General features: G+C 72.8%; 46 protein-coding genes and 1 riboswitch (1 of these 47 cut by a window edge). Of the genes, 30 read left to right on the top strand and 16 right to left on the bottom strand.

Annotated features, from left to right (window positions below; translation table 11 throughout):
- Positions 1-4774 carry the 5' portion of an HD domain-containing protein gene (locus IE242_RS31235; RefSeq protein WP_189865296.1) on the bottom strand. The gene continues 470 nt to the left of window position 1, outside the view, so 4774 of the gene's 5244 nt are visible here — the first part of the coding sequence; it begins with the start codon at positions 4772-4774; its stop codon lies off the left edge, out of view.
- Positions 4775-5051: 277 nt separating this feature from the next.
- Between IE242_RS31235 and IE242_RS31230 the strand changes: the two genes are divergently transcribed.
- From IE242_RS31230 to IE242_RS31205, 6 genes are all read left to right on the top strand, one after another.
- Complete coding sequence (locus IE242_RS31230) at positions 5052-7700, top strand: MXAN_6230/SCO0854 family RING domain-containing protein (protein WP_189865294.1); 2649 nt, start codon at positions 5052-5054, stop codon at positions 7698-7700.
- A 233-nt stretch (positions 7701-7933) separates the two neighbouring features.
- Positions 7934-8911, top strand: a complete 978-nt coding sequence (locus tag IE242_RS31225; RefSeq protein WP_189865292.1) for a DEDDh family exonuclease — start codon at positions 7934-7936, stop codon at positions 8909-8911.
- Between the two features lie 97 nt (positions 8912-9008).
- Positions 9009-9242: a metallothionein gene (locus IE242_RS31220; protein WP_189865291.1), complete on the top strand. Its 234-nt coding sequence runs from the start codon at positions 9009-9011 to the stop codon at positions 9240-9242.
- A 204-nt stretch (positions 9243-9446) separates the two neighbouring features.
- Entirely contained in the window at positions 9447-10250 is an 804-nt protein-coding gene (locus IE242_RS31215) for an SURF1 family cytochrome oxidase biogenesis protein (RefSeq protein ID WP_189865289.1), read from the top strand.
- Between the two features lie 56 nt (positions 10251-10306).
- Positions 10307-12109: a glycoside hydrolase family 15 protein gene (locus tag IE242_RS31210; RefSeq protein ID WP_189865287.1), complete on the top strand. Its 1803-nt coding sequence runs from the start codon at positions 10307-10309 to the stop codon at positions 12107-12109.
- A 5-nt stretch (positions 12110-12114) separates the two neighbouring features.
- Positions 12115-12870, top strand: a complete 756-nt coding sequence (locus IE242_RS31205) for an SDR family oxidoreductase (RefSeq protein WP_189865285.1) — start codon at positions 12115-12117, stop codon at positions 12868-12870.
- Between the two features lie 9 nt (positions 12871-12879).
- Here IE242_RS31205 and amaP read toward each other — a convergent pair whose 3' ends face one another.
- The 5 genes from amaP to IE242_RS31180 form a co-directional block, all read right to left on the bottom strand.
- Positions 12880-13458: an alkaline shock response membrane anchor protein AmaP gene (gene amaP, locus IE242_RS31200; RefSeq protein WP_189865283.1), complete on the bottom strand. Its 579-nt coding sequence runs from the start codon at positions 13456-13458 to the stop codon at positions 12880-12882.
- A gap of 6 nt (positions 13459-13464) precedes the next feature.
- Positions 13465-14208, bottom strand: coding sequence for a DUF6286 domain-containing protein (locus tag IE242_RS31195; protein WP_189865281.1), 744 nt, complete (start codon positions 14206-14208; stop codon positions 13465-13467).
- The gene (locus IE242_RS31190) at positions 14205-14594 is read right to left on the bottom strand and encodes an Asp23/Gls24 family envelope stress response protein (RefSeq protein WP_189865280.1); all 390 of its coding nucleotides are present in this window, start codon (positions 14592-14594) and stop codon (positions 14205-14207) included. The genes IE242_RS31195 and IE242_RS31190 overlap by 4 nt, the downstream gene beginning before the upstream one ends.
- A 97-nt stretch (positions 14595-14691) precedes the next feature.
- Entirely contained in the window at positions 14692-14877 is a 186-nt protein-coding gene (locus tag IE242_RS31185) for a hypothetical protein (protein WP_189865278.1), read from the bottom strand.
- A gap of 39 nt (positions 14878-14916) precedes the next feature.
- Positions 14917-15402, bottom strand: a complete 486-nt coding sequence (locus tag IE242_RS31180) for an Asp23/Gls24 family envelope stress response protein (RefSeq protein WP_189865276.1) — start codon at positions 15400-15402, stop codon at positions 14917-14919.
- Positions 15403-15488: 86 nt separating this feature from the next.
- Between IE242_RS31180 and IE242_RS31175 the strand changes: the two genes are divergently transcribed.
- Positions 15489-16379 (top strand): nucleopolyhedrovirus P10 family protein, encoded by an 891-nt coding sequence (locus IE242_RS31175; protein ID WP_229859672.1) that lies wholly within the window; start codon positions 15489-15491, stop codon positions 16377-16379.
- 169 nt (positions 16380-16548) lie between these two features.
- On the opposite strand, the gene IE242_RS31170 is transcribed toward IE242_RS31175, so the two are convergent.
- From IE242_RS31170 to IE242_RS31160, 3 genes are all read right to left on the bottom strand, one after another.
- Positions 16549-17352, bottom strand: a complete 804-nt coding sequence (locus IE242_RS31170; RefSeq protein WP_189865274.1) for an enoyl-CoA hydratase/isomerase family protein — start codon at positions 17350-17352, stop codon at positions 16549-16551.
- Positions 17353-17523: 171 nt separating this feature from the next.
- Entirely contained in the window at positions 17524-17745 is a 222-nt protein-coding gene (locus IE242_RS31165; protein WP_030578326.1) for a helix-turn-helix domain-containing protein, read from the bottom strand.
- Positions 17746-18155: 410 nt separating this feature from the next.
- Positions 18156-19754: an ABC-F family ATP-binding cassette domain-containing protein gene (locus IE242_RS31160; RefSeq protein ID WP_030578323.1), complete on the bottom strand. Its 1599-nt coding sequence runs from the start codon at positions 19752-19754 to the stop codon at positions 18156-18158.
- A gap of 290 nt (positions 19755-20044) precedes the next feature.
- Here IE242_RS31160 and IE242_RS31155 point away from each other — a divergent pair, with 290 nt between their 5' ends.
- The gene (locus IE242_RS31155) at positions 20045-20458 is read left to right on the top strand and encodes a VOC family protein (protein ID WP_189865272.1); all 414 of its coding nucleotides are present in this window, start codon (positions 20045-20047) and stop codon (positions 20456-20458) included.
- Positions 20459-20563: 105 nt separating this feature from the next.
- Here the strand turns inward: IE242_RS31155 and IE242_RS31150 are convergent, their stop codons facing one another.
- From IE242_RS31150 to IE242_RS31140, 3 genes are all read right to left on the bottom strand, one after another.
- The gene (locus IE242_RS31150) at positions 20564-22081 is read right to left on the bottom strand and encodes a hypothetical protein (RefSeq protein WP_189865270.1); all 1518 of its coding nucleotides are present in this window, start codon (positions 22079-22081) and stop codon (positions 20564-20566) included.
- 413 nt (positions 22082-22494) lie between these two features.
- Positions 22495-23622, bottom strand: coding sequence for an alpha/beta hydrolase (locus tag IE242_RS31145; RefSeq protein WP_189865267.1), 1128 nt, complete (start codon positions 23620-23622; stop codon positions 22495-22497).
- A gap of 320 nt (positions 23623-23942) precedes the next feature.
- Positions 23943-24689, bottom strand: coding sequence for a class II aldolase/adducin family protein (locus IE242_RS31140; RefSeq protein WP_189865265.1), 747 nt, complete (start codon positions 24687-24689; stop codon positions 23943-23945).
- A 197-nt stretch (positions 24690-24886) separates the two neighbouring features.
- On the opposite strand from IE242_RS31140, the gene IE242_RS31135 reads away from it, so the two are divergent.
- The 17 genes from IE242_RS31135 (at position 24887) to cobC (ending at position 46349) form a co-directional block, all read left to right on the top strand.
- Positions 24887-25633, top strand: coding sequence for a lysozyme (locus IE242_RS31135; protein WP_189865263.1), 747 nt, complete (start codon positions 24887-24889; stop codon positions 25631-25633).
- 325 nt (positions 25634-25958) lie between these two features.
- Entirely contained in the window at positions 25959-27236 is a 1278-nt protein-coding gene (locus tag IE242_RS31130) for an inorganic phosphate transporter (RefSeq protein WP_189865261.1), read from the top strand.
- 33 nt (positions 27237-27269) lie between these two features.
- Positions 27270-27491, top strand: coding sequence for a hypothetical protein (locus IE242_RS31125; RefSeq protein WP_189865259.1), 222 nt, complete (start codon positions 27270-27272; stop codon positions 27489-27491).
- A 261-nt stretch (positions 27492-27752) separates the two neighbouring features.
- Positions 27753-27891, top strand: a riboswitch (cobalamin riboswitch).
- A gap of 101 nt (positions 27892-27992) precedes the next feature.
- On the top strand, positions 27993-28985 hold the full coding sequence (locus tag IE242_RS31120) for a cobalamin biosynthesis protein (protein WP_189865257.1): 993 nt from the start codon (positions 27993-27995) through the stop codon (positions 28983-28985).
- Complete coding sequence (locus IE242_RS31115; protein ID WP_189865255.1) at positions 28982-30490, top strand: cobyric acid synthase; 1509 nt, start codon at positions 28982-28984, stop codon at positions 30488-30490. The genes IE242_RS31120 and IE242_RS31115 overlap by 4 nt, the downstream gene beginning before the upstream one ends.
- Positions 30487-34140: a cobaltochelatase subunit CobN gene (cobN, locus tag IE242_RS31110; protein WP_189865253.1), complete on the top strand. Its 3654-nt coding sequence runs from the start codon at positions 30487-30489 to the stop codon at positions 34138-34140. Before IE242_RS31115 ends, cobN begins: the two co-directional genes overlap by 4 nt.
- A gap of 169 nt (positions 34141-34309) precedes the next feature.
- A complete protein-coding gene (locus IE242_RS31105; protein ID WP_189865251.1) occupies positions 34310-36337 on the top strand; it encodes a putative cobaltochelatase in 2028 nt (675 codons plus the stop codon).
- Complete coding sequence (gene cobO / locus IE242_RS31100; protein WP_189865249.1) at positions 36337-36936, top strand: cob(I)yrinic acid a,c-diamide adenosyltransferase; 600 nt, start codon at positions 36337-36339, stop codon at positions 36934-36936. Before IE242_RS31105 ends, cobO begins: the two co-directional genes overlap by 1 nt.
- A 5-nt stretch (positions 36937-36941) precedes the next feature.
- Positions 36942-38354 carry a cobyrinic acid a,c-diamide synthase CobB gene (locus tag IE242_RS31095; RefSeq protein ID WP_229859671.1) on the top strand — a complete coding sequence of 471 codons (1413 nt, stop codon included), beginning with the start codon at positions 36942-36944 and terminating at the stop codon, positions 38352-38354.
- Positions 38351-39061 (top strand): VOC family protein, encoded by a 711-nt coding sequence (locus IE242_RS31090; RefSeq protein ID WP_189865247.1) that lies wholly within the window; start codon positions 38351-38353, stop codon positions 39059-39061. The genes IE242_RS31095 and IE242_RS31090 overlap by 4 nt, the downstream gene beginning before the upstream one ends.
- Positions 39058-39795, top strand: coding sequence for a precorrin-2 C(20)-methyltransferase (cobI, locus tag IE242_RS31085; protein ID WP_030578286.1), 738 nt, complete (start codon positions 39058-39060; stop codon positions 39793-39795). Before IE242_RS31090 ends, cobI begins: the two co-directional genes overlap by 4 nt.
- Before the next feature lie 101 nt (positions 39796-39896).
- On the top strand, positions 39897-40730 hold the full coding sequence (cobM, locus tag IE242_RS31080) for a precorrin-4 C(11)-methyltransferase (RefSeq protein WP_189865245.1): 834 nt from the start codon (positions 39897-39899) through the stop codon (positions 40728-40730).
- Positions 40727-42025: a precorrin-6y C5,15-methyltransferase (decarboxylating) subunit CbiE gene (cbiE, locus tag IE242_RS31075; protein WP_189865243.1), complete on the top strand. Its 1299-nt coding sequence runs from the start codon at positions 40727-40729 to the stop codon at positions 42023-42025. The genes cobM and cbiE overlap by 4 nt, the downstream gene beginning before the upstream one ends.
- On the top strand, positions 42022-43725 hold the full coding sequence (gene cobJ, locus IE242_RS31070; RefSeq protein ID WP_189865241.1) for a precorrin-3B C(17)-methyltransferase: 1704 nt from the start codon (positions 42022-42024) through the stop codon (positions 43723-43725). The genes cbiE and cobJ overlap by 4 nt, the downstream gene beginning before the upstream one ends.
- The gene (locus IE242_RS31065) at positions 43722-44354 is read left to right on the top strand and encodes a precorrin-8X methylmutase (protein WP_189865240.1); all 633 of its coding nucleotides are present in this window, start codon (positions 43722-43724) and stop codon (positions 44352-44354) included. Before cobJ ends, IE242_RS31065 begins: the two co-directional genes overlap by 4 nt.
- A complete protein-coding gene (locus tag IE242_RS31060; RefSeq protein WP_189865238.1) occupies positions 44351-45313 on the top strand; it encodes a sirohydrochlorin chelatase in 963 nt (320 codons plus the stop codon). The genes IE242_RS31065 and IE242_RS31060 overlap by 4 nt, the downstream gene beginning before the upstream one ends.
- Positions 45303-46349, top strand: a complete 1047-nt coding sequence (gene cobC / locus IE242_RS31055) for an Rv2231c family histidinol phosphate aminotransferase CobC (RefSeq protein WP_229859670.1) — start codon at positions 45303-45305, stop codon at positions 46347-46349. Before IE242_RS31060 ends, cobC begins: the two co-directional genes overlap by 11 nt.
- A gap of 146 nt (positions 46350-46495) precedes the next feature.
- Here the strand turns inward: cobC and IE242_RS31050 are convergent, their stop codons facing one another.
- Together IE242_RS31050 and IE242_RS31045 are read right to left on the bottom strand one after the other, a co-directional pair.
- Positions 46496-47563, bottom strand: a complete 1068-nt coding sequence (locus IE242_RS31050) for an SCO1860 family LAETG-anchored protein (RefSeq protein WP_189865236.1) — start codon at positions 47561-47563, stop codon at positions 46496-46498.
- A 282-nt stretch (positions 47564-47845) separates the two neighbouring features.
- Positions 47846-48937: an amidohydrolase family protein gene (locus IE242_RS31045; protein WP_189865234.1), complete on the bottom strand. Its 1092-nt coding sequence runs from the start codon at positions 48935-48937 to the stop codon at positions 47846-47848.
- A 168-nt stretch (positions 48938-49105) separates the two neighbouring features.
- On the opposite strand from IE242_RS31045, the gene IE242_RS31040 reads away from it, so the two are divergent.
- From IE242_RS31040 to thpD, 5 genes are all read left to right on the top strand, one after another.
- On the top strand, positions 49106-50206 hold the full coding sequence (locus tag IE242_RS31040; protein ID WP_189865225.1) for a pyridoxal-phosphate-dependent aminotransferase family protein: 1101 nt from the start codon (positions 49106-49108) through the stop codon (positions 50204-50206).
- Positions 50207-50802: 596 nt separating this feature from the next.
- Positions 50803-51351, top strand: a complete 549-nt coding sequence (gene ectA / locus IE242_RS31035; RefSeq protein ID WP_189865223.1) for a diaminobutyrate acetyltransferase — start codon at positions 50803-50805, stop codon at positions 51349-51351.
- Between the two features lie 62 nt (positions 51352-51413).
- On the top strand, positions 51414-52685 hold the full coding sequence (gene ectB, locus IE242_RS31030) for a diaminobutyrate--2-oxoglutarate transaminase (RefSeq protein ID WP_189865221.1): 1272 nt from the start codon (positions 51414-51416) through the stop codon (positions 52683-52685).
- Between the two features lie 73 nt (positions 52686-52758).
- A complete protein-coding gene (locus IE242_RS31025; protein WP_189865219.1) occupies positions 52759-53169 on the top strand; it encodes an ectoine synthase in 411 nt (136 codons plus the stop codon).
- Between the two features lie 5 nt (positions 53170-53174).
- A complete protein-coding gene (gene thpD / locus IE242_RS31020) occupies positions 53175-54104 on the top strand; it encodes an ectoine hydroxylase (protein WP_189865217.1) in 930 nt (309 codons plus the stop codon).
- Between the two features lie 86 nt (positions 54105-54190).
- Here thpD and IE242_RS31015 read toward each other — a convergent pair whose 3' ends face one another.
- Positions 54191-55240, bottom strand: a complete 1050-nt coding sequence (locus IE242_RS31015; protein ID WP_189865412.1) for an aminotransferase class V-fold PLP-dependent enzyme — start codon at positions 55238-55240, stop codon at positions 54191-54193.
- Between the two features lie 209 nt (positions 55241-55449).
- Positions 55450-57671 (bottom strand): FG-GAP-like repeat-containing protein (locus tag IE242_RS31010; RefSeq protein WP_189865215.1); only part of this gene is annotated, 2222 nt, incomplete at its 5' end.

Here is a 57671-nt window from a genome sequence, read left to right as displayed (position 1 = left end):
CGTCCTCGTCCTCGGGCTCGGTCCACAGGGCGCCCAGGGGGGCGTACTGGCTGAGAATGGCGATGCTCTCGCCGAGCGTGCGGTTACCTGCGAGGGCGTGGGTGACGAGATCGGCGGGGTTGGGCGGGGTCCAGCGCGGGCGGGTGCCCGACACCCCGCAACATGCCTGGAAGTCCTGGGGCTCGGGGCGCCTGTCGGCGACAGCCGCCGAGGGTGGCAGTTCCGGTGACGAGACGTCGAGCCTTACGAGAGGCCCCAGTTCGCGCAGCCGCGCGAGGGCCGCACCGATCGGCATCCCGGCGTACGCCGCGACGCACAAGACGTAAATGAGATCGATCCCGTCGCTGAGCGCTGCACGCGCGAAGTGCACCGACGCGAGGAAATAGCCGCCGCGCAGGACGGAGTCGTCCCCAGGAAGCAGTTTCCAATCCCCAGGTGTAAGGGTCCGCCAGTGCTCGACCAAGGCCGGCGCCTCGGGATCGACCAGTCCTGGTCCGGCAAGACCTCGAAGACTCTCGACGACTTCTTCCGTACTCGCCTGCACCTTGTACACCGCGGTCGCTGTGTCGAGCAGGGGAACAGGCCAGACAGCAGCTCCCTCCATACCGAGGTCGAACCAACGGTCCAGCGCAGCACCCAGCAGATCGCTGTCAAGGCGTGTAAAAATCCGGTCGGCCAGTTTTGCGTAATCCGGAAGTCCCAGGCGGTACCTCGCGAAGGCATCGGCGTAACACTCGACCGTGTCCGCGACGGACAGGGACAACATGCCGGAAGCCCGGGCGAGTTGATGCAGAGAGAGATCGGTGCCGTGAGCGTGCCCGCCGGTCCCGAAGCACCGCTCGAATTCGTCGCTGCGCTTCTTCGTCCAATCAGGACCCCGCCCGCCGTCCTCCGACGTCTCCTGCTCCGGCTCGTCCGTCAAGATGGGCGCTCCCTCCGACGACGACAGCCCGAGCCAGCCGTAGCGTGCGAGCACCTTCTCGTACTCCCCTCGGGTCGGCCGGTCGTGTCCAGCGCGTTCCCCAGGTGGGGCAAAGCTCGGGTGCCAGGACAGAACGCGAAGCTCACGCCAGGAAGCGACCATGCCCTCGGGAGGTTCCCCAGTGGTGTCCGGGACAGTCACCGGGAAGCCGGCAGCCGCGAGACGGCGTGCCCTCACGAGAGCCTCGCGCAGCGGCACCCTCGTCTCCGCGCTGATCATTCTGAGCGTGTCCAGGACTCCCCACGTCCCGTCGGTTTTCGGGAAGAGCAGCCCGTCGAACACTTCACGGCCGGCAAGGAGACTGCGATCCGTGGAATCCAGTAGCAGGCGATGTGCGGCATTGAGGTCAGCCAGGACCGGCAGCTTCAACCCCATGACCGCGTAACGTCTCAGCCGCCGCAGCACATCGCCCAACGAGAGAGCTTCCCCGGGAAGGGGCATCAGGGCGCTCCGCTGCAAGGACGACCAGAAGTCGGAAAACGGCGGTCTGATGCGTGCTTCCCAGGCCTGTAGGTCGGCATAGCCTTCGACGGTGGCGGGCAGAGGAAGCGCTCGTACGTTCCGGGCCAACGGGACGCCCACCGATCGCAGCACCTGCGCCCTCCAGGCCGCCACGGCCGGAACCATGGACAGGTGGCCCGAGTATGAGGTCTGAGACTCGTGCCGAAGCGCCACCATGCCCGCGTCCGCAGGGAAGCAGCCGACGCTCGGGAAGTCGACCGTGTTCGTCCTGTTCCAGCCGAGTCTGCTGGTGATGCCTGCCTGGACGGCGAGCAGCCGCCGCGTCACCTCGACGGCACCGTCAGGGTGCAGTTCGGCGAAGGCCCAGAGCCATTCGAGGGTGAGCCACTGCGGTGCGTCGAAGCGCTTACATGCCTCGCGGATGCGGTCGTCGGCCCAGGATCCGTCGTAGGAGAGCAGACTGTTTCTGTTGGTGCTGATGTCCGGCGCGTGGACCCCCCGGAGGTCCACTACGCACCCGAAAGGATGGCCGCCCATCGCATGCCAGTCGCGGCGGTCACGTCCGGATGCGCGGCGGAAGGAACGACCCGCGGCCCCCAGCCAGTCCCTCGCGCTGCCATGCTCCTCCTCGCTCATCCCGTCCGCGTCCACCAGCACCCCGTCCACCAGCAGACACCCCAGCCCTTCCACGAACCAGATGTCCGCCCCCGCAGCCACCGGCCGTGTGTGATCCCCGAAGTAGTGGAGCGCCTCCTCCTCCCAGGTCCGCACGACCTCGCCGTCCCGCTCCACGCGCATGCCGAAGTCGGTGCGCCAGACGTGTTTGCCGAGCTCCCCGGCCACGTCCACGTCGTCCGCCTGCAGATAGAGTCGTACCCGCGTCCCCCCGCCCGGCTGTGCCTCCTCGCTCCTGCGAATGCGGAACAGGCTGCCGCTGGAGGCGATGTCGACCCGCAGTCCGCCGTTCGCCTCCGGGCGCCCGTACTCGTCGGTGGCGCGGGTCCAGATGCTGATCTCGTCGGCCAGCATGAAGTAGCTGAAGACGCCGATGCCGAAGCGGCTGTTGGGGAAGATGCGCAGGTCCGGGTCGGCCCGGCGCCACCGGGCCTGTTCCCTGCGGTACTCGCGGGACTGCTCGAAACGCCGTCCCGCGCGCGCGAAGGTGCCGCGGAGCGTCTCGTGCCCCATGCCGACGCCGTTGTCCTCGCACTCCACGTAGGGGCGGCCGTCCTCGTCGGTGCCCCGCCGGAAGACGATGTCGCCCTTCCAGGCGTACGGGACGCCGTGGGCCACCTGACCGTACCGGTACCGGGCCTGACGGTAGCGGCAGGCGTCGAGGGCGTTCTGGTACAGCTCCCGCAGGGCGAGCGCGCGGTTGCCGTAGAGCCGGGTGCCCATGAGGAGTTCGCGCGTCTCGTCCTCGGCAAGACCGAACCTCATCAGCGGCACTCCGTAGGCGTCGCCCTTGGTCGCCACGTCGTACTGGGGGCGCAGCCTGCCGCACGTGACCCGGTCAGGGAGATGGGCCAAGAGGCCGGTGGGCCCGGAGGGACCGGCATGCCGGCGGATGTTCTGAACGGCCTCGTCGGCCCAGTCCGTCAGGGCCTCCAAACCGGCGTGCACCGCCGGGTGCGGGCAGGCCAGGTCGAGGTCGAGCCCCTTGTCCAGCCGGTCGCGGGCCCAGCGCAGCTGCCGTACCGCGGCGACGGCCCGGTCCGGGCTCAGGCCGTCCGTGATGCCGATGTTGTCGACGAGGACCCCGGGGAGCTGCCGCGGATCACCGCCCAGCAGACCGGCGACGCCGATCAGCCAGGACAGTTCGCGAGGGCGCCAGCACTCCGGCGTCCCGTCCGGGCAGACGAGTTCGTCCAGGCGCCAGCGGGCCTCGGCGGGCTCCCGTTCCCCCTCGTACGGCCGTGCCGGAATGAGTGCGGTCTGCCGGCAGACACGCACGAGCTCGTCGGTGAGCTCACCGATCCGGGCCGACGGGGCGTCCGCTCCGATCATCGCCTTGGCCAGGGGGGCGAGCAGCTGCGGGGCGTACTTGTCCCACAGCTCCTCCTTGCCGCTCACATGCCGGTGCACGAGCCAGGCGGCCACGGCCCCCGCGTCCTCGGTCCGTTTCCGCCCGGCCAGTTCACGCCCCTTGCGCCGGAGCAGCGCGTGCGCGGCGAACGTGTGCTCGAGGTCGGCCCGTTCCGGGTCCCGGGCCAGGTCGCCGGTGGCCGGTTCGAGCCGGAAGGGGTCGGCCGCGGCCACGCCCTTGAGACCCATGGCGTACACCGCCTCGCGGACAAACGGTGCCGCGGCCAGCGCGGTGAGCTCCCCGGCGTCCAGGACCGGTCCGCCCTGGGTCTGCGAGGGGGCGAGCAGGGGACGCAGCCCGCGGGAGAGGACGCGTACGGGGTAGTCGTCGTCCGCCCAGGGGTCGGGGACGGCGGCGTGACCTGTTCGACGCCACTTGGCGCACTCCCCCGTCAGCCGGACCAGCGCCTGCTGGAGTTCCGCGCGGCGCTCGTCGTCGCAGGCGACGGCCGCCCACAACTCAGGGTCGCGGACGGCCGTGGTCCACTCCTCCTGGAGGGTGCGGCCGGTGCACAGGACGACCTCGCCCATCGCCTCATGACCACTCGGCGCGTAGTGCGCGGTGGGGGTCTGCTTCTGCCGGGCCGCCCTGGCGAACTCGGCGGTCCTGCGGACGGTGTGGGCGATGACCTCGGCGACCGTACGCGGGGAGGTGTCGGCGTGCAGGGCCTCGGCGAGCGCCCGGGAGAAGTGGCTGCCCGACTCCTCGTCCGCTCCGCAGGTCTGGCCCGGACCGCAGCCGAAGAGGACGGCGACCCGGTCCCGGCCGGCGGGGAACACCGTCGCGCGGCCTCCCGAGGACTCGCCACCGAGCGCGTCCCGGCAGGCGTCGACGGTGAGCAGGACGGTGCCGGCCTGGCACCCCCGCAGCATCCTGGACAGATCGAGGCCGATGAGGCTGTCGACGGCGACCCGGGGAGGAGTCGTCTCCCAGGTCAGCTGGGCGTCGGCGGGAACGAGGTGGTCGGCGCCGTCAACCGAGAGACCGTGTCCGGTGAAATGGACGAGGACGGTGCCGTCCTCCGGCGCCGTGGCGCACACGCGGCTGACCGCGCTGAGTATGCGCGAGCGCCCGGCCGGGTCCCCGGGTTCCGCCCCTATGAGTTCGACGCTGTAGCCGGAGGAGCGCAGGGATGCGGTCATCAGCTCGACGTCGTGGCCGACCGTGTCCGACAGGTCCTCGAAGTGGTCCGACAGTTCGTACTGCGGAACGGCCACGATCAGTGCCCGTCTGCTCTCCCCCATGCCCGCCCGCCTCCCCGAAGAACTCGCCGCGCCGCCGGTCAGAATGACACAGCGAGGGCGGCGGGACACGCGCCGCGGACGGTGCGGAGCGGAAGCCGTGCGCTCGGGGAGACCGGCGTGGCGAAAACGAGTGGCGCCGGGCGACCGCCGGATCCTAGAGTCGTGATCGCGGGGGCGGCTCCGCAAGCGTGCTTCCTTCTCTCTCTTTCTATGACTCCTGTAGCGCGCTCACTCTCCGCCCCCGCCTCACTCACAGACTTCTTCCGGGGGAATCCGTTTGTCCGTGCTGTCGTCCGTGCTGCTCCGCCGCCTCCGTACCGTGTACGTCGACCAGGCCGGGCCGCGCCCGGGCGGCCCGTCGACGGCCGAGGGGCTGGTCGCGCTCGAAGCCGAGCTGCTCGACCGGGGTTTCGCACTGACGGCCCGGCTGCGTGCCGCGCTCGGCTGGCTCGGTCCGGCGGGACTGGCCGAGGCGGGCGGCGAGCTGATCCGTGCGATCGACGCCGAGCTGGGCGCCGACCGCACGCACATGCCGCTGTTCCGCGCCTTCCCGGCGTCGGTGCCCGATGACACGCTCCGCCTGTACGTCGACCGCGTCTTCGTCCTGCTGCTCCAGTCGCCGGCCCAGCCGTGCGTGCTGTGCGGCACGGTCGGCAGCGTGCACCCCGTCTCCCCCTGCGCCCACCTGGTGTGCCACGGCTGCTGGGACGGCACCGACTACGCGGGCTGCCCGCTGTGCCACCGCCGGATCGATCGCGACGACCCGTTCCTGAAGCCCGGCATGCCCGCGGACCGGCCGGACGTCCCGTGGGGTCCGCTGAAGCTCCTCGACCTCGGCACCGACCGGCAGGCGGACACGGTCAGGGCCCTGCTGCGGCTGCTGGAGCGACGTACTCCGCTGCCGCCGCAGGACCGCGACGACGTCAAGCTGCTGCTGGGGAACGCCCCCGCCACGCTGGACTGGCTGCCCGGGGACATCCCGGTGCGTGAGACCAAGGCCCTGGTGCTGGGCTCGCTGCTGCTCGACCGGCGTACGCGCGAGGCGGCGCTCCCGCTGCTCGCCGCGCACCTGACCACCGCGACCGACGTCCTGCGGTTGCTGCAGGTCTGGTCCGGCGGCGAGGCCGACCTCCTCGCACCCCGCCGCTTCCGCACGCTGCCGCGCCCGCTGCGCCGCCGGCTGCTGGAGGTGCTCGACGGTTTCGAGGCGTCCACGCTGGTCGAGGACGTGCTGCGGCATCCGGTGGCCTGGAAGCACGCCGCCGAGATCCTGCACCCCTACGAGCAGCACACGCGCCGCCCCAGGGCGGCCCTCGCCTTCGCCGTGCTGCGCGGCACTGCTGTCTCCGGCGGATCCGGCGGATCCGGCGGATCCGGCGGACCCGGCGGACCCGGCGACCCCCTGGGCGAGGCACTGCTGCGCACGGCGGCCGAGCACCCCGGGGCGGTACGCGTGGACGGGACACGCATCAAGGCCGACACCTGGGCCGCCCGCACCGAACAGGCCCTGCGGGACAGGGACTTCGACGCCGCTCTCGCCCTGCTGTCCCAGCGCCCCGGCGAACTGCTGCGCCGACTCGACCACCTGCTGCGCCTGCACGCCCTGGACGACCTGCCGGACGGCTTCGCCGGCACGCTGCGGCGAGTGCTGCCCAAGGCCGGGCCCGGGCCGCTGCTCGCGGCGCTCGGCCGGCTGCGGGTCCGCGACGTGGCCGGCGAGCGGCGGGTGTTCTTCCCGCGCGGCCACGTGACGCACGCGTACACCTCCCAGGACACCAGGGCCCCGCTGTCGCCGCGGGTGACAGGCGCGGTGTGCGCGCTGCTGGAGACCGAGGCGCTGCGCCGGCTGTCCGCCGCTTCCCGTTTCGACGTCTCCGTCCTGGACTCGCGTCTCGGGGACCTGCATGTGCCCTCGGCCGAAGGGGCCTCGGCGAAAGCCCTGGTCTCGGTGCCGCGCGGCAGCACACAGCCGCTGCCCGAGGGCGAGGTGCTGCGGCTCTTCCTGCACTGGACGCAGCCCGAGAGGAGCCGCGTCGACCTGGACCTGTCCGTCGCCCTCTACCACGAGGACTGGACGTTCGCGGGGCTGTGCGACTACACACACCTCGTGCACGGCAAGCGGGCCGCCGTCCACTCCGGGGACCTGACCTCGGCACCGGCGCCGGACGGCGCCACCGAGTACGTGGACCTGGATCTCGCGGCCCTCTCCGACGGGCGCATACGGTTCGCCGTGCCGGTCGTCTTCAGCTACAACAACATCCCGTTCGAGGAACTCGTCGACGCGTTCGCCGGATTCATGGCACTGCCGTCCAGGGCCGGCCGCACCTCCGCCTTCCAGCCCCGGACGGTGCGTCAGCGGTACGACCTGGAGGGTGACTCCCGTATCCACGTGCCCCTGCTGGTGGACCTGGAGCGGCGCACGTTCCTGTGGACGGACCTGCACCTGTCCGCCTCCGAGGGCTACCACAGCGTGCACCGGCACAGCGCCGACCTGGGCCGTGTCGCCCGCGACCTGTTCCAGTACTTCGCCACCGGCCGGACGACGCTGTGGGATCTCGCGGTCTGGCACGCGGCGGCCCGCACGGACGAGGTCGCGGTGGTCCACCGCGCCCCCTCGACGGCGACGGGAGCGGCGGACGAGCTGTGGCACTACCGGCGCCGGGACGGCGAACCGGACGTGGCGTTCGCCGCCCGCGTCCGCTCCCTGGAACCGCCCGAGCGGCGCCGCCCGGCGGACGGCGCCGAGGCGCTCATGGCGCTCGCCGCCGAGGCCGCCGGCCGGAAGCACGCGCTGCTGGCGCTCCTGGAGGGCAGGGTCGCGCCGGAGGGGGCTACAGGCGCCGTGTACCGGCTGCTGCCCGGCCCGGTGGACGGCTGCGGACTGGAACCGCTGACGGCGGGCGATCTCGTGGCGGCGCTGGGCTGACGGTCCGTGACGCCGGTCAGTTCCTGGCCGCTTGTCGGAACAGTCCGGGATGTCCTGGGTGCGGGTGACTGCTGGTGGTTTGCCGGGCTGCAGCTAGCGGTCGCGCCCCCGCGGCCAACTCCCCGGCGGTGGACGGAGAACCGGGCCGCGCATCCGCGTGCGCCGGTGCGCCGGGGCCCGGCTCAGGGCGGTGGCGACCGGACTGTCAGTCGTGGCCCGTATCCTCAGTGACCATGCTCGAAGACCGTACGACCGCGGCGTCCGACACTCCCTGGCCGACCGCGTATCCCAAGGGGTACGCGGTCGTCGACGTGGAGACCACCGGCCTGGCCCGGGACGACCGGATCATCTCCGCCGCCGTCTACCGGCTGGACGAGCGCGGCGAGGTCGAGGACCACTGGTACACGATGGTCAACCCGGAGCGGGACCCGGGCCCGGTGTGGATCCACGGCCTGACGAGCGAGATGCTCGAGGGCGCCCCGCTCTTCGGGGACATCGCCGACGAGTTCGCCGCACGGCTGGACGGCCGTGTGCTCGTCGCGCACAACGCGGTCTTCGACTGGTCGATGATCGCCCGGGAGTACGCGCGCGCGGAGCGCAGGCCCCCGGTGAAGCAGCGGCTGTGCACCATCGCGCTCTCCAAGGAGCTCGCCCTGCCGCTGCCGAACCACAAGCTGGAGTCGCTGGCCGCCCACTTCGGCGTGGTCCAGCAGCGGGCGCACCACGCGCTGGACGACGCGCGCGTGCTCGCGGAGGCGTTCCGGCCGAGCCTGCACGCGGCCGTGAGCAAGGGCGTGCGGCTTCCGCTGCTGGAGTGCCGCCCGCTCACCGAATGGTCGGCCACACCGCTCATCGGCCGGCAGCCCTCGGGGGGCTACCGGCCGGGCAGTTGGCGCGCGTCCCGCAGACGCCCCGCCTGCCCGTACCCCAACCCGGGCCGCTACGAAGAGGGCAAACCGCTCAAACAGGGCATGCGGGTCGCCTTCTCCGGGGACACCTCGGTCGACCGGGAGCTGCTGGAGGACCGCGCGACCGAGGCCGGGCTCCACGTCGCGACGAGCCTGTCCCGGCTGACCAGCCTCCTCGTCACCAACGACCCGGACTCGGGCACGTCGAAGGTGGTCAGGGCGCGGCAGTACGGGACACCGGTGATCGACGAGGCGGCCTTCGGGCAGCTGCTGCGCGATGTGGAGCCGGCGTCGGAGGAGTGACGGCCGCGCCGGCGTTGACGGACGTACGGGTGATTGCCGGGCGACTCGCCCGGCACCCGCTCGCCCGTGCCGCCCCGCGCCCCGCACGCTGTGGCGCATGGCACGTTGTGAAGTCTGCGGCAATGAGTACGGCATGACCTTCGAGGTGCACGCGCAGGGCGCGGTGCATGTCTTCGACTGCTTCGCCTGCGCGATCCACCGCATGGCCCCCGTCTGCGAGCACTGCCGCGCACCGATCGTCAACCAGGGCGTGGAGGCGGACGGCCGGTGGTACTGCTGTGCGCACTGCGCCCGTGAGGAGGGAAAGGCGGGGGTCGCCGACAGGGTCTGAGCGTGTGCGTGACCGTCGAGGCCGATCCGCCGTTGCACACCGCGCCGCGGCAGTACGCGCATCGTTCTCCGCCGATGCGGAGGTGGTCCGCGGCATACCCCATGCCCCTACATGCCGGGTATGTGCTCCCCGCCGGCGCGGGGTTCGCGGCCCTCGACGGGACCTGCCTGCCGAGGGCCGATTCATGCGAGGTACGGTCATAAGGTGTACCGCTTCCTGTTGTCCCGGCAGTGGGTGATCGTCACCCTCGTCGTGCTCGCGCTCATCCCGACGATGATCGAGTTGGGCTTTTGGCAGCTGCACCGCCATGAGCACCGGGTCGCGCTGAACAAGGTGATCTCCGACTCCCTGAGCGCCGATCCGGTGTCCGTGGAGTCGCTGACCGCGCCCGGTGCCACCATCGACGAGGACAAGGACCTGTACCGCTCGGTGACGGCGAAGGGCCGGTTCGACACCGGGCACGAGGTCGTGGTCCGGCGCCGGACGAACGCCGACGACAAGGTCGGCTACCACGTCCTCACCCCGTTCGTGCTGGACGACGGCCGGGTCCTCCTGGTCAACCGGGGCTGGATCCCCGCGGACGGCGCCCAGACCGAGTTCCCCGACATCCCCGCGCCCGCGCGGGGCGAGATCACGGTCACCGGGCGGCTGATGCCCGACCAGACGACCGCCGAGAGCGGCATCAAGGACCTCAAGGGCCTTCCCGACCGCCAGGTGATGCTGATCAACAGCGAGCAGCAGGCCGAACTCCTGGGCCGGGAGGTCCTCGGCGGCTACATCGAGCTGACCTCGCCGAAGCCCCAGGGCGGCAGCCCGGAGCTGATCCCCGAGCCGGACCACGGCAGCATCGGCCCGCACATGGCGTACGCCGTCCAGTGGTGGCTGTTCGCCGCGGGCGTCCCCGTGGGCTGGGTGATCCTGGTCCGCCGCGAGCGCCGCGACCGCGAGGCGGCGGCCGCCGAGGCCGAGAACGAGGGTGAGAAGGAGGCGGCGCCCGCCGCGGTGTAGGGCACCCCCGCCCACGCGGCGGATTGATCACCCGGGTCGCAGGGAAGACGGCAGCCGTGCATCCCCTTACCGAGGACCACCCCCGCATCGAGGACTACGCCCTCATCGGCGACCACCAGACGGCCGCGCTGGTCAGCCGGCACGGCTCCGTGGACTGGCTGTGCCTGCCGCGCTTCGACTCGGCGGCGTGCTTCGCGGCGCTGCTCGGCACCGAGGAGAACGGGCACTGGCGGATCGCCCCCGTAGGCGCGGGCGCCTGCACCCGGCGCGCGTACCGCCCCGACACGCTGGTCCTCGACACCGAATGGGAGACGGCCGAAGGCACCGTCCGCGTCACGGATCTGATGCCCCAGCGCGACCGCGCCCCCGACCTCGTCCGGATCGTCGAGGGCCTGGCCGGCCGGGTGACCGTGCGCAGCACGCTCCGGCTGCGCTTCGACTACGGCTCGGTCGTGCCGTGGGTGCGCAGAACCAACGGCCACCGGGTGGCGGTCGCGGGTCCCGACTCCGTGTGGCTGCGCAGCGAACCGGAGGTGCGTACCTGGGGCGAGGCCCGGGCCACGCACTCCGAGTTCACCGTGGAGGCGGGCGAGAAGGTCGCCTTCGTCCTCACCTGGCACCCCTCGCACGAGCCGCGCCCTCCCCTGGTCGACCCGTACGAAGCGCTCCGGCACAGCGTCGAGGACTGGCGGGCGTGGGTGTCCCACTGCCGCTACGACGGCCCGTACCGGGACGCGGTCGTCCGTTCCCTGATCACGCTCAAGGCCCTCATCTACGCCCCGACGGGCGGCATCGTCGCGGCGGCCACCACCTCGCTCCCCGAACTGGTCGGCGGCGTGCGCAACTGGGACTACCGCTACTGCTGGCTGCGCGACTCCACCCTCACCCTGGGCGCGCTCCTCGCGGCCGGCTACCAGGAGGAGGCCGTGGCCTGGCGCGACTGGCTGGTCCGCGCGGTCGCCGGGGACCCGGCCGATCTGCGGATCATGTACGGGCTGGCCGGTGAACGGCGCCTGCACGAGTACGAGTTGCCGTGGCTGCCGGGCTTCCGCGACTCGGCCCCGGTCCGCGTGGGCAACGGCGCGGCGGCACAGCTCCAGCTGGACGTGTACGGCGAGGTCATGAACTCCCTGTCGCTGGCCCGCGCTTCGGGACTGCCCCCCGAGCCGCACGTGTGGCGGCTGCAGGTGGCCCTGATGGACTTCCTGAGGACGGCGTGGCGGCAGCCGGACGAGGGGCTGTGGGAGGTGCGCGGGGGGCGCCGCCAGTTCGTGCACTCCAAGGTGATGGCCTGGGTGGCCGCCGACCGTGCCGTACGCACCCTGGAGGCCGAGCCGCAGCTGGAGGGGGACCTGGACGGCTGGCGGGCGCTGCGCGACGAGATCCACCGCGAGGTGTGCGAGCGGGGCTACGACCCGGAGCGGAACACGTTCACGCAGTTCTACGGCTCGCAGGAGCTGGACGCCGCGCTGCTGGTGATACCGCGCGTCGGCTTCCTGCCACCGGACGATCCCCGGGTGATCGGCACCATGGAGGCGGTCCGCGACGAGCTGGGCCAGAACGGCTTCCTGCGCCGTTACAGCGCCGAGAAGACATCCGTCGACGGCCTCCCGGGCGGCGAGGGCACCTTCCTCGTGTGCTCGTTCTGGCTCGCGGACGCCCTGCACCTGGCCGGCCGCACCAAGGAGGCGCGCGAACTGTTCGAGCGGCTGGTGGGGCTCGCCAACGACGTGGGACTGCTCGCGGAGGAGTACGACCCGGTGGCCGGTCATCAGCTCGGCAACTTCCCGCAGGCGTTCAGCCACATCGGCCTCGTCGGCACCGCCCTCGCCCTGTTCGGGGACGAGGGGGCAGGATAGGCCCCATGGATCTTGGACTGAAGGACCGGGTGTACGTCGTCACCGGGGCGAGCCGCGGGCTGGGCCACGCGAGCGCGCGGGAACTCGTCGCCGACGGCGCGAAGGTGGTCGTCACCGGACGCGACGAGCGGAGTGTCGCCAGAGCGGCGGACGCGCTCGGCGAGAACGCCGTGGGACTCGCCGTGGACAACGCGGCCCCGGAGGCCCCCGCCCGGCTGATCGCCGCCGCGCGCGAGCAGTTCGGCGGCTTCGACGGCATCCTGATCAGCGTCGGCGGCCCCCCGCCCGGCTTCGTCGCGGACAACACGGACGAGCAGTGGGCGGCCGCGTTCGAGTCGGTGTTCCTGGGGGCGGTGCGCCTGGCGCGCGCGGCCGCGGCGGAGCTCGGCGAGGGCGGTGTCATCGGGTTCGTGCTGTCCGGCTCCGTGCACGAGCCGATCCCCGGCCTGACCATCTCCAACGGTCTGCGCCCCGGCCTCGCGGGCTTCGCCAAGTCCCTCGCGGACGAGCTGGGCCCGCGCGGCATCCGTGTGGTGGGCCTGCTGCCGGCCCGTATCGACACCGACCGGGTACGGGAGCTGGACGCCCTCTCGCCGGAGCCGGAGGTGACGCGCGCGGCCAACGAGGCCCGCATCCCGCTGCGGCGGTACGGCACTCCGGAGGAGTTCGGGCGGACGGCGGCGTTCCTGCTGTCGCCGGCCGCGTCGTATCTGACGGGCATCATGGTGCCGGTGGACGGCGGGTCCCGGCACGGCTTCTGAGCCCCGCGCTCAGCTCACCCGTTCCGCCCGGTGGCCCACTGCCCTGAGCCGTACCTCGGCGGGGAGAGCGGCCGCCCCGGTGGAGTCCCGGGCGTGCGTGAGCGCCCGGCCGGCGACCGTGCGCAGCGCCTCCCCGGGGTCCGCGTGGGGTTCCAGCAGCAGCCGTACCCGCGCCCCGGGGGCGCGGCGCCGTCCGGTCAGCCGCACCCGGGCGCGTGCGACTCCCGGGGTCTCCTCCGCCTCCTCCGCGAGCACGTCCTCCAGCGCGCGGCCGTGCAGCAGGGCGCCCCGGCCGTCGCCGGTGTCCACGAGGACCTCGCCGAGCCGGCGCCGGCGCAGTACGGCGGCCAGCCACCACAGCGCGAGCAGCACCAGCGCGGCAAGGACGGCGATCACGGTGGGCCACCACCAGCCGGCGTCCCGCCAGCGCGTCCGTGCGGCGTCGTCGAGCAGTACGTCGTGCCGCCCGTCGTGCACCCACCACGAGGGCGGCCGCACACCGAGGCCGACGGCGAGCACGGACCCGCCCGCCACCAGGCACAGCAGCCCGGCCAGCCCCAGCAGCACCCGGTTGACCGTTTTGATCATCGGCTGTCAGCCCTTCCGTCCCGGGCGCCGCGCCTGCACGGTGAGCGCGAGCGGCCGGGAGAGCCCGAGCCGCCGCACGCCGTCGGCGAGCACATTCTCGAGGTCGGCGCGCACCTCGTCGACCTCCCGGAAGTGCGCGACGGCGCGCACGTCGGCCTTGGTGCGCCGGACCCGGACCCGTACGGTCCGTACGCCCGCCACCTCCATGGCCCGGTCGCGCAGCACCAGGGCGGCGGCGTCGCGGTGCAGTCCGGCCCGGACGTCGGTGTGGAGGCGCCGCATCGGCAGCACCTTCCGCAGTCCGGGCGTCACGGCGAGGAGCAGCAGCCACAGCCCGAGGGCGGCGGTGATCCCGGCGCCGACGAGCACCCAGGTGTCGTCGAGGGGCCGCGCGGCGAGCTCGCGGGCGAGGGTCCGGCGCCACTCCATGGCGGTCCGGCCCGCGCGGACGGCGGCGATGTCGTACAGCAGGAGGCCCGCACCGGCGAGGAGCAGCAGGGCGAGCACGGCCGCGGGTACGCGCCGCGCGGACCAGAAGCGCCGTTCACGGCCGCCCTCCACGCCGGCGGCGGGCACGGGATCCTGACCGGCGGCGGACTCGGACCGGTCAGGAAGGACGGGCTCGACGGACTGCACGGGATCGGTGGGCCCGCCGGGCTTGACGGGTCCGCCTCCCGGTGCCTTCTCCATGAGCGGCGGCGGCCTGGTGCCGTCGGTGCCGGTGTCCTCCGGCCCCCGGGGCTCGCTCATCGCGTCCTCCCCTGTGCCGTGCCGGGTGCGTACGTACGGTGCAGCTGCTCCACACGGACGGCCACTTCCAGTACCTCCGTCCCCGTCAGCTCCTCCACCCGCTCGGCGACCCGGTGGCGCACGGCGGCGCACCGGCCGCCGATGTCGGTCGGGTAGTCGAGTTCGAGACCGATGCGGACATGCGCGGTCGCGACGGGAGCCGGCTCCGCCCGGGCGGAGTCGGCGGCCCGGGGACGGACGGCGACGGTGGCGTGCGGGGGCGCGGCGTCCGGTGCCAGTCGTCCCAGCGCCTCGCGCGCCGCCTGGGCGGCGATCTTCGCGACGACCCCGTCGGCGATCCGGGTCGCGCCGCGCTCGGCCGGAGCGACGGCGGACGGCGCCTGCACGCTCTCGCCGGAGCGTCCAAAACCGTCACGGCCGCCGCTGTCGCCGGCGGATTGTCCTGAACCGTCTCCTCGACCGTCGCCGCTCACGGGGTGTCCGTCACCGTCGCCGGTCGTCGCGCGTCCGGAAGAAGTCACCGATGTCCAGATCTCCCTCCAGGTACCGGCCGACCCCGAAGCCGACCGCCCCCAGCGCCGCCACCAGCAGGAAGGCACCGAATCCGCCGAAGTATCCGGCGAAACCCAGCACCATTCCGGCGATCATGCCGACCACGGCCATGCTCATGCTGTGCTCCTCAGCGGTTCGGTCCGGTGCCGTACAGGATCACTGCAGCCGGGGTTCCGGCTCCTCTTCCTCTTCGTCGGGCAGCTTCACGTCACCGACGGCGATGTTGACCTCGACGACCTCGAGCCCGGTCATGCGCTCGACGGCGGCGATGACGTTCTCGCGCACGGCGCGGGCGACATCCGCGATGGACATGCCGTACTCGACGACGATCTCCAGGTCGAGCGCGGTCTGCACCTCGCCGACCTCGGCCTTCACTCCTCGGGTGACCGCCTTGGAGCCGCCGGGCACCCGGTCCCGTACGGCGCCGAAGGTCCGTGACAGCCCGCTGCCCATGGCATGGACACCGTCCACGTCCCGTGCTGCGAGCGCGGCGATCTTCTCGACGACCCCGTCCGCGATGGTGGTGCGCCCGCGGGTCGCCGGGTCGCCGCCGCCCCGCCGGGTGGCCCTGCGGCCCGCGGAGCCCTCTCCGGGCTCACCCTCGGTCTTCCCCGTCCGGTTCCGCTCCGTCATGTCGGTCATGGCGTACGTCCCTTCCGGTTGTTCTCCTTTGCCCACATTAAGCGCGGATGCCTGTCGGCGCGCTGAGTATGCGGCAGGCTGGAGCAATGACGGCGGACGATCCGGCCGCGGCAGAGCGGCGCGCGGCATTTCCGGACAGGGACAGGCCGACGGCGGAGGACCGGCGCGCGGTACACCGACAGCTCGCGCTGGGCAGAGTGCTCCCCCTGGGCGGCCCGCGCGACGGCACGTGGATCACGGAGCGGGCGGCCCGGCCAGCCCTGCACGACGCGGCCGCCTCGGTGCGCGGGGTGCGCCCGGGCCGGCTGCGGATCTCGCCAGCCCGCCCCGACGAGTCGTACGACCCGGCCGTGCCCCCGCCGCCGAGCGCGCTGCCGCCGGGGCCGCTCCGCATCGACGTGGAGTTCCGGGTCTCGGCGGACCCGCTGGCCGCGGCCGCCGAGCCCCTTCCGGTGACGGCGGGCCGCCTCCGGGAGGTTCTGGCGCGGTCGGCGACGGAACGCCTCGGGCTGACGGTGACCGAGGTGGATCTGCGGGTGACGGGACTGCTCGACGCGGAGGAACCTCCGGCCCCGGCTCCTCCTCCGGAGGAGCCCTCCGCCGGGTTCCCCGGGGAGCGGAAGCAGTCGCCCGGGAACGACGAGGAGGCCCGCGTGGCCGCCGCCGTGCTGGCCGTTCCGGGCGTGACCCGGCTGACCGGCGTGCTGGGCGGGCTGGGCCGGGCGATCCACATCGGGGCACCCGGACGCACCGCCCCGTCCGGCACCGGCACCGGCACCAGCACCGGGACCGGCTCCGGACGAGGAAGCGGCCCCGCGCTGCCGCGCCGTCACGTCCGTGTCGAGATCGCGGTCGCGGCGTCACGGCGGACGCTGGACGTGGCGCGTGCGGTGCGCGCGGCGGCGGGCGGGGCGCTGCCGGACCACCCGTCGGTGGCCGTCCTGGTCACGGCGGTGGACCGGGCGGAGAAGGACTGAGCAGACGGCAAGGGACGAGCAGACGGAGCAAGGTGAACAGGCGAAGGAGGATGAACAGGCAGAGGGGGATGAGCGGGCGGAGAAGGATGAGCGCGCACAGGAGGATGAACGGGCGGAGGATCGGACGGAGGAAGACTGGAGCGAGCGCTCCCCCGCCCGCGCCGGGCCGCTACTCCCCGATGCCCGCCAGGTCCCGCAGCCGTCGGGCCTGGGCGGCCCGCTCGGCGGCACGCTGCTCCTCGTACGTCCGCTCCTGCGCGCCGAGGATCAGCGCCTTGGTCTCGATCACGGCGTCCCGCGGGGCGGCCAGCAGGGCCGACGCCAGGTCGCGCACGGCGTCGTCGAGCTGTCCGGCGGGCACGGCGAGGTTGGCGAGGCCGGCGGCCACGGCCTCCTCCGCCCGGACGAAGCGTCCGGTCACGCAGATCTCCAGCGCGCGGGCGTACCCCACGAGGGTCACCAGGGGGTGCGTGCCCGTCAGGTCGGGGACGAGGCCGAGAGAGGTCTCGCGCATGGCGAACTGCACGTCGTCCGCGACGACGCGCAGATCGCAGGCGAGCGCGAGCTGGAAACCCGCGCCGATGGCGTGTCCCTGCACGGCGGCGATGGACACGATGTCGCTCCGCCGCCACCAGGTGAAGGCCTCCTGGAACCCGGCGATGGCCGTGTCGATCTCGGCGTCGCTGCCGCGTGCGAGATCGGTGAACGACGGCTCGCCCTCGATGCCTTCCGGTGTGAACATCTGCCGGTCGAGCCCCGCCGAGAACGACTTGCCCTCGGCGCGCAGCACGACCACCCGGACGGAGCCCGGCAGCACCCGGCCGACCTCGGCGAGCGTGCGCCACAGAGCGGGGCTCTGCGCGTTGCGCTTGGCGGGGTTGGTCAGGGTCACCGTGGCGATCGCGTCGTCGACGGTGAGCCGTACGCCGTCCTTGTCGAGAACAGGAGCGAGGTCCTGGTCGGGCGAAGCCATGGGGCGCCTCCGATGAGTGCGGTCGGATGGACGCCGTACGTTGCGCACGCCGGCGTCCGTAAGTGACTGCACAGTAACCACCCGGCCGGTCCGGGAGTCCCCCGGGTCCCTCAAGGACTCAGGGGGAGACCGGCCGGGTGACCACCGTCGAAGACGAGGGGCCGCCCGGTGTCAGGCCGACTGGGCCTTCTTGCCCCGCGTCGCCCCGCCGCGTCCTCGCAGCGTGACGCCCGACTCGCTGAGCATCCGGTGGACGAAGCCATACGAGCGGCCGGTTTCCTCGGCCAGTGCCCGGATGCTCGCACCGGAGTCGTACTTCTTCTTCAGGTCTGCCGCGAGCTTGTCGCGCGCGGCGCCGGTCACCCGGCTGCCCTTCTTCAGAGTCTCGGCCACCCGTGCCTCCTCATGGGAAGTGCGCTCTGGTCTCCTCATGATCACCCCTCCGCGGCCCGATGGCCACCCATTCGGCAAGGTCCGTAGGACAAGGTTGTGACGACAGGAGTGCGTACCCACGACCGGAATCCGCTATTCCGCGCCAGGGCGTCCGTGCGGCCGAACATGTTCTTCGAAGAAGCGGCAGGTCAGCGACGCGCGACGGCCGGGCCCCGGTGAAAGGGGGCCCGGCCGTTAAATCGGTGGTGAACACACCCGGGTACGAGGAGATCTCACACAGATGATGGATCACGGATCGGCCGAATGATCCATACGCAGTGGATCAGTCATTCGATCAAGTGGACGTGACGCCGTCCCGCGTCGCACCACGTCATCCGTCGCTCCGGGGCCGCGCCGGGCCCCGCGCGGGTTCAGGCGAGGGCGACGAGATCCGCGTAGCCGGCGCCCCACAGGTCCTCGATGCCGTCCGGGAGCAGAATGATCCGCTCCGGCTGGAGCGCCTCCACGGCGCCCTCGTCGTGGGTGACCAGCACGACCGCGCCCTTGTAGGTGCGCAGCGCGCCGAGGATCTCCTCGCGGCTGGCCGGGTCGAGGTTGTTGGTCGGCTCGTCGAGGAGCAGCACGTTGGCCGACGACACGACGAGCGTGGCGAGGGCGAGACGGGTCTTCTCACCGCCGGAGAGGACGCCGGCCGGCTTGTCGACGTCGTCGCCGGAGAACAGGAACGAGCCGAGCACCTTGCGGACCTCGACCAGGTCCATGTCGGGCGCGGCCGAGCGCATGTTCTCCAGCACGGTGCGGTCGGGGTCGAGGGTCTCGTGCTCCTGCGCGTAGTAGCCGAGCTTGAGGCCGTGACCGGGGACGACCGAGCCGGTGTCGGGCTGCTCCACTCCCCCGAGCAGCCGCAGCAGGGTGGTCTTGCCGGCGCCGTTGAGGCCGAGGATGACGACCCGGGAGCCCTTGTCGATGGCCAGGTCGACGTCGGTGAAGATCTCCAGCGAGCCGTACGACTTCGACAGGCCCTCCGCCATGAGCGGGGTCTTCCCGCAGGGCGAGGGCTCGGGGAAGCGCAGCTTGGCCACCTTGTCCTGCTGGCGCACCTCCTCCAGGCCGGACAGCAGGCGCTCGGCGCGGCGGGCCATGTTCTGCGCGGCGACCGTCTTGGTGGCCTTGGCGCGCATCTTGTCGGCCTGCGCGTTCAGGGCTGCGGCCTTCTTCTCGGCGTTCTGCCGCTCGCGCTTGCGGCGCTTCTCGTCGGCCTCGCGCTGCTGCTGGTAGAGCTTCCAGCCCATGTTGTAGACGTCGATCTGGGAGCGGTTGGCGTCCAGGTAGAACACCTTGTTGACGACCGTCTCGACCAGGTCGACGTCGTGGGAGATGACGATGAAGCCGCCGCGGTAGGTCTTCAGGTAGTCGCGCAGCCAGATGATCGAGTCGGCGTCGAGGTGGTTCGTCGGCTCGTCGAGGAGCAGGGTGTCCGCGTCGGAGAACAGGATGCGGGCGAGCTCCACGCGGCGGCGCTGACCGCCGGAGAGGGTGTGCAGCGGCTGGCCGAGCACCCGGTCGGGCAGGTTGAGCGCGGCGGCGATGGTGGCGGCCTCGGCCTCGGCGGCGTACCCGCCCTTGGTCAGGAACTCCGTCTCCTGGCGCTCGTACTGCTTCATCGCCTTGTCGCGCGTGGAGCCCTTTCCGGTGGCGATGCGCTGCTCGTTCTCGCGCATCTTGCGGATCAGGGTGTCCAGGCCGCGCGCGGAGAGGATGCGGTCGCGGGCGAGCACGTCGAGGTCGCCGGTGCGCGGATCCTGCGGGAGGTAGCCGACCTCGCCGGAGCGGGTGACGGTGCCCGCGGCGGGGATGCCCTCGCCCGCGAGGACCTTCGTCAGGGTGGTCTTGCCGGCGCCGTTGCGGCCGACGAGACCGATGCGGTCGCCCTTGGCGACGCGGAAGGTGGCGTTCTCGATGAGGATGCGGGCACCGGCGCGCAGCTCGATACCGGAGGCGGAGATCACGGACAGACTCCCGGGCAGGGTCGTTGACGGCGGGGTGGGCGGCTGAAGGCGGTCACGCCGTCTAATGCGCGAGGAGAATGGCCATGGGCCGATTCTAGCTGGGGGTAGCAAGCGGTTTTCCTGCCCGGCCGGGCGGGACGGCGTGGTCTCCGTCACCGTCGGGGAGCGGGGGCGGTGGCGGCGCGGTGGGGGCCTGGCGGTGTCAGTGGCGGGTGCCACACTGGGCGCCGGATCGGATTCCGGAGATGTCCGGCGCTGTTCCGGCCGCCGGGCGAGAGGGAGTGATCGGTATGGCGGGCATGGACGGTGGGCGTCCGAGCATCTGCCCGACGCTGCTCTACACGGACGCGAAGGCCGCGGTCACCCAGCTCACGGAGGCCTTCGGCTTCACCGAGCTGTCGGTGTACGAGGGTGAGGACGGCAGGGTGCTGCACGCCGAGCTGGTGCAGGGCAACGGCGCGGTGATGCTGGGGTCCAGGGGCAGCGGCAGCGCCTTCGACAACGCGATGAAGGGCGCGGGCCCCGTGGGGGTGTACGTCGTGGTGGACGACGTCGACGCACACCACCAGACCGCCGTGGAGCACGGCGCGGAGATCCTGATGCCCCCGACGGACCAGGACTACGGTTCCCGGGACTACATGGCCCGGGACGCCGAGGGCAATGTGTGGACCTTCGGCACGTACGCCCCCGAGACGGGGATCTGACACACCCCCGGCGCATCGGCAGCCCCGGCGCATCGGAACCCCTTCCGGGTACGTCGGCACCCGGCGCCCGGCACGGCGGCCGGGTCACCTGTGGACCGGGGTCCGTCAGCTGCCTCCGGTATGGACCTGGAAGGCGGCCCGGCGCACGGCCTTCGCCAGCGCCGGGTCGGGGTGCGCGGCGGCGAGCGCCACCAGGACCTGCACGGTGCGCGGATGCCCGACCGCGCGGACCTCCTCCAGGAGCGCGGGCACCGTGGGCTGCATCGCGGACTCCAGGTGCCGTACGAGGAGCGGGGCCTCACCGTGGTCGGCGACGGCCGCCGCGGTGTCCACCCACAGCCAGGTGGCCTCCTCGCGGGTCAGCGCCTCGTGTGCGTCCTCGGCGTCGGCGCCGTCGTGCTCGGCGAGCCAGAGCAGGGCGTACGGCCGCAGCGTCGGCTCGTCGACCGCCGCACGGACATCGGGCTCGGCCGGGGCACCGACCACGCGCAGCGCCTCGAAGGCGAGGCCGCGCAGCAGGGCGTCCTCGCCACGGGCGGCATCGAGGATCTCGGCGACGGCGCTGCCGACGGGGCGGGCGGCGAGCCAGGCGCGGTACTCGGCGCGGGCGGCGTTCGGACGCAGCTGCGCGCAGCCGCGGAGCATGTCCTCGGCGGAGACCTCGATGTTCCCGGCGGGGCTCTGCGCGGCGACGCAGATCTGCTCCAGCTTCACCCACACCGCCCAGCTGCCGAGCGGGGTGAGGGTGGCCTGGCCGTCGCCGTAGGTGAGGGCGCCGACCGAGGCGAGGGCCCGCAGGGCCCAGTCGAGGAGCGGGGCGAGCGGGGTGGCGTCACCGTCACCGATGTCCGCCGTCTCCGCGGAGGCCGGTGTGACGGCCTCGGAGGCCGGTACGGCTGCATCGGACACCGCTACGGCGGCATCGGGGACCGGTACGGCGGCATCGGGCCCGGGTTGGGGGCCGTACGGGACCTCGCAGCGCTCGGTGCGGAGCTCGGTGACCCGTTGCTCCAGGAGGTCGAGGAGCTGCTCGACCGGGACGGGACCGGCGGAGAGCTGGAGGAAGGAGAGCACCTGGGGCATCGCGGAGACGACCTCGGCGACGGCGGCGGGCTCACGGTCGGCCGGCTCGGGGTACGCGAGCGACCACGCGTCGAACAGGGCGACCCAGCCGCGCAGCACGGCACTGTCGTCGCGGTGCCAGGCGCGCAGCCGCCAGCCGGGGCGGGCGCTGCCGCCGTGCACCTCGACGAGGCCGGCGAGGCGTGCCGTGTCCCAGTCGGCGCGCACCTGCGCGGAATTCAGCCCGAGGTCGGCGGCGGCCCGTTCGGCGCTCGCGTCGGACAGGGTGCCCGTGGTGTCGGAGCCCGCGCCGGCCCCGTTCACGCCGTCGGGCCGCACGCTCGCCGGGCCGGTACGGAGTGCGGTGTCGGCCCAGCGCGCGACCCGTGCGGCGTCCGCCAGGCGGGCGCGGGCCATGCGGGCCAGTTCCGCCGGCGGAGGCGTGCCCTCCGGTGGCCGGGGTGCGGGGCGGCGGCGTTGGGTCACGGCTCGCGGAGCGGCGGCCAGCGTACGCGGGCCGACGAGTCGGAGCCTGGAGTCGCGCGGGTTACGGGACGTCACGGGGGCAGTCTTCCGGTTGACGGTCCGAAAACCCAAACGGAATGCCACAGCAGGCCGTCAGGGAGAGCAACGAGGCAAGCAACGACAGGGAACTGTGCCGGTCTCGGGCCCTCCCCGACCGGAAGCGGAATGTGCCGCTGGATGCCGGTGAGGACCCCGGAACCCGACCCGGAGCCACCGTCCGAGCCGCGACCGGGCACCGGCCCGGCGGGAGCGGTCCGTGCGGGCGCCTGTGCCGCTTCCCGTGCCGGTGGGTGTGCGGCGGCGCCGGAAGGCGGGACGGGCAGTGGTGCGCCGCCGTCGCGCCGCCACCGCGCTACCGATGCGAACCGGCCACAGACCGTCCCTGAGCGGCCCTGTCCGCCCCGCCCCGCTCACCTCGACGAGTACTCACCTCAATCCTCAATGAGTGCTCACATCAACGGGACGAGGAACCGGCGGAGGGTCTCCTCGTACCCCTCGGGGTCGGCGTTCCACATGGCGCCGTGGAAGGCGTGCGGGATCGTGTGGAGGGCGACGAGGGCCGGGTTGCGGTCGGCGAAGCGGCGGGTCAGGGCCCAGGGGGCGACGGTGTCGCCCGGGCCGTGGAAGACGAGGACCGGCACCCTGGGCCGTTCGGGGCCGGTGGCCGCGAGGACGCGGTCGGTCCGCAGTCCGGTGCGCCCCTGGGCGGCGCGGACCGCCAGCGGCAGCAGGGCGCCGGGCGTGCGGCGGGCGGCGGCGAGGGCGCGCAGCGTGGTCTCCCAGCTGAGTACGGGCGAGTCCAGGACCAGCCCCGAGATCCGGTCGCGCAGCGCGGAGCGGGCCGCCGTGTGCAGGGCCATCGCGGCACCGGTGGACCAGCCGAGGAGCACCACCCGGTCGGCGCCCTCGCGCAGGGCGTACCGGACGGCCGCGTCCAGGTCGCGCCACTCGGTCTCGCCGAGGCGGTTCAGACCGTCCGGGGGCCGGGGGGCACCGGGGTCGCCACGGTGGACGGGGACGAGTACCGGGAACTGCTGGCTGTGCAGGAACCCCATCACGTTCATGGCGTGCTCGCGGGTGGTGCCCAGGCCGTGTGCGGCGATCACCCAGGTGCTCCGGGCGGCGGGCACGAACCAGGCGGGCAGTGCGCCGAGCTCGCCGGGGACGTCGACGTCGGTGTGGTCGAGGCCGAGGGCCGCGCCCGGCTCGCCGACGTACAGGTTCGGGGTGAACCACACCTTGTCGCCGGGCGTGAGGGTGCCGTGGGTGACGCGCTCCAGACGGCGGGCGACCGTGTCCACGGAGTGCTGGACGGCCTCCAGGACCGGGCCGACGACCGCATGGGACCCGTCCCCGCACAGTCCGTACCTCCCGGGCCGCAGGGAGGCGAGGTGGCGGGTGAGCGTGATCTGCCCGGCGGCCGTCGCATGGACGGTCAGGCGGGGTTCCGTGGGCAGCGGCCGGCCCGCCGGCGCCCGCAGCGCGGCGTCGCTGGCGAGCCGGCCGGCGGCGACGCTCGCCGCGCCGGCCGCGAGGGCGGCGGTGACGGCCGCGGCCGCGGCTTTGACTGTGCGCACGCCCTCAGTGTCCTTTCCTGCGCAACGGGCGGCCAGTGGGAGAACGGGCCGACGGACCGGTGCCGGGGGACGCGGATCGCGGGCCGCGGATCGCGGGCCGCGGATCGCGGGCCGCGGGTGGCGGGTGACGGGCGGCGGAGACCGCCGGGTCCCGCCGGGTCCCGCCCGGTCCCGCCGTGCATCGGCATCCTCCGGGTCGATCTCCGGTTACCCCCACAGGCCCCCGGTCACTCCACCCGTCGTCGGCCGCTCCGCCGACCATCGGTCACCGACCACCGGTCACCGACCACCGGTCGCCGTCACCGATCACCGGCCGCCGGTCACTGAGTCGCCCGTTGCTGCGGCTGCCCGTAGCCCCGCAGCCGCTCCCCCACCTCCGCCACCTGTTCAGGGCTCAGCAGCGAGGGCGTCAGGCCGGGGACGGAGGACGCCGTGAGCCAGACCCGGCACATCCACTCCAGCTGGGCGGTGCGGTCGTACGCCTCGGAGAGGGAGGACCCGTGGGCGACCGTGCCGTGGTTCTGCAGGAGGCAGGCGGTGCGGCCCTCCAGGGCCCGGAGCATGTTCTCGGCCAACTCGTGCGTGCCATATGCCGCATACGGGGCAACCCTTACGGGTCCGCCGAGCGCGGCGGCCATGTAGTGGATCAGCGGGAGTTCCCGTACGAGCGTGGAGACGGCCGTCGCGTGGACGGCGTGCGTATGGACGACGGCGCGGGCGCCGGTCGTGCCGTACACCGCGAGGTGCATGGGCAGCTCGCTCGTCGGCCGGAGGGAGCCGAGGACCTGGCGCCCGTCGAGGTCCACCCCCACCACGTCATCGGGGGTCAGCCGCTCGTACGGCACTCCGGTGGGTGTGACCAGTACCGTCTCGCCCACACGTACGGAGACGTTGCCCGACGTACCGACCACCAGACCGTCGGCCACCGTCCGGCGCGCGGTGGCCACGAGTGCGTCCCACGCCTGCGCCACACCCTCCGGAACGCCCCGCTCCCGCGCCCTCCGCGCGCCCCGTCCGTCCGCACTCGTCTCCCACGGGCCGCTCGCGCCCCTTCGCTGCTCAGCCATGCCGCGATCCTGCCAGGCAGGGGGCGTGCGGGGTGGCGGAAGCGGGGAGTGTAGAGCGGAACAGCGGAGTCCGACAGACCCGATATGCGTATACGTCACCCTCTTGTGTGGATTGGCCGATGATCGACCGAGATTCAACGATCTTCCAGTAATCTCTGGACGATTTGTCGTACACGCCGCCATTTCCGGGGGGAAACATGGCCCGTGATCGCCAGCCGTCCCGTCACCGTTCCCGACTCATCGCCTCGTCCCTCACCGCGCTCGCCCTCGGAGGGACCCTGCTCGCCGAGATTCCGGTCTCGGCCGCGGGCAAGCCGAGGGGACACGACGTCTCCTCGCACCAGAAGAACGTGAACTGGTCCAAGGCCAAGGCGCGGGGCGCCCGGTTCGTCTACGTCAAGGCGACCGAGTCCCACACCTACCGCAACCCGTACTTCACCCAGCAGTACACCGGCTCCCGCAAGGCGGGGCTGCTCCGCGGCGCGTACCACTACGCCGTGCCGAACAAGTCCTCCGGCGCCCGCCAGGCCGCCTTCTTCGTGCGCAACGGCGGGGGCTGGAGCGCCGACGGCTGGACGCTGCCGCCGGCGCTCGACATCGAGTACAACCCGTACAGCAGGAAGAAGAAGTGCTACGGCATGAGCAAGGCCCGGATGGTCGGCTGGATCAAGTCCTTCAGCAACGAGATGAAGCGGCTGACCGGTCGCCGTCCGGTGATCTACACGAACACGAACTGGTGGAACAAGTGCACGGGCGGCAGCAAGGCGTTCGCCGCGAATCACGCGCTGTGGGTGGCCCGCTACGACACGGCGAGCGCGGGGAAGCTGCCGGGCGGCTGGAAGTACTGGACGATCTGGCAGCACGACAACAGCGGCCGGCTGCCCGGTGACCAGAACATCTTCAACGGATCCATGGCCCAGCTGAAGCGCTTCGCGAGGGGGTAGCGGGAGGAGCGGGCCGAAAGCGGCCGGCGCCCGGGTGGCGGAGAGGGTGGTGTGCGTCACACGCGGGGCGAGGGGTGGAGGCGCGAGGCGGGACCGATCGGGAGCGGTTCCTCGCAGGGCGTCACAGAGCCGATACGGAGGGCAGCATTCCGCCTCCGTTCGAAGCGCCTCCGCCTCCGATCCGGATACCGGTCGTCACTCTCGGCACAAACGGAACAGCGACACCCCGATTTGATACATCCCTCAGCCTGACTCAGTTCATCTTCCGTTCACCCAGGTTGCTTACGTTCGCCGTGCCACTGACGTCCAACAGAAGCCCGGGTAAATGGAAAGCTTCTCGCTGATCCTCGCGATCGTGGTGATCACCGCGCTTGCGTTCGATTTCACGAACGGTTTCCACGACACCGCCAACGCGATGGCCACCACCATCTCGACCGGTGCGATGAAGCCCAAGGCCGCGGTGGCCATGTCCGCCGTTCTCAACCTTGTCGGCGCGTTCCTGTCCATCGAGGTCGCCAACACGATCTCCAAAGGCCTCGTCGACGAGAGCGGTATACAGCCAGAGGTGATATTCGCGGCGCTCGTCGGCGCCATCCTCTGGAACCTGCTCACCTGGCTCGTCGGACTGCCGTCCAGCTCCTCGCACGCCCTCATGGGCGGTCTGATCGGCGCCACCGTCGCCTCGGCCGGTATGGGCGCGGTGCACGGCGACGTCCTCGTCACCAAGGTGCTGATCCCCGCCGTCGCGGCCCCGGTCGTCGCGGGTGTCGCCGCCATGCTCGCCACGCGGCTCACCTACAAGCTGGGCGAGCACACGACCGAGAAGGCCTCCTCCAAGGGCTACCGCGCCGGCCAGATCGCCTCGGCGGGCCTCGTCTCGCTGGCCCACGGCACGAACGACGCCCAGAAGACGATGGGCATCATCACCCTGGCCCTGGTCGCCGGCGGCTCGCTCGCCCCGGACTCCGACCCGCCGGTGTGGGTCATCCTCTCCGCCGGTCTGGCCATCGCGGCCGGCACCTACCTGGGCGGCTGGCGCATCATCCGCACGATGGGCAAGGGCCTGACCGACCTCCAGCCGCAGCAGGGCTTCGCCGCCCAGACCAGCGCGGCGACGGTCATCCTGGCCTCCTCCCACCTCGGCTTCTCCCTGTCCACGACGCACTCGGTCTCGGGTGCCGTGATGGGCGCGGGCCTCGGCCGCAAGGGCGGCGTGGTCCGCTGGTCCACCGCCACCCGGATGTTCGTGGCCTGGGGCCTCACCCTGCCGGCCGCGGCCCTGGTCGCCGCGCTCGCCGAGTGGGTCACCGCCTTCGGCACCTGGGGCACCGCCCTCGTCGCGGTCTTCCTGGTCGCCTCGAGCGCCGCGATCTGGGTCGTCTCCCGCCGCGAGGTGGTCGACCACACCAACGTCAACGACACGGACGAGCCCGCCGGGGCCACCGAGCCCGCCGGTGTGGTGACCCAGGCCGTGGCCGCCGTCACGCCGCCGCCGGCCGGCACCCTCACCGACGACCTGGCGGTCACCATCCCGGCCCAGCCCGACTCCTCGTCCGCCCCGGCCGCCCCCGCCGGCTCGACGTCCTCGTCGGCCGTGGTCTGAGCGCCAGGCCCGAGTTCAAGGAAGTAACCCGCCATGCACATCGACTGGGCAGCCCTCGGCTCCGTCTTCGGAGTCAGCCTCGTGGTCACCGTGGTCCTCGTCGGCCTCTTCGTCCTCGGCGTCATCGGCCTCTCCAAGCGGGAGACGGCGACGGCGTCCGGCGGCTCGGCCGCCCTCGCGACGGCCGGGGCGTACGCCTGCTTCGCGGCCTGCGTGGCGGCGGTGGCGTACGGGATCTACCTCATCGTCGCCTGACCGTCGCCTGAGCCCGGCCCCACCCCGGCTCCACACCTCGCGCCCTGTCCGGTACCCCCTCCACGGGGCGTCGGGGCAGGGCGCGCCCTGTTGTTCGTCCGGGGAGGGGCACGCCCGCTCCGGCAGGTCCGGGCAGGGGCACGCCCGCCTCGGCAGGTCCGACGACGAGGCCCTGTCCGACGGCCTGGGCCGAGCCCGTCCCGGTCCCGCGCTGTGGGCCTCAGCACACTCCCCCCGTGCAGGTCAACAGCAAGTTGACTGGAATTCGGAGCACGTGGTGGACTGCCGGAGCCATATACGGCGGCAGGAGAGGAAGCCGGTGAGAATCCGGCGCGGTCCCGCCACTGTCACCGGGGTGCACACCCCGGGAGCCAGGAACTCTCACCGCCGGTCTCGTCGAACCAGGGCGTGGACACCCTGAGTGAGGACATACCGCCATGCTCGGCTGCCGTTCGAGGTCTACCAGCGACACCCCGCCCGTTCCTGCGGTCGGCTGAGCCGATGCGGGCCGAACGCGTTTTCGCGTACGGCGCCGCCGCCGGCCTCCTCGGTGACCTGCTCCTCGGCGATCCCCGCCGCGGGCATCCGGTCGCCGTGTTCGGGCGGGCCGCGGCTGCCGTGGAACGAGGGCTGTGGCGGGACCACCGTGGGTGGGGCGCGCTGCACACCGCCGTGTGCGCCGGCGGGGCCGCGACCCTGGCCGCCGTCGCCGCACGTGCCGTCCGCACCTCCCCCGTCGCCTCCGTCGCCCTGACCTCGGCCGCCACATGGGCCGTCGTCGGTGGCACGTCCCTCGCCCGTGAGGCACGGACCATCGGACGGGCCCTCCAGGCCGGTGACGTCGAGGCCGCCCGCGCGCGGCTGCCGCACCTGTGCGGACGGGACCCGCACGCCCTCGACGCCGACGGGATCGCCCGGGCCGTCGTCGAGTCCGTCGCCGAGAACACCTCCGACGCCGTCGTGGGAGCGCTCGTGTGGGGCGCCGCGGGCGGCGTGCCGGGGCTCGTCGGCTTCCGGGCCGTCAACACGCTCGATGCCATGGTGGGGCACAGGTCGCCCCGGTACCTGCGCTACGGGTGGGCGTCCGCGCGCCTCGACGACCTCGCCGGATGGCCGGGAGCGCGGCTGACCGCCGTGCTCGCCGTCCTCGCCGGCGGCGCCCCGCGCCCGGCCGCGCGCGCCTGGCGCGCGGACGCACGCAAGCACCCCAGCCCCAACGCCGGACCCGTCGAAGCCTCGTTCGCGGGGGCGCTGGGCGTCCGGCTGGGCGGGACCCTGTCGTACGGGGGGCGGGTGGAGCACCGGCCCGTGCTGAACGGCGACGGGCGCGCCGTCGTGGCCGACGACATCGAGCGGGCCGTACGGCTGTCCCGGCGGGTGAGCTGGCTCGCGCTCGGCGTGTGCGCCGGCGTGCGGCTGCTCGGCCGCGGGGTCGGCCGCGGGGCCTTCGGAAAGGCATCCGGGAAGGCCTCCAGGAAGGGGCGTACGTCATGAGTGGTGGACTGCTCGTCGCCGGGACCACCTCCGACGCCGGCAAGAGCGTCGTCACCGCCGGGATCTGCCGGTGGCTGGTCCGGCAGGGCGTGAAGGTGGCGCCGTTCAAGGCGCAGAACATGTCCCTCAATTCGTTCGTGACGCGCGAGGGCGCCGAGATCGGGCGGGCGCAGGCCATGCAGGCCCAGGCGTGCCGCGTGGAACCGACCGCGCTCATGAACCCCGTACTGCTCAAGCCCGGCGGCGAGCAGAGCAGCCAGGTCGTGCTGCTGGGCAAGCCGGTGGGCGAGATGAGCGCGCGTGGGTACCACGGCGGGCGGCAGCAGCGGCTCCTCGGGACCGTGCTGGAGTGCCTCGCCGAGCTGCGGGGCACGTATGACGCGGTGATCTGTGAGGGGGCCGGTTCGCCCGCCGAGATCAATCTCCGGCGGACCGACATCGTCAACATGGGCATCGCGCGGGGCGCCCGCCTGCCCGTCCTCGTCGTCGGCGACATCGACCGCGGCGGCGTCTTCGCCTCCTTCTTCGGAACGGTGGCGCTGCTCTCGCGCGAGGACCAGGAACTCGTCGCCGGGTTCCTCGTCAACAAGTTCCGCGGCGACGTCTCGCTGCTGGAACCGGGGCTCGACATGCTGCACGGGCTCACCGGCCGGCACACGTACGGTGTCCTCCCCTTCCGGCACGGCCTCGGCATCGACGAGGAGGACGGGCTGCGCGTATCGCTGCGCGGGACCGTACGGGAGTCGGCCGTGGCCCCGCCCGTGGGCGAGGACGTGCTGCGCGTGGCCGTGTGCGCGGTCCCGCTGATGTCCAACTTCACCGACGTGGACGCCCTCGCCGCCGAACCCGGTGTCGTCGTGCGCTTCGTGGACCGGCCGGAGGAGCTGGCCGACGCGGACCTGGTGGTGATCCCTGGAACGCGCGGTACCGTGCGCGCCCTGGAGTGGCTGCGCGAGCGCGGGCTCGCGGACGCCCTCGCGCGCCGCGCCGCCGAAGGGCGCCCCGTCCTCGGCATCTGCGGCGGCTTCCAGCTCCTCGGCGAACACATCGAGGACGAGGTCGAGTCGCGTGCGGGGCACGTCGACGGGATCGGGGTGCTGCCGGTGCGGGTGCGGTTCGCGCGCGAGAAGACCCTGACCCGGCCGGTGGGCCGGGCTCTCGGCGAGGACGTCGAGGGATACGAGATCCATCACGGCGTCGCCGACGTCCAGGGCGGGGAGACCTTCCTGGACGGCTGTCGGGTCGGCCAGACCTGGGGCACCCACTGGCACGGTTCGCTGGAGTCGGACGGCTTCCGGCGGGCCTTCCTGCGCGAGGTGGCGGCCGCCGCGGGCCGCCGCTTCGTACCCGCCCCCGACACCTCGTTCGCCGCGCTGCGCGAGGAGCAGCTCGACCGGCTCGGCGACCTCATCGAACACCACGCGGACACGGACGCGCTGTGGCGGCTCATCGAGTCCGGCGCGCCCACAGGACTGCCCTTCATCGCACCGGGAGCGCCCGCATGAGCACTGTGCTGTTGTTGTCGACCGCCGACACGGATCTGCTGGCGGCCCGTGCCTCCGGCGCCTCCTACCGGATCGGCAACCCGACCCGCGTAAACGTCGCGGAGGAGCTGCCGGGACTCCTCGACGGCGCGGACATCGCCGTCGTACGCCTCCTCGGCGGCAAGCGCGCCTGGGAGGACGGGCTCGCGGCGCTGAAGGCGTCGGGCGTCCCGACCGTGCTGCTCGGCGGCGAATCCGTGCCCGACGCCGAGCTGATGGCCGAGTCGTCGGTGCCGGCGGGCGTGGTGGCAGAGGCGCTGCGGTACCTCGTCGAGGGCGGCCCGGAGAACCTCACCGAGCTGGCGCGCTTCCTGTCCGACACCGTGCTGCTGACGGGCGAGGGCTTCGAGGAGCCGCGGAAGATGCCGGAGTACGGCGTCCACGGCTCCCGTGAACTACGGGAAGGCCGCCCGACCGTCGGCGTGCTCTTCTACCGGGCCCACGAACTGAGCGGCAACACCGCCTTCGTGGACACCCTGTGCGACGCGATCGAGGCGCGGGGCGCCGACGCGCTCCCGGTCTACTGCGGTTCGCTGCGCGGCGCGGACGAGGGCCTGTACGAGATCCTCGGGCGGGCCGACGCGCTGGTCGCCACCGTGCTCGCGGCCGGCGGCACGCACGCCTCGCAGGCGTCGGCGGGCGGTGACGAGGAGTCCTGGGACATCGGGGCGCTCGCCGACCTGAACATCCCGGTGCTGCAGGGGCTGTGCCTCACGTCCTCCCGCGAGGCGTGGGACGCGTCGGACGCGGCCCTCTCCCCCATGGACGCGGCGATGCAGGTCGCGATCCCGGAGTTCGACGGCCGGCTGATCACCGTCCCGTTCTCCTTCAAGGAGCAGGGCCCGGACGACGTCCCCGTGTACGTCGCCGATCCCGAGCGGGCCGGGCGGGTGGCCGGGATCGCCGTACGGCACGCGCAGCTGAAGCACAAGGAGAACGCCGAGAAGAAGATCGCGCTCGTCTTCACCGCGTACCCGACCAAGCACTCGCGGGTCGGGAACGCGGTCGGCCTGGACACGCCGGCTTCGGCGGTACGGGTGCTCGATGCCCTCCGGGACGCCGGATACGTCGTGGAGGGCCACCCGGACAACGGCGACGAGCTGATCCACCGCCTCATCGAGGCCGGCGGCCACGACGTCGAATGGCTCACCGAGGAGCAGCTCGCCGCGGCTCCCGCGCGCGTGCCGCTCGCCGACTATCAGGCTTGGTTCGACAAGCTCGACAGCGAACTGCGCGACGCCATGCTGGAGGCGTGGGGCGAGCCGCCCGGCAGCCTCTACGTGGACGGCGACGACATCGTGCTGGCGTCGCTGCAGTTCGGGAACGTCGTCGTCATGATCCAGCCGCCGCGCGGCTTCGGCGAGAACCCGATCGCGATCTATCACGACCCGGACATGCCGCCGTCGCACCACTACATGGCGGCGTACCGGTGGCTGGAGAACTCGTTCGGTGCCGACGCGATCGTGCACATGGGCAAGCACGGCACGATGGAGTGGCTGCCGGGCAAGGGTCTCGGGCTGTCGCGCGGGTGCGCGCCCGACGCGGTCCTGGGTGATCTGCCTCTGATCTATCCCTTCATCGTCAACGATCCCGGCGAGGGCACCCAGGCCAAGCGCCGCGGCCACGCCACGGTCGTCGACCACCTCGTGCCGCCGATGGCCCGCGCGGACACCTACGGCGACCTGGCCAAGCTGGAGCAGCTCCTCGACGAGTACGCGCTGGTGTCGGACCTCGACCCGACGAAGGCCCCGGCGGTCCGCGCGCAGATCTGGACCCTGGTCAAGGCGGCGGAACTCCACCACGACCTGCACGTCGACGACCAGCCGGACGACGACGACTTCGACGAGTTCGTCATGCACATCGACGGCTACCTGTGCGAGATCAAGGACGTGCAGATCCGCGACGGCCTGCACATCCTGGGCGGCGGCCCGGTCGGCGAGCCGCGCGTCAACCTCGTGCTCGCCGTGCTGCGCGCCTCCCAGGTGTGGGGCGGGCAGGCCAACGCGCTGCCGGGGCTCAGGGCTTCGCTGGCCGAGCACTTCGGGCTGGTGGAGAAGGAGCTGCTCGCCGAGCCGGGCGCGCCGGTGAAGGTGCCGGTGGAGCTGACGGACCTGGTGGACGGCCCGTCCCGTACGGCCGCCGACGCCATCGACCTGCTGGAGCAGCTCTGCCGACGGGTCGCGGAGGGCATGGAGGAGCGTGGGTGGGACGGTTCTGCCGCGCCCGCGCTGGTGCGTGAGGTGCTCGGCGGTACCGAACTGCCGGACGCGGTGGCGGTGCTGAAGTTCGCGTGCGACGAGGTCGTGCCGCGCCTCGCCCGCACCACGGACGAGATCGGTCACATCCTGCGCGCGCTGGACGGCGGTTATGTCCCGGCCGGTCCGTCCGGCTCGCCGACGCGCGGCCTGGTCAACGTCCTCCCGACCGGCCGCAACTTCTACTCCGTCGACCCCAAGGCCATCCCGTCCCGGCTGAGCTGGGAGGTCGGCCAGTCGCTCGCGGACTCGCTGGTGCAGCGGTATCTGCAGGACACCGGTGAGTACCCGAAGTCCGTGGGCCTGACGGTCTGGGGTACGTCGGCCATGCGCACCCAGGGCGACGACATCGCCGAGATCCTGGCGCTGCTGGGGTGCCGTCCGGTGTGGGACGACGCGTCGCGCCGGGTGACCGGCTTCGAGATCGTGCCGGCCGAGGAGCTGGGCCGGCCGCGCATCGACGTCACGGTCCGTATCTCCGGGTTCTTCCGGGACGCGTTCCCGCACGTGGTCGGGCTGATCGACGACGCGGTGCGGGCGGTGGCGGAGCTCGACGAGTCGGCCGACCAGAACTACGTCCGCGCCCACGCCGACGAGGACACCGCCGAGCACGGCGACCGGCGGCGCGCGACGGCCCGGATCTTCGGCTCGAAGCCGGGGGCGTACGGGGCGGGTTTGCTGCCGCTGATCGACGCGCGGAACTGGCGGAGCGACGCCGACCTCGCCGAGGTGTACGCCGTCTGGGGCGGCTACGCGTACGGGCGCGGGCTCGACGGGCGGGCCGCGCGCGGGGACATGGAGACGGCGTTCAAGCGGATCGCCGTGGCCGCGAAGAACGTGGACACCCGCGAGCACGACCTCGTCGACGCGGACGACTACTTCCAGTACCACGGCGGCATGGTCGCCATGGTGCGCCACCTGACGGGCGAGAGCCCCGAGGCGTACGTGGGTGACTCCGCCGTACCCGATCAAATTCGGACACGGACGTTGGGTGAGGAGACTCACCGCGTCTTCCGGGCTCGTGTAGTCAATCCGCGCTGGATGAGCGCCATGAGGAGGCACGGGTACAAGGGCGCGTTCGAGATGGCGGCCACCGTGGACTACCTGTTCGGGTACGACGCGACGGCCGGGGTCGTGGACGACTGGATGTACGAGAAGTTGTCGGCCGAGTACGTGTTCTCGCCGGAGAACCAGGAGTTCATGCGGAAGTCCAATCCCTGGGCTCTGCGGGGCATCACGGAACGGTTGCTGGAAGCGGCGGACCGAGGGCTGTGGGCGGAGCCGGACCAGGAGACCTTGGACCGGCTCCGGGCGACCTACCTCGAGCTTGAGGGAGATCTGGAGGGGAGCGAATGACCTTCTCCCGAACCCCCGCGTCGGCGGGGACGACACACGGTGCATCTCGTCGCCGAGCGTCCGCGTCGGACCATCCCCGCATCGGCGGGGACCAGAACATCACCTTGACCGGCCTTCGGCCTGACCGCGAGCCGCTCTCCCTTGCGTCACCCGAAGGAGTGATCACCGCGTGAGCACGCCGTTTCCTTTCACTGCTGTCGTAGGACAGGACGACCTTCGCCTCGCCCTGCTCCTTAACGCCGTCAGCCCTGCGGTCGGCGGAGTCCTGGTCCGGGGGGAGAAAGGCACCGCCAAGTCCACGGCCGTACGCGCTCTCTCCGCCCTGCTGCCGGAGGTAGACGTCGTCCCCGGCTGCCGTTTCTCCTGCGACCCGGCCTCTCCCGACCCCCAGTGTCCGGACGGGCCGCACGAGGCCGGCAACGGCACCTCGCGTCCGTCGCGCATGGTCGAACTCCCCGTCGGCGCCTCCGAGGACCGCCTGGTGGGCGCGCTCGACATCGAGCGGGCGCTCGCGGAGGGGGTCAAGGCCTTCGAGCCGGGCCTGCTGGCCGACGCGCACCGCGGCATCCTCTACGTCGACGAAGTGAACCTGCTGCACGATCACCTCGTCGACCTGCTGCTCGACGCCGCCGCCATGGGCGCCTCCTACGTGGAGCGCGAGGGTGTCTCCGTACGGCACGCCGCCCGCTTCCTGCTCGTCGGGACCATGAACCCCGAGGAGGGCGAGCTGCGGCCGCAACTCCTCGACCGGTTCGGGCTGACCGTGGAGGTCGCCGCGTCGCGCGAACCCGACCAGCGGGTCGAGGTCGTACGGCGGCGGCTGGCGTACGACGACGACCCGGACGGTTTCGCGGGGCGGTGGGCCGACGAGGAGGCCGCCGTACGGGCCCGGATCGTGGCGGCGCGGGAGCTGCTGCCCTCCGTACGGCTCGGCGACGGGGCGCTGCGGCAGATAGCGGCGACCTGTGCCGCGTTCGAGGTCGACGGCATGCGCGCCGACATCGTGATGGCGCGGACGGCGACGGCGCTGGCCGCGTGGGCGGGCCGGACGGACGTGCTCGCCGAGGACGTCCGGCAGGCCGCGCTGCTGGCGCTGCCGCACCGCAGGCGCCGGAACCCCTTTGACGCGCCCGGCCTCGACGAGGACAAGCTCGACGAGACGCTGGAGCAGTTCGGCGGGCAGGACGGGAACGACGGCGACGACGACCCGGACGGTCCTGGCGGTCCCGACGGAGGCGGCGGGCAGCCGCCTCAGGACGGCGGTCCCCAGGAAGACGGTCCCCAGGCGGGCGACGCCCCCGCCCAGCCCGAGGCCGCCGACGGCGGCGAGACCCGGCCATCCGGTGCCGGCGCGGGCGAGCAGTCCGCCGTACGGGCCGCCGAGCCGTTCCGTACGAAGGTGCTGAGCGTGCCCGGCATCGGTGAGGGTGCCGCCGGGCGGCGCTCGCGCGCGCGGACCGAGCACGGGCGGACCACCGGGGCCCGGCGGCCCCGGGGCACGCTCACCAAGCTGCACCTGGCGGCGACCGTGCAGGCCGCGGCGCCGCACCAGCGGGCGCGGGGCCGGTCGGGCCCGGGACTCGTCGTCCGGAGGGACGATCTGCGGCAGGCCGCGCGCGAAGGGCGCGAGGGCAATCTCGTGCTGTTCGTCGTGGACGCCTCCGGATCGATGGCGGCCCGGCAGCGGATGAGTGCCGTGAAGGGTGCCGTGCTGTCGCTGCTGCTGGACGCGTACCAGCGGCGGGACAAGGTGGGGCTGGTGACGTTCCGGGGGTCGGCCGCCGATGTGGCGCTGCCGCCGACCTCGTCCGTGGACGCGGCGGCGGCCCGGCTGGAGTCGCTGCCCACCGGTGGGCGGACGCCGCTCGCCGCCGGGCTGCTCAAGGCGCACGACGTGCTGCGGGTCGAGCGGCTGCGGGACGCGGCGCGCCGGCCGCTGGTCGTGGTCGTGACGGACGGGCGGGCCACCGGTGGCCCGGAGCCCGTCGCGCTGGCGGGGCGTGCGGCGCGGCTGTTCGCCGCCGAGGGTGTCGCGTCCGTGGTCGTGGACTGCGAGGCGGGGCCGGTGCGGCTGGGGCTCGCGGGGCAGCTCGCGGGTGAGCTGGGCGGTACGGCCGTGACGCTGGACGAGCTGCGGGCGGACTCGATCGCCGGGCTGGTCAGGGATGTTCAGGGCAGCAACAGGAGGGCCGCGTAATGCCGCAGGGGCAGCCGAGTGTCGTACCGGACGACGGTCTGACGACCCGTCAGCGCCGCAACCGTCCGCTCGTCGTCGTGCACACGGGCGTCGGCAAGGGCAAGTCGACCGCCGCCTTCGGGCTGGCGCTGCGCGCCTGGAACCAGGGGTGGCCGATCGGGGTGTTCCAGTTCGTCAAGTCGGCGAAGTGGAAGGTCGGCGAGGAGCGGGCGCTGCGGGTGCTCGGGGACTCCGGCGAGGGCGGGTCCGTCGCCTGGCACAAGATGGGCGAGGGCTGGTCCTGGGTCCAGCGGGACGCCCAGATGGACAACGAGGAGAAGGCCCGCGAGGGCTGGGAGCAGGTCAAGCGGGACCTGGCGGACGAGACGTACCGGCTGTACGTGCTCGACGAGTTCGCGTACCCGATGCACTGGGGCTGGGTCGACACGGACGAGGTCGTCGAGGTCCTGCGCAATCGGCCGGGGACCCAGCACGTCGTGATCACCGGGCGGAACGCGCCGGAGAAGCTCGTGGACTTCGCCGACCTCGTCACCGACATGTCGAAGGTCAAGCACCCGATGGACGTGGGCCAGAAGGGCCAGCGGGGCATCGAGTGGTGACCGGTGTGAATCCTGCGGCCGATGTGACCGGCGCGAGCGGCGCGAGCCGTTCCTGCCGGGTGCCCCGGCTCGTCGTCGCCGCGCCCTCGTCCGGCAGCGGGAAGACGACCGTGGCGACGGGGCTGATGGCGGCGTTCGCGGAGCGCGGTCTCGCCGTGTCCCCGCACAAGGTGGGACCCGACTACATCGACCCGGGCTACCACGCCCTCGCGACCGGCCGTCCCGGCCGCAACCTCGACGCGTACCTGTGCGGTACGGAACTGCTCGCGCCGCTCTTCGCGCACGGCGCGGCGGGCTGCGACCTGGCCGTGGTCGAGGGCGTGATGGGGCTGTTCGACGGGGCGGCGGGGCAGGGTGAGCTGGCCTCGACCGCCCAGGTGGCCAAGGCGCTGCGGGCTCCCGTGGTGCTGGTCGTGGACGCCTCGTCGCAGTCGCGGTCGGTGGCGGCGCTGGTGCACGGGTTCGCGTCGTTCGACCCGGAGGTGCGGATCGGCGGCGTCATCCTCAACAAGGTGGCCTCCGACCGGCACGAGGAGCTGCTGCGCGAGGCGCTCGACGAGTCGGGCGTGGCGGTGCTGGGCGTGCTGCGCCGCGACGGGCAAGTGCGCACGCCGTCGCGGCACCTGGGCCTCGTCCCGGTCGCCGAACGGCACGCGGACGCCGTCGAGTCGGTGCGGGCGCTGGCGGATCGGGTACGGGCGGGCTGCGACCTGGACGCACTGCTGGCCCTGGCCCGTACCGCTCCCCCGCTGGACACGGCCCCCTGGGAGCCGGAGCTCGCTGCCATGACCGGGAATCACCGTCCCGTCGTGGCCGTGGCGTCGGGCCCCGCGTTCACGTTCTCGTACGCCGAGCACGGGGAGCTGCTGACGGCCGCGGGCGCCGAGGTGGTGCCCTTCGATCCGCTGCGGGACGAGAAGCTGCCGGAGGACACGCGGGGGCTGGTCGTCGGGGGCGGGTTCCCCGAGGTGTACGCGCCGGAGCTGTCCGCCAACGAGCCGCTGCGGGAGCAGATCGCCGCGCTGGCGCGGTCCGGGGCGCCCGTGGCCGCCGAGTGCGCCGGGCTGCTGTATCTGGCCCGGTCGCTGGACAGACGGCCGATGTGCGGGGTGCTGGACGCGGACGCGCGGATGTCGGAGCGGCTGACGCTGGGCTACCGGGAGGCGGTGGCCGTGAGCGACAGCGCGCTGGCCGCGGCCGGCACGCGCGTGCGCGGCCACGAGTTCCACCGGACGGTGCTGGAGCCCGGCGCGGGCTCCCCGCCCGCGTGGGGGCTGACCCGTCCGGTACGCCGGGCGGAGGGTTTCCTGGGCGGCGTGGACGGCAGCGTGCACGCGTCCTATCTGCATGTGCACTGGGCCGCCGAGCCGTCCATGGCGCGGCGGCTGGTCGAGTACGCCGGAAGGGGCGCACAGTGAGCAGCACGTTTCCGCTGGACCACCTGGTCTTCGCCACGCCCGACCTCGCCCGCACCGTCGAGGAGGTGGCCGAGCTGACCGGCGTCCGCCCGGTCGAGGGCGGCAGCCATCCCGGGCTCGGCACCCGCAACTACCTGCTCGGCACCGGGAACGGCGGCTATCTGGAGATCGTCGGGCCCGACGAGGGGCAGCCCGCCCCGGACGGCCCGCGCTGGTTCGGCATCGACGCGCTCACCGGGCCGCGCCTGGTCCACTGGGCCGTCCGCGTGCCGGACATCGACGCGCGCGTGGCCGGTGCCCGGGAGCGCGGCTACGACCCGGGCGAGCCGGTCGCCATGGCACGTGCCACTCCGGAGGGCGGCACGATCTCCTGGCGGCTGACGATGCCGCTGCCGCACGGTCATGACCGGGGCGGGGACGGGCTGGTGCCCTTCCTGCTCGACTGGGGGACGACCGTCCACCCGTCGGAGCGGGGACTGCCGGTGCTGCCGCTGCTGGCGTTCACGGCGCGCCACCCCGAGCCGGACCGGGTCGCGGACGAACTGGCGGCGCTCGGCGCCGGGCTGGAGATCTTCCGGGGGACGGTGCCGGCGCTCACCGCCGTGCTGGACGGCAGGCACGGTCCGGTCACCTTCGGCGACGGAATCACCTCCGCCGACGCAACCACGCCCCCTCACGGGCACGAACGAGGAGTCACCACATCATGACGACGGAACATCGCCTCATCGGGGTCGGCGTGGGCCCGGGCGATCCCGAGCTGGTGACCGTGAAGGGCGTCAACGCGCTGCGCGAGGCCGCGGTCGTCGTCGTGCCCGTGATGGACACGCTGGAGCGGGGCCGCGCCGAGGCGACGGTGCTGCACTACGTGCCCGCCGAGAAGGTCGTACGGGTCGTCTTCGCGCTGAACGAGCGGACCGACCGGGCACGCCGCGAGGCGGCCTGGGACGCGGCGGGCGAGCGGGTGGCCGGGCTGCTGCGCGAGCACGGCACGGTGGCGTTCGCGACCATCGGCGACCCGAACGTCTACTCGACCTTCACCTATCTCGCGCAGACGGTGGCGGAGTCGGTGCCGGAGCTGGCGGTGGAGACGGTGCCGGGCATCACCGCCATGCAGGACCTGGCGGCACGCAGCGGCGCGGTGCTGACGGAGGGCACCGAGCCCCTGACGCTGGTGCCGGTGACGGCGGGTTCCGCCGTGCTGAAGGAGGCCCTGGAGGGTCCCGGCACGGTGGTGGCGTACAAGTTCGGGCGGCTCGCGGGCGAGGTGGCGACGGCGCTGCGGGAGACGGGGCGTACGCGGGACGCGGTGTGGGGTTCGGCGCTGGGGCTGCCGGAGGAGTCGATCCGGCCGGCGGCCGAGCTCGAGGACGCCCCGCTGCCGTACCTGTCCACGCTGATCGCGCCCGCGCGGCGCGACGACGGGCGCGGGGGCAAGCTCTGACGGCCGCTCCGGCCCCTCCGGCCGCTCCGCACCCCACTCCCGGCAGTACCCGCAGTATCCGAACCACCACCTGACCTTCCGTACGAGAGGACCGATTCCCCATGGCCGATGCCCCCACCGGCAAGGTGACCTTCGTCGGTGCCGGCCCCGGCGCCGCCGACCTGCTGACGTTCCGTGCCGCCCGCGCCATCGCGGCGGCGGACGTCGTGATCTGGGCGGCCAGCCTGGTCCAGGCGGAGGTCCTCGACCACGCGCGTGAGGACGCCGAGATCCTGGACTCCGCGGCCATGTCCCTGGAGGACGTCGTCGCCGTCTACCGGCGGGCCCACGAGGAGGGCCTGAAGGTCGCCCGCATCCACTCCGGCGACCCGGCGCTGTGGGGCGGTACGCAGGAGCAGCTCGACCGGTGCGCCGAGATCGGCATCGCGACCGAGGTCGTGCCGGGGGTGTCCTCCTTCTCCGCCGTGGCGGCGCTCGCCCAGCGGGAGCTGACGATCCCCGAGGTCGCGCAGTCCGTGGTGCTCACCCGGCTCGGCGGCGGCAAGACGCCCATGCCGCCCGGCGAGGAGGTACGGGAGTTCGCCAAGCACGGCACGACGATGGCGGTGTTCCTGTCGGCCGCGCGCAGCGGTCAGCTGGTGCGGGAGTTGCTGGAGGGCGGCTATCCGACGAGCACGCCCGTCGTCGTCGCGTACCAGGCGACCTGGCCCGAGGAACTGGTCGTGAAGTGCACGATCGGCACCCTGGAGGAGACCGTCAAGGAGCACAAGCTGTGGAAGCACACGCTGTTCCTGGTCGGCCCGGCCCTCGACGCGCACGGCACGCGCTCGCACCTGTACCACCCGGGTCACTTCCACGGGTACCGGAAGGCCGACCCCCAGGCCCGCAAGGCCCTGCGCGAGGAACGGGCGCGGGAACGGAGCACCCAGGCGTGATCACCGTCATCGGTACGGGCACGGGGGCGCCCCTCACGCCGGACGCCCGGGAGGCGCTGGCGGGGGCGGCGCTCGTCGTGGGCGCCCGGCGGCACCTGGATGCGGCCGGACTGCCGGACACCGTGGCACGCATCGTTCTCGGCCCGCTGGCGCCCGCGCTGGACGCGATCGGGGAGCACCTCGCCAAGCACGGCGGGAACGCGGACGAGCCGGACGGTCCGGTCGTCGTCCTCGCCTCCGGCGACCCCGGGTTCTTCGGGATCGTACGGGCGCTCGCCGAGCGGTTCGGGCCGCGGCGCCTGGACGTACGGCCGGGGGTGTCGTCCGTCGCGACCGCGTTCGCGCGGCTCGGGCTGACCTGGGACGACGCCGTGGTGGTCAGCGCGCACGGACGCGACCCGCGCACCGCTCTGAACGTGTGCCGGGCCCGCCCGAAGGTCGCCGTGCTCACCGGGCCGGGCGCCGGGCCCGCCGAACTGGGCGCGGGGCTGCGGGCCAGCCGGCGCGTGCTGGTGGTGGCGTCCGCGCTCGGCGATCCGGCGCGCGAGCGGCTGGAACGGGTGACGCCGGCCGAGGCCGCGGCCCGGGACTGGGGCGACGCGGTGAACGTCGTGCTGTGCCTGGACGAGGAGCGGCCGTCCGTGAGCGCCCCCGCGCGGACCGTGGCCGGAGCGCCGCCCGGGCCCGCCGGCTGGGCACTGGACGAGGACGCGTTCGCGCACCGCGACTCGATGATCACCAAGTTCGAGGTGCGGGCGCTGGCTCTGGCCCGGCTGGGGCCGCGCCTGGGCGACCTCGTGTGGGACGTGGGCGCGGGATCCGGATCGGTGGCCGTGGAGTGCGCGCGGCTCGGCGCCGCCGCCGTCGCGGTGGAGAAGACCCGGGACGGTGTGGAGCGCATCAACGCCAACGCCGCCGCACATGGTGTCGACGTCCATGTGGTGCACGGGGCGGCACCGACGGTGCTGTCCGATCTGGACGACCCTGACGCGGTGTTCATCGGCGGCGGGGGCCGGGAGCTGCCCGCCATCGTCACCGCGTGCGCGCGGCGCGCCCGGCGGACCGTGGTGGTCGCCGTGGCCGCGCTGGACCGGGTGCCGGCGGCGCGGGACGCGCTCGTGGCGGCCGGGTTCGGCTGTGACGGTGTGCTGCTCCAGTCGTCCCGGCTCGCGCCGCTGCCCGGGGACGTCACCCGGCTCGCGGCAACCAATCCCGTTTTCCTGCTGTGGGGCGAGAGGCCCCCGGCACGTACGACACCTGTGACACATACGGAAGTTGAAGGAGTAGTCCAGTGATCGGCCTGATTTCCGCCACCGCGGCGGGCGCGGCGGCCCGTGACCGGCTGGCCGCGGCGTGGCCGGAGCGCACGCGCGTGTACGACGGACCCGTGGGGGACGCCGTGCGGCGGGCGTTCGGGGAGTGCGACCGGCTGGTGTGCTTCCTCGCGACCGGGGCGGTGGTCCGGCTGGTCGCGCCGCTGCTGGGCGACAAGACGTCCGACCCGGGTGTGGTGTGCGTGGACGAGGCCGGGCGGTTCGCCGTGTCCCTCGTCGGCGGGCACGGCGGCGGTGCCAACGCGCTCGCCCGCGAGGTGGCCGAGGTGCTGGGCGCCGAGCCGGTGGTGACGACGGCGACGGACGCCGTGGACCTGCCGGGCCTCGACACCCTCGGCCTCCCGGTGGAGGGCGATGTCGCCGGGGTGACGCGGGCCCTGCTGGACGGGGAGCCGGTGGCGCTGGAGACGGAGGTGAGCTGGCCGCTGCCGCCGCTGCCGGTGACGGACGGCGGACCGTACGCGCACGTCATCCGGCTGACGGACCGTCTCGCCGGTCCTGCCCCCGCCGGACGCGAGGTGCTGCTGCGCCCGCCGACCCTGGTCGTCGGGGTGGGCGCCTCCAAGGACGCGCCCGCGGACGAGGTCCTCGGTCTCGTCGAGGGCGCCCTGCGGGACGCGGGCCTGTCCGTCCACAGCGTCGCCGAGCTCGCGACCGTGGACGCGAAGGCGGACGAGCCCGGCATCGTGGCGGCGGCCGAACGGCTCGGGGTGCCTCTGGTCACGTACGGCGCGGAGGAACTCGCGCGCGTGAGCGTGCCGAACCCGTCCGACGCGCCGCTCGCCGCCGTCGGCACGCCGTCCGTGGCGGAGGCCGCCGCCCTGGCCCGTGGCGGCGAACTCCTCGTCCCCAAGCGGAAGTCGGAGCGCCCGGACGGCCGTCCCGCCATGGCGACCTGCGCCGTCGTACGGCGTCCCGGGCGCGGCCGGCTCGCCGTCGTCGGGCTCGGCCCCGGCGCCCGCGACCTGCTCACCCCGCGCGCGACGGCGGAACTGCGGCGCGCGTCCGTGCTCGTCGGCCTGGACCAGTACGTCGACCAGATCCGCGACCTGCTGCGCCCCGGCACCCGGATCCTCGAGTCCGGCCTCGGCGCCGAGGAGGAGCGGGCGCGCACGGCGGTCGCCGAGGCGCGGAAGGGGCACGCGGTGGCCCTGATCGGCAGCGGTGACGCGGGCGTGTACGCGATGGCGTCGCCCGCGCTGGCCGAGGCGTCCGACGACATCGACGTGGTCGGTGTCCCGGGGGTCACGGCGGCGCTCGCGGCCGGGGCGATCCTCGGCGCACCCCTGGGCCACGACCACGTGTCGATCAGCCTGTCCGACCTGCACACGCCGTGGGAGGTCATCGAGCGGCGGGTGCGGGCGGCAGCCGAGGCCGACATCGTGGTCACCTTCTACAACCCGCGCAGCCGGGGCCGTGACTGGCAGCTGCCCAAGGCGCTGGCGATCCTCGCGGAGCACCGGGAGCCGACGACGCCCGTGGGTGTCGTACGGAACGCGTCCCGCGCGGACGAGTCCAGCCGTCTGACGACGCTGGCCGCCCTGGACCCGGCGACCGTCGACATGATGACCGTGGTGACCGTCGGCAACACCGCGACCCGCGAGATCGCGGGCCGCATGGTCACGCCGCGCGGTTACCGCTGGCAGGAGGAGGCCAAGTGAGCGCGACGCCCCCCGCACACCCCGCGTCCCCGGCGGACCGGATCGTCCACCCCATCGAGCAGGAGTCCTTCCGGCGGCTGCGCGCCCGCCTGGACACCTCGCACTTCCCGCCGCTGACCAGGGCGGTGGTGGAGCGGGTGATCCACTCGGCCGCCGATCTCGAGTACGCGACCGACCTCGTCATGGCCGAGGCCGACCTGGAGAAGGCGCACGCCGCGCTGCACTCCGGGGCGCCGGTGGTCGTGGACGTGGAGATGGTCGCGGCCGGGATCACCCGCCGGGAGACCGTCTGCCGGCTGAAGGAGGCCAAGTCCGGTCCCGGGCTGACGCGTTCCGCGCACGCCGTCCGGCTGGCGTACGAACAGGTCGGCCCCGGCGCGCTCTGGGTGATCGGCTGCGCGCCGACCGCCCTGGAGGAGCTGCTGACCCTCGACGCCTCCCCCGCGCTCGTCATCGGCCTGCCCGTCGGCTTCGTCGGCGCGGCCGAGTCCAAGGCCGCGCTCCGCGAGAGCGGGCTGCCCGCCGTCAGCAACGTGTCCGAGAAGGGCGGTTCGGCTGTCGCCGCGGCCGCGCTGAACGCCCTGCTGTACCACCCCACCACTTCCGCTGTGCCTGAGGAGAAACCGTGACCACCCCGCCCCCCGCCCTGCTCATCGCCGGCCACGGCACCCGGGACGACGCGGGCGCCGAGGCGTTCCGCTCCTTCGTACGGGAGCTGGGGCGCCGGAACCCCGGCCTGCCCGTCGCGGGCGGGTTCATCGAGCTGTCCCCGCCGCCGCTGGGCGAGGCCGTGACCGAGCTGGTGGAGCAGGGGGTGCGCCGGTTCGCCGCCGTACCGCTGATGCTGGTGTCCGCCGGGCACGCCAAGGGGGACATCCCGGCGGCGCTGGCCCGCGAGAAGGAGCGCCACCCCGGGATCTCGTACACCTACGGGCGCCCGCTCGGCCCGCACCCGGCGCTGCTGAACGTGCTGGAGCGGCGGCTGGACGAGGCGCTCGGCGACGACCCGGGCGACCGGTCCGAGGTGACCGTGCTGCTGGTCGGGCGCGGGTCCACCGACCCGGACGCCAACGCCGAGGTGCACAAGGCGGCGCGGCTGCTGTGGGAGGGCCGCGACTACGCGGGCGTGGAGACGGCGTTCGTGTCGCTGGCGGCGCCGGACGTGCCGAGCGGCCTGGACCGGTGCGCGAAGCTGGGCGCGAAGCGGATCGTCGTCCTCCCCTACTTCCTCTTCACCGGCATCCTCCCGGACCGGGTGCGGCAGCAGACGGAGGACTGGGCGGCCGCGCACCCGGAGACGGAGGTGCGGTCGGCGGACGTCATCGGTCCGGAGCCGGAGCTGCTGGACCTGGTGATGGAGCGCTACCGGGAGGCCGTCAAGGGCGATCTGCGCATGAACTGCGACTCGTGCGTGTACCGGATCGCGCTGCCGGGCTTCGAGGACAAGGTCGGCCTGCCGCAGCAGCCGCACTTCCACCCTGACGACGACGGCGAGCACGGTCACGGTCACGGCCCTCACGGTCACTCGCACGGCCACGGTCACGGGCACGGGCACCACGGCGGGCACGCCCACTCCCATGCACACTGAGCACGACCTCCGGCATCACGGTGACGCCGAGGTCCGGGACGACGGGGCCGCCCTCACGGATCTTGCGGTGAACGTCCGTACGGGCACGCCTCCCGCGTGGCTGCGGGAGCGGATAGCGGACTCCCTTCCCGGGCTCGCCGCCTACCCCGACGGGCGGGCCGCGCGGGCCGCGGTGGCGGCGCGGCACGGGCTGCCCGTGGAGCGGGTGCTGCTGACCGCGGGCGCCGCCGAGGCGTTCGTGCTGCTGGCCCGCGCGCTGAAGGTGCGCCGGCCGGTGGTCGTGCACCCGCAGTTCACGGAGCCGGAGGCGGCGCTGCGGGACGCCGGGCACACGGTCGGCCGGGTGCTGCTGCGCGCGGAGGACGGTTTCCGGCTGGATCCAGCGGCCGTGTCCGAGGGCGCGGACCTGGTGGTGATCGGCAACCCGACCAACCCGACGTCGGTGCTGCACCCGGCGGAGATGATCGCGTCCCTGGCCCGCCCGGGTCGCACGCTGGTCGTCGACGAGGCGTTCATGGACGCGGTGCCGGGCGAGCGGGAGGCACTGGCCGGCCGTACGGACGTGCCCGGACTGGTGGTCCTGCGCAGTCTGACCAAGACGTGGGGGCTGGCCGGGCTGCGCATCGGGTACGTCCTCGCGGCGCCGGACACGATCGCGGACCTCGAACGGGCCCAGCCGCTGTGGCCGGTGTCGACGCCGGCCCTCGCGGCGGCGGAGGCGTGTGTGTCGCCGCGGGCGCTGGCGGAGGCGGAGGAGGCGGCCCGCCGGATCGCGGCGGACCGTGCGCATCTGGTGGCGGGACTCCGCCGGTTCGCCCCCGCCGGACTGCGCGTGGCCGAACCGGCGGAGGGACCCTTCGTACTGATCCGCCTGCCGGATGCGGCGGGGGTACGGCACCGGTTGCGCGGCCTGGGCTTCGCCGTGCGCCGAGGGGACACGTTCCCCGGGCTCGGCGACGAGTGGCTGCGGCTGGCGGTGCGGGACCGGGGGACGGTGGACCGGTTCTTGGGGGCACTGGGCAGGGCGCTGCCCTAGAGCGCCGGACGGGCTGAGATCAGCCCGTCCGGCGCCTGAGGACGAGACCGTCCAGGCCGACAGCGGGGGTCTGGGGGGCGGCAGCCCCCGGTCGGTTCCCGGGTGGACTCCCGGTCAGTTCCCGGTGAGCCCCCCGTCAGTCCCGATCAGCCCCGGGAACGGCGCGCCAGCGCCACCGCTCCTCCGCCCGCCGCGAGCAGCGCAACCGCGCCGCCCGCGATGTACGGCGTCATGGAGCTGCCGCCCGTCTCCGCGAGGTCGGCCGCCCCGGACGCCTCGCCCTGGGGCTCGTCGCCGCCCGCCTGATCGGCACCGGCCTGCTGGTCCGCGGCGGACAGCTGCCCCGCGCCGGACTTCTGCTCGGCGCCGGACTGCTGCTCGTCACCGGGCGCGCCGCCCGGCTTCTCTGTCTCTCCGCCGGCTCCGTCGTCCGGCCGCGAGCCACCCGAGCCGTCATCCGGCCCCTCGGCACCGACCCCGGCCCCGCCGGCGGCCGCCGGCGCCTCACAGGTGGCTTCCGCGAGCGTCACCGTGCCGTCGACCTTGGCCACGTTCAGCTTCCGCGGCTCGACGGACACCTTGAGTTCGAGCGCCGTTGCGGCAGCCGTGTGCGTGGTGGTGTCCGTCCGCGACAGGTCGAGCCGGACCGTACCGACCCCTTCCACCTCGACCTCGGTCGTGCCGGCGGCCGTCAGCGTGACCTTCTTGCCGAGCACCGTCACCGTTCCGAGCACATTGGCCGAGGCGACGGGTTCCTTGCCCGTCTCGCAGACCGCCTTGGAGGTCACCTTCTCGACCTCGATCAGCGACAGCAGCGGCAGCCCCGGCACATGCACCTTCGCTTTCACGAGGGTGACGGCCCCTTCGGCCCGCTGTTCGGTGACCGCCGCCTTCGCGGAGGCGACGTCCGCGCGCGCCACCGTGAACGGCTTGCCGTGGTGGACGCCCTTCAGCTCCGCGGTGAGCAGGGTCTTCTCGGCGCTCTGCGGGGCGTGTACCTCGTTGAGCGTGACCGCGAGCGGCACCTCCGCGGTCTTGTCGAGCAGGGCGACGTCCAGTCCCGTACGGAGCACGGTGGCGCCGGCGCTGCCGTGGCCGCCGGTCGCGTGGGCCGTGCCCGCGCCGGCCAGGACGGCGGGACCGGCGGCCAGCGCGGTGGCCGCCGCGGTGACGGCTATGCGGCGTGCGGTCATGCGGAAGGAGTTGCTGTTCACGATGGAGGGACCTCACAGAAGACCAAGAGACCGATGGGAACACGCTGCTCCGACGGACGTTCCGGGCACGGGGAACCACAGACAGACACAGACAGGGACCCGTGGGGAACGCCGGCGGCGGCGGCGGTTCGTGAATCCTGGCGGACGGAGGGTGAAGAAGCATCAACCTGGCGAGACTTCACCCGCAAGGGTGGTTTCCGCACATGGCTGAACGATGGGCGCACGCTCCTTCGAGTCCCGGAGCACAGGCGTCACACCGGCCCGGGCGCCCGGGTACGGGGTCTAGCCGACGACCTTCCCGTTCAGCACCACCCGCCGCGGCGCCCCCAGCACGCGTACGTCCGCCCGCGGATCCGCCTCGTACACGACCAGGTCCGCGGGCGCCCCCTCGTCGAGCCCGGGGCGGCCGAGCCAGCGCCGCGCAGCCCACGTCGTCGCCGACAGGGCCTCGACCGGGGGGATGCCCGCGGTCACCAGTTCGGCGACCTCCCCGGCCACCAGTCCGTGCGCCAGCCCGCCGCCGGCGTCGGTGCCGACGTACACGGGGACCCCGGCGTCGTACGCGGCCCGCACGGTGTCGTGACGGCGTTCGTGCAGTCGGCGCATATGTGCGGACCAGCGCGGGAACCGCGCCTCGCCGCCGTCCGCGAGCCGCGGGAACGTCGCGATGTTGACGAGGGTGGGGACGATCGCCACGCCCCGCTCGGCGAAGAGCGGGACGGTGTCCTCCGTCAGGCCCGTCGCGTGCTCGACACAGTCGATGCCCGCCTCCACCAGGTCGCGCAGGGAGTCCTCGGCGAAGCAGTGGGCCGTGACGCGGGCGCCGAGGCGGTGGGCCTCCGCGATCGCCGCCCGGGCGGCGTCCCGTGGCCAGCACGCCGCCAGGTCGCCGAGGTCGCGGTCGATCCAGTCGCCCACCAGCTTCACCCAGCCGTCGCCGCGCCGGGCCTCCCGGGCTACGTACGCGACCAGGTCGTCCGGCTCGATCTCGTGGGCGTAGTTGCGGATGTAGCGGCGGGTGCGGGCGATGTGCCGGCCCGCTCGGACGATCTTCGGCAGGTCGTCGCGGTCGTCGATCCAGCGGGTGTCGGACGGGGAGCCCGCGTCCCGCAGGAGCAGCGCGCCCGCCTCGCGCTCGGTGAGGGCCTGCTTCTCCGAGACGTCGTCGGGCACGGGGCCGTGGGCGTCCAGTCCGACGTGGCAGTGCGCGTCGACCAGGCCGGGCAGGACCCAGCCCTCGACGGTACGGACGTCACGGGCGCCGGCGGGACGCTCGTACGAGATCCTGCCGCCGACGACCCACAGTTCGTCCCGGACGTCCTCGGGCCCGACGAGCACCCGCCCCTTCACCCGCAGCACCGCGCGATCGCTCATGCACGGCACCTTAGTTGGGCCGTCGCCCGCCTCGTCCGGCCGGTCGCCCCGCGCGCGGACCTCGTCCCAGGAGGAGCTCCGAGGGCCGCCGGATAACCTCTTACCGGTACTGCGCGTACCGCCCACCATCGGTATCCACCGGTATCCACGAGCGAAGAGAGCACCACCGTGACGCACCCCTTCCTGGATCTGCCGCCGCTGAGCGCGGCGCGCTTCGCCTCGATCGAGGACCGCGTGGCGCGGCTGCTCGGCACCCGGCAGGACGTGGTGATCACCCAGGGCGAGGCCCTGCTGCCGCTGGAGGGCGCCATCCGCGGGGCCGCGGGCCCGGGCACCACCGCACTGAACGTGATCACCGGGCCGTACGGGCAGACCTTCGGCGACTGGCTGCGCGACTGCGGGGCCACGGTGATCGATGTGTCCGTGCCGTTCCACACCGCGGTCACGGCGGAGCGGATCCGGGAGGCGCTCGCCGCGCACCCGTCGGTCGACTTCGTGTCGCTGGTGCACGCGGAGGCGGCGACCGGCAACACCAACCCGGTCGCGGAGATCGGCGCGGTGGTCCGGGAGCACGGCGCGCTCTTCTACCTGGACGCGGTCGCCTCGGTCGGGGCGGAGCCGGTGCTGCCGGACGCGTGGGGCGTGGACCTGTGCGTGATCGGGGCGCAGAAGGCGATGGGCGGTCCCGCGGGGGTGTCGGCCATCTCGGTGAGCGAGCGGGCGTGGGCGCGCATGGCGGCCAACCCGCGGGCGCCGCGCCGCTCGTACCTGTCCCTGCTGGACTGGAAGGAGCGGTGGATCGACGGCGGCCGCCGTGCCCTGCTGCACGCCCCGGCACAGCTGGAGATGCTCGCGCTGGAGGCGTGCCTGGAGCGGATCGAGGCCGAGGGGCTGGACGCGGTGATGGCCCGGCACGCGGCCGCGGCGCGGGCGACCCGCGCGGGCGTGCTCGCCCTCGGCGGGGGCCTGGAGCCGTACGTGCACGAGGCCACGGAGGCCGCGCCGGTCGCCACGACGCTGCGCACGCCGGACGGTGTCGTCGCCTCGGAGCTGGTCGCGCGGGCCCTGGAGTCGGACCCCGCGCTGCCGCTGGCCGCGGGCGGGGGCGCGCTGGCGAAGGAGATGATCCGGGTCAACCACTACGGTCCCGACGCCACGCCGGGCGCCGTCCAGTCGAGTCTGGCGGCACTGGGCGCGGCGCTGGCCGAGCGGGGACTGGACGTGGACCTTCTCGGTGCGCGGCGGGCGGCGGAGCGGGCCTGGGGGTAGCGGTTCGCCGCCGTCGCGGGCGGGGGTGCGGGCCGGGACGGTGGCCCGAGGGACTGAGGACCGAGCGGGCAGCGCGATGCTGCGCGTGCGCACATGCCCGCCGCCGCACCTCACACCGCCGCACTCACACCTCACACGGCCATAGCCACGGCCACGGCCACGGCCACGGCGGGCCTCGTACGGGATCGCGGCTCGGCTGGACCACCGGCGCGGGACCCGGCTTCCACTCCACCATTGCCGCTATTGCCGCCATTGCCGCCATTGACAGCGGCGCAGCCTTTCCGCAGTATCCCTCCCCTTGTCCACGCGGATTGATTCAGCGCAGCTTCCCGTGCTCTTCTGCCCGCTTTCCTCAAGCCTAAACGCGAAGATTCCGAGAACACCCGGCGAAGTAATTCGGGTGGATTCCATGGTGATTACAGCTGTGTGATCGATTCCACAGCGCGCCCCTTTTCGCCGGTATTTTCCGGGCAAAATGGCACCTTCCATCGCCCTGTCGCGCGGCCACACACGCCCGCGCGATAACACACACAAGCCCCATCCGTAACCCCGACTCACGGTGCAATTTCAACTTTCGCTGGGTAAGTTGAATTCGCATGACAGCCGCTCAAGCAGACCTGCCAGAACTGCCCGCGGAATTCCTGGAAATGCCGGAGGGGCTCCGGATCGACCGTCCTGACGTGGCGGACGGCGCCGCCCTGTGGCGTCTCGCCAGGGACTCCAAGACCCTCGACCTGAACTCCTCCTACAGCTATCTCCTGTGGTGCCGTGACTTCGCCGGCACCTCGGTGGTGGCCCGGGACGCGGACGGACGGCCCGTCGGCTTCGTCACCGGCTACCTCCGCCCCGAGGCCCCGCAGACCCTCCTGGTGTGGCAGGTCACCGTCGACCCGGCGCACCGGGGCCGCGGTCTCGCCGGGGCGCTGCTGGACGGGCTGACCGCCCAGGTCGCCCGGCAGCACCCGCTGACCACCCTGGAAACCACGATCACCCCGGGCAACACCGCCTCGGAGCGTCTGTTCGCCTCGTACGCCACCCGCCACGGGGCGCGTGTCGAGCGCGAGGTGCTGTTCGCGGCGGACCGGTTCCCGGACGGCCCGCACGAACCCGAGGTCCTGCACCGCATCGGCCCGCTGTCCCGCTGAGCGGCCCGGCCGACAAGCCAGACCCCCTTGCCGACCACCACGCCCCAAGGAGCGATCTCGCCGTGACCATCACCCAGCCCGACCTCAGCGTCTTCGAAACCCTGGAGTCGGAGGTGCGCAGCTACTGCCGCGGCTGGCCCACCGTCTTCGACCGTGCGCACGGCAGCCGCATGTACGACGAGGACGGCCACGAGTACCTCGACTTCTTCGCCGGTGCCGGATCACTCAACTACGGCCACAACAACCCCGTACTCAAACGAGCCCTGGTCGACTACCTCCTCCGCGACGGCGTCACCCACGGACTCGACATGTCGACCACCGCCAAACGCAGCTTCCTGGAGTCGTTCCAGAACTACGTGCTGCGGCCGCGCGACCTGCCGTACAAGGTCATGTTCCCGGGCCCGACCGGCACCAACGCCGTGGAGTCGGCGCTGAAGCTGGCGCGGAAGGTGAAGGGGCGCGAGGCCATCGTGTCGTTCACCAACGCCTTCCACGGGATGTCGCTGGGCTCGCTCGCCGTGACCGGCAACGCCTTCAAGCGGGCCGGCGCCGGCATTCCGCTGGTGCACGGCACGCCGATGCCGTTCGACAACTACTTCGACGGCCGGGTCCCGGACTTCCTCTGGTTCGAGCGCATCCTGGAGGACCAGGGCTCCGGCCTCAACAAGCCCGCCGCCGTGATCGTCGAGACCGTGCAGGGCGAGGGCGGCATCAACGTCGCCCGGCCCGAGTGGCTGCGCGCCCTGCGGGAGCTGTGCGACCGGCAGGACATGCTGCTGATCGTCGACGACATCCAGATGGGCTGCGGCCGTACCGGTGCCTTCTTCTCCTTCGAGGAGGCCGGGATCGTGCCGGACATCGTCACCGTCTCCAAGTCGATCAGCGGCTACGGCCTGCCCATGTCGCTGTGCCTGTTCAGGCCCGAGCTGGACGTGTGGGAGCCGGGCGAGCACAACGGCACCTTCCGCGGCAACAACCCCGCCTTCGTCACGGCGACCGCCGCGCTGGAGGCGTACTGGGCCGACGGGTCGGCGATGGAGAAGCAGACCCGCGCCCGCGGCGAGCAGGTCGAGCAGCACCTGATCTCCATCACCGAGGAGAACCTCGCCGACATCAAGGAGTACCGGGGCCGCGGCCTGGTGTGGGGCCTGGAGTTCCACGACAAGGGGCGGGCGTCGCGTGTCGCGCATCGTGCCTTCGAACTCGGGCTGCTGATCGAGACTTCGGGCCCCGAGGGCGAGGTCGTCAAGCTGCTCCCCGCCCTCACCGTCACGCCCGACGAGCTGGACGAGGGCATGACGACCCTCGCCCGCGCGGTCCGCGAGACCGTCTGAAACACCCGCGACACCCGAGATATCCAAAACACCCGCGACACCCGCGACACCTCAAGGAGGCGGAGGAAACACCGTGATCGTCCGTTCGTTCAAGGAGATCGAGGACACCGACCGGCATGTGCGGGCCGCGTCCGGCACCTGGGAGAGCAAGCGCATCCTGCTCGCCAAGGACAAGGTCGGCTTCTCGCTGCACGAGACCGTCCTGTACGCGGGCACGGAGACGTCGATGTGGTACGCCAACCACATCGAGGCCGTCGTCTGCGTGGAGGGCGAGGCCGAACTGACCGACCGCGACACCGGGCAGACGTACACCATCACGCCCGGCACCATGTACTGCCTGAACGAGCACGACAGGCACACGCTGCGGGTCAAGAAGGACTTCCGCTGCATCTGCGTCTTCAACCCGCCCGTGACCGGCCGCGAGGACCACGACGAGAACGGCGTCTACCCGCTGCTCACCGAGCCCGAGCCCGAGGAGGTGTGATCCCCATGACCACGACCACGCACACGACCACCACCGCGACGGACACCGCCCCGGGCGTCACCGACCTCTACCCCACCCGCGGCGCCACCGAGGTCGCCACCCCCCGCCAGGACCCGGTCGTCTGGGGCGCCCCCGACGCGCCCGGCCCGATCGAGCCGGCCGGCCTGCACGCGTTCGAGCGTGACGGTTTCCTCGCCGTCGACCAGCTCATTACCGAGGACGAGGTGGCCGTCTACCGGCAGGAGCTGGACCGGCTCGTGACCGACCCGGCGATCCGCGCCGACGAGCGCTCGATCGTCGAGCCGCGGTCCCAGGAGATCCGGTCGGTCTTCGAGGTGCACAGGATCAGCGAGGTCTTCGCCCGGCTGGTGCGCGACGAGCGCGTCGTGGGGCGGGCGCGGCAGATCCTCGGCTCGGACGTGTACGTCCACCAGTCGCGGATCAACGTCAAGCCGGGCTTCGGCGCCTCCGGCTTCTACTGGCACTCGGACTTCGAGACCTGGCACGCCGAGGACGGTCTGCCGAACATGCGCACGGTGTCCGTGTCGATCGCGCTGACCGAGAACTTCGACACCAACGGCGGACTCATGATCATGCCGGGGTCGCACAAGACGTTCCTCGGCTGTGCGGGGGAGACACCGAAGGACAACTACAAGAAGTCGCTCCAGATGCAGGACGCGGGCACGCCGTCCGACGAGGCGCTCACCGCCATGGCCTCCGACCACGGCATCAAGCTGTTCACGGGCAAGGCGGGTTCGGCGACCTGGTTCGACTGCAACTGCATGCACGGCTCCGGCGACAACATCACGCCGTTCCCGCGCAGCAATGTCTTCATCGTGTTCAACAGCGTGGAGAACACGGCGGTGGAGCCGTTCGCGGCGCCGGTGCGGCGGCCGGACTTCATCGGGGCGCGGGACTTCACCCCGGTGCGCTGACGTACGTCTTCCGTACTTGCCGTACCGGCCGCATCGACGGGCCGGGCACCCTGCCAGGGGTGCCCGGCCCGCGGGCGTCAGCCGGATCAGCCGGACAGGACGTCGAGGAGCCGGTCGACGTCCGCGGGAGTGTTGTACAGGTGGAAGGCCGCCCGCAGGTGGCCCGCGCGGTCGGAGACCTCGACTCCGGCCCGGCTCAGTTCGGGCTGCCGGTGGCCGAGTCCGGGCACCGAGACGACGGGCGAGCCGGGTGCCGGGACGGGTTCGTGGCCGAGCGCGCCGAGGCCCGCGACGAAGCGCTCGGCGAGCGCCAGGTCGTGCCGCCGGATGTTCTCCACGCCCAGGGCCTCGACGACCTCCAGGGAGCGGCGCGCACCCGCGTACGAGAAGAGGGCGGGGCTCTCGTCGAACCTGCGCGCGGAGTGGGCGAGCTCCTGGACGGGTCCGTAGCAGCTGTCCCACGGGTGCTCCCCCGCGACCCAGCTCGCGAAGACGGGCGTGAGTCCGCCGAAGTCCTCCGGGACGACGAGGAAGGCCGCGCCGCGTGGGCAGACGAGCCACTTGAAGGCGACGGACGAGACGAAGTCGTACGCGCCGGCGTCCAGGGGCAGCCAGCCGGCGGCCTGGGACGCGTCGATGTACGTGCGCGCCCCGTGCGTGCGCGCCGCCTCGCGGATCGCGGCCAGGTCGGCGATCCGGCCGTCGGCGGACTGGGCGGCGCTGACCGCGACGAGCGCCGTGCCGGGGCGCACCGACTCGGCGATCCGCTCCAGCGGCACGGTGCGCACCTTCAGGTCGCCGCGCACGTGGAAGGGGTTCACGGTGGAGGCGAAGTCCGCGTCGGCGGTGAGGACTTCGGCGCCCGCGGGCAGGGAGGCGGCGATCACCCCGGTGTAGACGGCGACCGAGGCGCCGGCCGCGACGCGGCGCTCGGAGACGCCCACGATCCGGGCGAAGGCGGAGCGGGACGCCTCCACGTCGGCGAACATGTCGGTGGGCCGGCCGACCGCGGCCGACTCCACGGCCACCCTCATGGCCTGCACCGTGCGGGCCGGGAGCAGCCCGGTGCTGGCGGTGTTGAGGTAGGTGGTCTTCGGGCCGAACTCGGCGCGGACGAGGCTCTCGAAGGTCTCCATGGGCTCCATGGGACCACTCTGGAGTCTACTGAACGCGTCGTCCATCGAGAATCATCGCGGACATGCCCATCGGAACACCCGTGTACGGAAACGGTGCCGCGGGAAACCACAACTCCGACACCGGTCCGACATCCCGCTCCGCTCCTGCCGCCCCGGCCGAGTGTCCTGGCCGGGACGGCAGTCGTGGTGTTGACGGAGTGGCTGGCAGGCTAGCTAAGGGTTCGGAAGTTGAGCCAGCCGGTGTTGCCCACGACAGTGGGGGCTTTCAGGCCACTGGCGGTGAGGCCGGGGTAGAACTTCAGTTCGGCGCCGGTTTCGGGGCTGCTGGCCCACAGATCTGGCTGGCCGTCATGGTCGGCGTCGCCGCCGGAGGCGAGCAGGGGATGGATGGTGCTCTTCCAACCGGTGGCCTGGATGGTCAGGTGCGTGGAGCCAGCTCCAAGGCCTTCACCGTTGGGCCCAGTGCCCGGATACAGACGAAGGTCGCCGGCAGTACGGTTGCGTGCGACCAGGTCGACGCGGCCGTCTCCGTCGACGTCGCCAGGAGCGGCGAGGTCGTAGTCGGACCAGCTGCCGTCACCGATGAGAACCGGTTCACGGCTGCTGTCGAGGTAGTAGTCCGGTGAGCCGAAGTAGAGCCAGAGCAGATCGCCCTCCTTGACCAGGAGGTCAGGGTGGCCGGGGATGTCTGGGGTGCCGTCGTCGTCGACGTCGAGGGGGCCGTCGACGTCGCCGATGGCGAGAAGCTGCTGGGCGCCGGACCAGTGGTTGTTGGCCGGGTCGAAGACGCCGAGCAAGTGGCGCTTATCGGTGCACGCCGCGGAAGCCCCGTCCGTGGTCTCGCCATGGCTGGTGCAGGCGTAGCCCAGACCGTTGTTGGGGTAGAGGTAGAGGTCCTTCGCGCCGTTCGTTCCCTGAGCGGCGATCAGGTCCTCGTAACCGTCGCCGGTCCAGTCGCCCCGGTGGGTGATGGAGGCACCGTCGAAGCTGGTGGAGCCTGCGGTCGTGTAGGGGGCGAACTTCCCGTTGCCCTGTCCGGGGTAAAGACGCAGCGAACCGTCGGTGCGTACGCCGTAGATGTCGGGGTGGGTATCGCCGTTGAGGTCGCCCGGGGCGTCCGGGGTGCCAGGGCTGTTCGCGTAGAACATGTAAGTGCCGCGGTCAGACTTGTTGCCGGCCTGGTCGATGCTGCGGACGAACAGGGCGTGGCTGCCCGCGGCGAGCGGGGTGATCTTGACGGTGGCCGAGCCGCCTATAGAACCGGCGGTGACGGTGCGCACGGTGGAGTCCCAGTCGGTCCAGTACTCGTACGCGGTGACGTCGGTCACGCCGCCGCTGGAGATGGTGAAGGTGCCCTCAGTGCGGGCCTTGCCGGTGCTGGCGGGCCAGCCATCGCTGCCGTCGGGGAACTGGCTGGAGGTGACGGTGGGCGGGGTGCTGGCGCGGTCGGCGTCGAAGACGAAGCGGCAGCCGGAGGCGCTCAGAGGGGGATTCCAGTCGCTGGCGAGCGTGCCGTCGTCGGCCTTGACCTTCCAGGAGAAGTTGCCGGAGGCGGTGGCGGCGTGCTCGGCGAGCAGCGCCTTGGGAACCTTGACCTTGGCAATCGTGCCGGAGGTGACCGAGACGGACTCGTCCAGGATGACTCCGTCATCGCCATGGCCGGTGGGCCACAGGCGGAAGACGGCCTTGACGGTCCCGCCATCGGGATCGGACACCTTGGCCCGCAGGTAGAAGTCGGTGTTGCCGATGTACTGGTAGGGGGCCCGGTCACCGCAGCCGTACTCGTTGTTGGTGGAGACCGGGTAGGTGTCCAGGCCGCTGGGAACGTTCGGCCGGGTGTTGTAGGTGGTGGACAGAGTGGCAGTCTTGGCGTCGAACTTCTTCCAGCCATAGACGTCGGACTCGCTGGCGGCGGCGAGTTCGAGGGTGATGGTGTCCCACTCGTTCGCGGCCGCGTCCTTGGCGCCCTTGGTGACGTCGAACGCAAGGTTACCGGCCGGACAGGAGGAGCTCCAGCCCTTGGCGTCGGTGACGGTGTCCATCTGCTCGCGGCGGGTGGGCCGGTCGTTCCATGTGGTGGACGAGCCGATGGGGTCGGTGCGCCATAGCTCGACGGGCTTGGCGGTGCACGACCAGGACCAGGTGTTCTTGATCCGGAAGGTCGAGCGGGAGACCACCTTGTCGGTGTTCCACAGGTTGGCGGTGCGCATCCGAAAGTAGGAGCGCGCCAGCCCGTTGGTCATGTTCTCGTAGCCGGCGCGGGCGGTGGAGGTGCCGTAGCTGCCGTCAGAGTTCCGCCAGCCGTTGCCGTTGTAGAACGAGCTGTCGGGATACTTCTTGTAGGCGATGGCCCAGGCGTAGCGGGAACCAGACACCGACGGGTCGATGTAGACGGGGTAACGGGTGCCCTCGCCCGTGAGCAGGCCCGCGT

The sequence above is a fragment of the Streptomyces poonensis genome (assembly GCF_014650915.1).
GTDB classification, from domain to species: Bacteria; Actinomycetota; Actinomycetes; order Streptomycetales; family Streptomycetaceae; genus Streptomyces; species Streptomyces poonensis.
This window is presented reverse-complemented; position numbering and strand designations above follow the sequence as displayed.

Excerpts from the sequence above, each read along its gene's own strand:
- IE242_RS31225 (WP_189865292.1), top strand. The coding sequence starts at position 7,934 with ATGCTCGAAGACCGTACGACCGCGGCGTCCGACACTCCCTGGCCGACC.
- IE242_RS31220 (WP_189865291.1), top strand. The coding sequence starts at position 9,009 with ATGGCACGTTGTGAAGTCTGCGGCAATGAGTACGGCATGACCTTCGAG.
- IE242_RS31205 (WP_189865285.1), top strand. The coding sequence starts at position 12,115 with ATGGATCTTGGACTGAAGGACCGGGTGTACGTCGTCACCGGGGCGAGC.
- amaP (WP_189865283.1), bottom strand. The coding sequence starts at position 13,458 with ATGATCAAAACGGTCAACCGGGTGCTGCTGGGGCTGGCCGGGCTGCTG.
- IE242_RS31195 (WP_189865281.1), bottom strand. The coding sequence starts at position 14,208 with ATGAGCGAGCCCCGGGGGCCGGAGGACACCGGCACCGACGGCACCAGG.
- IE242_RS31185 (WP_189865278.1), bottom strand. The coding sequence starts at position 14,877 with ATGAGCATGGCCGTGGTCGGCATGATCGCCGGAATGGTGCTGGGTTTC.
- IE242_RS31180 (WP_189865276.1), bottom strand. The coding sequence starts at position 15,402 with ATGACCGACATGACGGAGCGGAACCGGACGGGGAAGACCGAGGGTGAG.
- IE242_RS31175 (WP_229859672.1), top strand. The coding sequence starts at position 15,489 with ATGACGGCGGACGATCCGGCCGCGGCAGAGCGGCGCGCGGCATTTCCG.
- IE242_RS31170 (WP_189865274.1), bottom strand. The coding sequence starts at position 17,352 with ATGGCTTCGCCCGACCAGGACCTCGCTCCTGTTCTCGACAAGGACGGC.
- IE242_RS31155 (WP_189865272.1), top strand. The coding sequence starts at position 20,045 with ATGGCGGGCATGGACGGTGGGCGTCCGAGCATCTGCCCGACGCTGCTC.
- IE242_RS31140 (WP_189865265.1), bottom strand. The coding sequence starts at position 24,689 with ATGGCTGAGCAGCGAAGGGGCGCGAGCGGCCCGTGGGAGACGAGTGCG.
- IE242_RS31135 (WP_189865263.1), top strand. The coding sequence starts at position 24,887 with ATGGCCCGTGATCGCCAGCCGTCCCGTCACCGTTCCCGACTCATCGCC.
- IE242_RS31130 (WP_189865261.1), top strand. The coding sequence starts at position 25,959 with ATGGAAAGCTTCTCGCTGATCCTCGCGATCGTGGTGATCACCGCGCTT.
- IE242_RS31125 (WP_189865259.1), top strand. The coding sequence starts at position 27,270 with ATGCACATCGACTGGGCAGCCCTCGGCTCCGTCTTCGGAGTCAGCCTC.
- IE242_RS31120 (WP_189865257.1), top strand. The coding sequence starts at position 27,993 with ATGCGGGCCGAACGCGTTTTCGCGTACGGCGCCGCCGCCGGCCTCCTC.
- IE242_RS31115 (WP_189865255.1), top strand. The coding sequence starts at position 28,982 with ATGAGTGGTGGACTGCTCGTCGCCGGGACCACCTCCGACGCCGGCAAG.
- cobN (WP_189865253.1), top strand. The coding sequence starts at position 30,487 with ATGAGCACTGTGCTGTTGTTGTCGACCGCCGACACGGATCTGCTGGCG.
- cobO (WP_189865249.1), top strand. The coding sequence starts at position 36,337 with ATGCCGCAGGGGCAGCCGAGTGTCGTACCGGACGACGGTCTGACGACC.
- cobI (WP_030578286.1), top strand. The coding sequence starts at position 39,058 with ATGACGACGGAACATCGCCTCATCGGGGTCGGCGTGGGCCCGGGCGAT.
- cobM (WP_189865245.1), top strand. The coding sequence starts at position 39,897 with ATGGCCGATGCCCCCACCGGCAAGGTGACCTTCGTCGGTGCCGGCCCC.
- cobC (WP_229859670.1), top strand. The coding sequence starts at position 45,303 with ATGCACACTGAGCACGACCTCCGGCATCACGGTGACGCCGAGGTCCGG.
- IE242_RS31045 (WP_189865234.1), bottom strand. The coding sequence starts at position 48,937 with ATGAGCGATCGCGCGGTGCTGCGGGTGAAGGGGCGGGTGCTCGTCGGG.
- ectA (WP_189865223.1), top strand. The coding sequence starts at position 50,803 with ATGACAGCCGCTCAAGCAGACCTGCCAGAACTGCCCGCGGAATTCCTG.
- thpD (WP_189865217.1), top strand. The coding sequence starts at position 53,175 with ATGACCACGACCACGCACACGACCACCACCGCGACGGACACCGCCCCG.
- IE242_RS31015 (WP_189865412.1), bottom strand. The coding sequence starts at position 55,240 with ATGGAGACCTTCGAGAGCCTCGTCCGCGCCGAGTTCGGCCCGAAGACC.